Annotated in this window: 51 protein-coding genes and 1 riboswitch (1 of these 52 only partly in view); of the genes, 24 read left to right on the forward strand and 27 right to left on the reverse strand. The window is 63.9% G+C overall.

Features of this window, described 5'->3' with window-relative positions:
- Window positions 1-203 precede the first annotated feature (203 nt).
- From ABDB81_RS17570 to ABDB81_RS17585, 4 genes are all read right to left on the reverse strand, one after another.
- The gene (locus ABDB81_RS17570) at window positions 204-1562 is read right to left on the reverse strand and encodes a GntP family permease (protein ID WP_137923721.1); all 1359 of its coding nucleotides are present in this window, start codon (window positions 1560-1562) and stop codon (window positions 204-206) included.
- Between the two features lie 174 nt (window positions 1563-1736).
- Window positions 1737-2123, reverse strand: coding sequence for a RidA family protein (locus ABDB81_RS17575; RefSeq protein ID WP_137923720.1), 387 nt, complete (start codon window positions 2121-2123; stop codon window positions 1737-1739).
- A gap of 30 nt (window positions 2124-2153) precedes the next feature.
- The gene (locus ABDB81_RS17580; protein ID WP_346812459.1) at window positions 2154-3614 is read right to left on the reverse strand and encodes a D-aminoacylase; all 1461 of its coding nucleotides are present in this window, start codon (window positions 3612-3614) and stop codon (window positions 2154-2156) included.
- Between the two features lie 2 nt (window positions 3615-3616).
- Window positions 3617-4522, reverse strand: coding sequence for a MurR/RpiR family transcriptional regulator (locus ABDB81_RS17585; RefSeq protein ID WP_346812462.1), 906 nt, complete (start codon window positions 4520-4522; stop codon window positions 3617-3619).
- Window positions 4523-4645: 123 nt separating this feature from the next.
- Between ABDB81_RS17585 and ABDB81_RS17590 the strand changes: the two genes are divergently transcribed.
- The 3 genes from ABDB81_RS17590 to ABDB81_RS17600 are packed head-to-tail and all read left to right on the forward strand — an operon-like array spanning window position 4646 to window position 7569.
- Window positions 4646-5914: an amino acid deaminase gene (locus ABDB81_RS17590; RefSeq protein ID WP_160473940.1), complete on the forward strand. Its 1269-nt coding sequence runs from the start codon at window positions 4646-4648 to the stop codon at window positions 5912-5914.
- Between the two features lie 19 nt (window positions 5915-5933).
- Window positions 5934-6869, forward strand: coding sequence for a sugar kinase (locus ABDB81_RS17595; protein ID WP_160473939.1), 936 nt, complete (start codon window positions 5934-5936; stop codon window positions 6867-6869).
- 58 nt (window positions 6870-6927) lie between these two features.
- On the forward strand, window positions 6928-7569 hold the full coding sequence (locus ABDB81_RS17600) for a bifunctional 4-hydroxy-2-oxoglutarate aldolase/2-dehydro-3-deoxy-phosphogluconate aldolase (RefSeq protein ID WP_137923715.1): 642 nt from the start codon (window positions 6928-6930) through the stop codon (window positions 7567-7569).
- Window positions 7570-7689: 120 nt separating this feature from the next.
- Here the strand turns inward: ABDB81_RS17600 and ABDB81_RS17605 are convergent, their stop codons facing one another.
- The 5 genes from ABDB81_RS17605 to ABDB81_RS17625 all read right to left on the reverse strand — a co-directional run bounded on the left by ABDB81_RS17605 (window position 7690) and on the right by ABDB81_RS17625 (window position 11790).
- Entirely contained in the window at window positions 7690-7821 is a 132-nt protein-coding gene (locus ABDB81_RS17605; protein WP_137923714.1) for an entericidin A/B family lipoprotein, read from the reverse strand.
- A gap of 127 nt (window positions 7822-7948) precedes the next feature.
- Window positions 7949-9307 carry an EAL domain-containing protein gene (locus tag ABDB81_RS17610; protein WP_346812469.1) on the reverse strand — a complete coding sequence of 453 codons (1359 nt, stop codon included), beginning with the start codon at window positions 9305-9307 and terminating at the stop codon, window positions 7949-7951.
- 405 nt (window positions 9308-9712) lie between these two features.
- Window positions 9713-11026, reverse strand: a complete 1314-nt coding sequence (locus tag ABDB81_RS17615) for a hemolysin family protein (RefSeq protein ID WP_137923712.1) — start codon at window positions 11024-11026, stop codon at window positions 9713-9715.
- A 123-nt stretch (window positions 11027-11149) separates the two neighbouring features.
- Complete coding sequence (locus tag ABDB81_RS17620) at window positions 11150-11500, reverse strand: HigA family addiction module antitoxin (RefSeq protein WP_346812472.1); 351 nt, start codon at window positions 11498-11500, stop codon at window positions 11150-11152.
- Entirely contained in the window at window positions 11497-11790 is a 294-nt protein-coding gene (locus ABDB81_RS17625; RefSeq protein WP_346812475.1) for a type II toxin-antitoxin system RelE/ParE family toxin, read from the reverse strand. The genes ABDB81_RS17620 and ABDB81_RS17625 overlap by 4 nt, the downstream gene beginning before the upstream one ends.
- 197 nt (window positions 11791-11987) lie before the next feature.
- Between ABDB81_RS17625 and ABDB81_RS17630 the strand changes: the two genes are divergently transcribed.
- From ABDB81_RS17630 to ABDB81_RS17640, 3 genes are all read left to right on the forward strand, one after another.
- Window positions 11988-12851 (forward strand): helix-turn-helix domain-containing protein, encoded by an 864-nt coding sequence (locus ABDB81_RS17630; protein WP_137923710.1) that lies wholly within the window; start codon window positions 11988-11990, stop codon window positions 12849-12851.
- Between the two features lie 87 nt (window positions 12852-12938).
- A riboswitch (FMN riboswitch) is annotated at window positions 12939-13100 on the forward strand.
- A gap of 148 nt (window positions 13101-13248) precedes the next feature.
- The gene (ribB, locus tag ABDB81_RS17635; protein WP_346812479.1) at window positions 13249-13932 is read left to right on the forward strand and encodes a 3,4-dihydroxy-2-butanone-4-phosphate synthase; all 684 of its coding nucleotides are present in this window, start codon (window positions 13249-13251) and stop codon (window positions 13930-13932) included.
- A gap of 148 nt (window positions 13933-14080) precedes the next feature.
- Window positions 14081-14650, forward strand: a complete 570-nt coding sequence (locus ABDB81_RS17640) for a surface-adhesin E family protein (protein WP_346812481.1) — start codon at window positions 14081-14083, stop codon at window positions 14648-14650.
- Between the two features lie 73 nt (window positions 14651-14723).
- Here ABDB81_RS17640 and ABDB81_RS17645 read toward each other — a convergent pair whose 3' ends face one another.
- Entirely contained in the window at window positions 14724-15122 is a 399-nt protein-coding gene (locus ABDB81_RS17645) for an RT0821/Lpp0805 family surface protein (protein ID WP_160474693.1), read from the reverse strand.
- Between the two features lie 612 nt (window positions 15123-15734).
- Between ABDB81_RS17645 and ABDB81_RS17650 the strand changes: the two genes are divergently transcribed.
- Both ABDB81_RS17650 and mdoH read left to right on the forward strand, forming a co-directional pair.
- On the forward strand, window positions 15735-17216 hold the full coding sequence (locus ABDB81_RS17650) for a glucan biosynthesis protein G (RefSeq protein ID WP_237380786.1): 1482 nt from the start codon (window positions 15735-15737) through the stop codon (window positions 17214-17216).
- Window positions 17189-19795, forward strand: a complete 2607-nt coding sequence (gene mdoH, locus ABDB81_RS17655) for a glucans biosynthesis glucosyltransferase MdoH (RefSeq protein ID WP_346812484.1) — start codon at window positions 17189-17191, stop codon at window positions 19793-19795. Before ABDB81_RS17650 ends, mdoH begins: the two co-directional genes overlap by 28 nt.
- A gap of 99 nt (window positions 19796-19894) precedes the next feature.
- Here mdoH and ABDB81_RS17660 read toward each other — a convergent pair whose 3' ends face one another.
- Window positions 19895-20476: a hypothetical protein gene (locus tag ABDB81_RS17660; RefSeq protein ID WP_137923704.1), complete on the reverse strand. Its 582-nt coding sequence runs from the start codon at window positions 20474-20476 to the stop codon at window positions 19895-19897.
- Window positions 20477-20737: 261 nt separating this feature from the next.
- Here ABDB81_RS17660 and ABDB81_RS17665 point away from each other — a divergent pair, with 261 nt between their 5' ends.
- Window positions 20738-21955 carry a Bcr/CflA family multidrug efflux MFS transporter gene (locus ABDB81_RS17665; protein WP_346812487.1) on the forward strand — a complete coding sequence of 406 codons (1218 nt, stop codon included), beginning with the start codon at window positions 20738-20740 and terminating at the stop codon, window positions 21953-21955.
- A 16-nt stretch (window positions 21956-21971) separates the two neighbouring features.
- On the opposite strand, the gene ABDB81_RS17670 is transcribed toward ABDB81_RS17665, so the two are convergent.
- Both ABDB81_RS17670 and ABDB81_RS17675 read right to left on the reverse strand, forming a co-directional pair.
- Window positions 21972-22838 carry a mechanosensitive ion channel family protein gene (locus tag ABDB81_RS17670; RefSeq protein WP_137923702.1) on the reverse strand — a complete coding sequence of 289 codons (867 nt, stop codon included), beginning with the start codon at window positions 22836-22838 and terminating at the stop codon, window positions 21972-21974.
- Between the two features lie 229 nt (window positions 22839-23067).
- Window positions 23068-24270 (reverse strand): ammonium transporter, encoded by a 1203-nt coding sequence (locus ABDB81_RS17675; RefSeq protein ID WP_137923701.1) that lies wholly within the window; start codon window positions 24268-24270, stop codon window positions 23068-23070.
- Between the two features lie 591 nt (window positions 24271-24861).
- Here ABDB81_RS17675 and ABDB81_RS17680 point away from each other — a divergent pair.
- The 3 genes from ABDB81_RS17680 (at window position 24862) to ABDB81_RS17690 (ending at window position 26267) form a co-directional block, all read left to right on the forward strand.
- Window positions 24862-25143, forward strand: coding sequence for an HU family DNA-binding protein (locus ABDB81_RS17680; RefSeq protein ID WP_008651272.1), 282 nt, complete (start codon window positions 24862-24864; stop codon window positions 25141-25143).
- Window positions 25144-25302: 159 nt separating this feature from the next.
- Entirely contained in the window at window positions 25303-25791 is a 489-nt protein-coding gene (locus tag ABDB81_RS17685) for an acyl-CoA thioesterase (protein WP_137923700.1), read from the forward strand.
- A gap of 35 nt (window positions 25792-25826) precedes the next feature.
- Window positions 25827-26267 carry a CreA family protein gene (locus tag ABDB81_RS17690; RefSeq protein ID WP_137923788.1) on the forward strand — a complete coding sequence of 147 codons (441 nt, stop codon included), beginning with the start codon at window positions 25827-25829 and terminating at the stop codon, window positions 26265-26267.
- Window positions 26268-26314: 47 nt separating this feature from the next.
- Here ABDB81_RS17690 and ABDB81_RS17695 read toward each other — a convergent pair whose 3' ends face one another.
- The 3 genes from ABDB81_RS17695 to ABDB81_RS17705 form a co-directional block, all read right to left on the reverse strand.
- On the reverse strand, window positions 26315-28078 hold the full coding sequence (locus ABDB81_RS17695) for a class I adenylate-forming enzyme family protein (RefSeq protein WP_137923699.1): 1764 nt from the start codon (window positions 28076-28078) through the stop codon (window positions 26315-26317).
- A gap of 84 nt (window positions 28079-28162) precedes the next feature.
- Window positions 28163-28927 (reverse strand): SDR family oxidoreductase, encoded by a 765-nt coding sequence (locus tag ABDB81_RS17700; protein WP_137923698.1) that lies wholly within the window; start codon window positions 28925-28927, stop codon window positions 28163-28165.
- Window positions 28928-29123: 196 nt separating this feature from the next.
- Window positions 29124-30020: an arylamine N-acetyltransferase gene (locus ABDB81_RS17705; protein WP_346812494.1), complete on the reverse strand. Its 897-nt coding sequence runs from the start codon at window positions 30018-30020 to the stop codon at window positions 29124-29126.
- A 176-nt stretch (window positions 30021-30196) separates the two neighbouring features.
- On the opposite strand from ABDB81_RS17705, the gene ABDB81_RS17710 reads away from it, so the two are divergent.
- A complete protein-coding gene (locus tag ABDB81_RS17710) occupies window positions 30197-30694 on the forward strand; it encodes an Mpo1-like protein (protein ID WP_346812496.1) in 498 nt (165 codons plus the stop codon).
- A 276-nt stretch (window positions 30695-30970) separates the two neighbouring features.
- Window positions 30971-31432 (forward strand): HU family DNA-binding protein, encoded by a 462-nt coding sequence (locus ABDB81_RS17715; protein ID WP_137923695.1) that lies wholly within the window; start codon window positions 30971-30973, stop codon window positions 31430-31432.
- 167 nt (window positions 31433-31599) lie between these two features.
- On the opposite strand, the gene ABDB81_RS17720 is transcribed toward ABDB81_RS17715, so the two are convergent.
- Both ABDB81_RS17720 and ABDB81_RS17725 read right to left on the reverse strand, forming a co-directional pair.
- Window positions 31600-32592 (reverse strand): 2OG-Fe(II) oxygenase family protein, encoded by a 993-nt coding sequence (locus ABDB81_RS17720; RefSeq protein WP_346812499.1) that lies wholly within the window; start codon window positions 32590-32592, stop codon window positions 31600-31602.
- 319 nt (window positions 32593-32911) lie between these two features.
- The gene (locus ABDB81_RS17725) at window positions 32912-33904 is read right to left on the reverse strand and encodes a zinc-dependent alcohol dehydrogenase family protein (protein WP_346812502.1); all 993 of its coding nucleotides are present in this window, start codon (window positions 33902-33904) and stop codon (window positions 32912-32914) included.
- Window positions 33905-34024: 120 nt separating this feature from the next.
- Between ABDB81_RS17725 and ABDB81_RS17730 the strand changes: the two genes are divergently transcribed.
- Window positions 34025-34909 (forward strand): LysR family transcriptional regulator, encoded by an 885-nt coding sequence (locus ABDB81_RS17730; RefSeq protein ID WP_346812504.1) that lies wholly within the window; start codon window positions 34025-34027, stop codon window positions 34907-34909.
- Window positions 34910-34973: 64 nt separating this feature from the next.
- On the opposite strand, the gene kdgD is transcribed toward ABDB81_RS17730, so the two are convergent.
- Window positions 34974-35888, reverse strand: coding sequence for a 5-dehydro-4-deoxyglucarate dehydratase (kdgD, locus tag ABDB81_RS17735; RefSeq protein WP_137923691.1), 915 nt, complete (start codon window positions 35886-35888; stop codon window positions 34974-34976).
- Between the two features lie 434 nt (window positions 35889-36322).
- On the opposite strand from kdgD, the gene ABDB81_RS17740 reads away from it, so the two are divergent.
- The 3 genes from ABDB81_RS17740 to yjjJ all read left to right on the forward strand — a co-directional run bounded on the left by ABDB81_RS17740 (window position 36323) and on the right by yjjJ (window position 40813).
- Window positions 36323-37681 (forward strand): MFS transporter, encoded by a 1359-nt coding sequence (locus ABDB81_RS17740; RefSeq protein ID WP_346812507.1) that lies wholly within the window; start codon window positions 36323-36325, stop codon window positions 37679-37681.
- Window positions 37682-37697: 16 nt separating this feature from the next.
- A complete protein-coding gene (garD, locus tag ABDB81_RS17745) occupies window positions 37698-39281 on the forward strand; it encodes a galactarate dehydratase (RefSeq protein ID WP_160473929.1) in 1584 nt (527 codons plus the stop codon).
- A gap of 176 nt (window positions 39282-39457) precedes the next feature.
- The gene (gene yjjJ / locus ABDB81_RS17750; RefSeq protein ID WP_346812511.1) at window positions 39458-40813 is read left to right on the forward strand and encodes a type II toxin-antitoxin system HipA family toxin YjjJ; all 1356 of its coding nucleotides are present in this window, start codon (window positions 39458-39460) and stop codon (window positions 40811-40813) included.
- Window positions 40814-40823: 10 nt separating this feature from the next.
- Here yjjJ and ABDB81_RS17755 read toward each other — a convergent pair whose 3' ends face one another.
- The 3 genes from ABDB81_RS17755 to ABDB81_RS17765 form a co-directional block, all read right to left on the reverse strand.
- Window positions 40824-41192 carry a 5-carboxymethyl-2-hydroxymuconate Delta-isomerase gene (locus ABDB81_RS17755; protein WP_160473927.1) on the reverse strand — a complete coding sequence of 123 codons (369 nt, stop codon included), beginning with the start codon at window positions 41190-41192 and terminating at the stop codon, window positions 40824-40826.
- Window positions 41193-41269: 77 nt separating this feature from the next.
- Window positions 41270-42148, reverse strand: coding sequence for an IclR family transcriptional regulator (locus ABDB81_RS17760; protein WP_237380555.1), 879 nt, complete (start codon window positions 42146-42148; stop codon window positions 41270-41272).
- Window positions 42149-42156: 8 nt separating this feature from the next.
- Window positions 42157-43737 (reverse strand): AMP-binding protein, encoded by a 1581-nt coding sequence (locus ABDB81_RS17765; RefSeq protein ID WP_137923686.1) that lies wholly within the window; start codon window positions 43735-43737, stop codon window positions 42157-42159.
- Between the two features lie 313 nt (window positions 43738-44050).
- Here ABDB81_RS17765 and ABDB81_RS17770 point away from each other — a divergent pair, with 313 nt between their 5' ends.
- The 4 genes from ABDB81_RS17770 to ABDB81_RS17785 all read left to right on the forward strand — a co-directional run bounded on the left by ABDB81_RS17770 (window position 44051) and on the right by ABDB81_RS17785 (window position 48711).
- On the forward strand, window positions 44051-44350 hold the full coding sequence (locus tag ABDB81_RS17770) for a DUF3649 domain-containing protein (protein ID WP_137923685.1): 300 nt from the start codon (window positions 44051-44053) through the stop codon (window positions 44348-44350).
- Window positions 44350-46002, forward strand: a complete 1653-nt coding sequence (locus ABDB81_RS17775) for a PepSY-associated TM helix domain-containing protein (RefSeq protein ID WP_346812518.1) — start codon at window positions 44350-44352, stop codon at window positions 46000-46002. The genes ABDB81_RS17770 and ABDB81_RS17775 overlap by 1 nt, the downstream gene beginning before the upstream one ends.
- Window positions 45999-46388, forward strand: coding sequence for a DUF3325 domain-containing protein (locus tag ABDB81_RS17780; RefSeq protein WP_237380552.1), 390 nt, complete (start codon window positions 45999-46001; stop codon window positions 46386-46388). Before ABDB81_RS17775 ends, ABDB81_RS17780 begins: the two co-directional genes overlap by 4 nt.
- 130 nt (window positions 46389-46518) lie before the next feature.
- Window positions 46519-48711, forward strand: coding sequence for a TonB-dependent siderophore receptor (locus ABDB81_RS17785; RefSeq protein WP_237380551.1), 2193 nt, complete (start codon window positions 46519-46521; stop codon window positions 48709-48711).
- Here the strand turns inward: ABDB81_RS17785 and ABDB81_RS17790 are convergent, their stop codons facing one another.
- Complete coding sequence (locus ABDB81_RS17790; protein ID WP_160473925.1) at window positions 48712-49602, reverse strand: AraC family transcriptional regulator; 891 nt, start codon at window positions 49600-49602, stop codon at window positions 48712-48714. It abuts the gene before it with no gap.
- A gap of 140 nt (window positions 49603-49742) precedes the next feature.
- On the opposite strand from ABDB81_RS17790, the gene ABDB81_RS17795 reads away from it, so the two are divergent.
- Window positions 49743-50288, forward strand: coding sequence for a peroxidase-related enzyme (locus ABDB81_RS17795; RefSeq protein ID WP_137923682.1), 546 nt, complete (start codon window positions 49743-49745; stop codon window positions 50286-50288).
- Between the two features lie 67 nt (window positions 50289-50355).
- Here ABDB81_RS17795 and ABDB81_RS17800 read toward each other — a convergent pair whose 3' ends face one another.
- From ABDB81_RS17800 to ABDB81_RS17815, 4 genes are all read right to left on the reverse strand, one after another.
- On the reverse strand, window positions 50356-51006 hold the full coding sequence (locus ABDB81_RS17800; protein WP_137923681.1) for an HAD domain-containing protein: 651 nt from the start codon (window positions 51004-51006) through the stop codon (window positions 50356-50358).
- A 304-nt stretch (window positions 51007-51310) separates the two neighbouring features.
- Window positions 51311-51511: a hypothetical protein gene (locus tag ABDB81_RS17805; protein WP_137923680.1), complete on the reverse strand. Its 201-nt coding sequence runs from the start codon at window positions 51509-51511 to the stop codon at window positions 51311-51313.
- Between the two features lie 232 nt (window positions 51512-51743).
- Complete coding sequence (locus ABDB81_RS17810; RefSeq protein ID WP_212745210.1) at window positions 51744-53348, reverse strand: methyl-accepting chemotaxis protein; 1605 nt, start codon at window positions 53346-53348, stop codon at window positions 51744-51746.
- Between the two features lie 220 nt (window positions 53349-53568).
- Window positions 53569-54330 (reverse strand): response regulator transcription factor, encoded by a 762-nt coding sequence (locus tag ABDB81_RS17815; protein WP_346812526.1) that lies wholly within the window; start codon window positions 54328-54330, stop codon window positions 53569-53571.
- 384 nt (window positions 54331-54714) lie between these two features.
- Between ABDB81_RS17815 and cls the strand changes: the two genes are divergently transcribed.
- On the forward strand, window positions 54715-56049 hold the 5' portion of the coding sequence (gene cls / locus ABDB81_RS17820) for a cardiolipin synthase (protein WP_137923678.1). The gene runs 114 nt beyond the window's last position; 1335 of the gene's 1449 nt are visible here — the first part of the coding sequence; its start codon is at window positions 54715-54717; its stop codon lies beyond the right edge, outside the window.

Raw genomic sequence — 56049 nt, forward strand, 5'->3', positions numbered from 1 at the left:
GATTTTCCACCTATCGACGTGTCTGAGGAAATTAGACCAGTACAGTTTGCTCCCCTCTCCCGCATGGCGGGAGAGGGGCTGGGGGAGAGGGCAAAGCGGTGCAAATTGCGACAGGTCGGCAAGCAGAACCTCCCGCCCTCTCCCCTAACCCCTCTCCCGCAGGCGGGAGAGGGGAACCAAAAACATGCAGCGGGAGAGACGCTTCAAACCACCGTCGACAACGCCAGCGTAAACAACAGCGCCACCACCGAGATAATCGTTTCCGCCACGGACCACGTCTTGAACGTTTGCGCCACGGTCATGTTGAAGTATTCCTTCACCAGCCAGAAGCCGCCGTCGTTGACGTGCGAGAGAATCAGCGAGCCGGCGCCGGTGGTCAGCACCAGCAGTTCGGGGCGGGTGCCCGGCACGCTGGCGGCGATCGGGGCGACGATGCCGGCGGCCGTGGTCATGGCAACCGTGGCCGAACCCGTGGCGATGCGGATCATCACCGCCACCAGCCAGCCCAGCACGAGTACCGAGACATGGGCGTTGTTGGCCACATCGACGATGGCCGTGGAAATGCCCGAGTCGCGCAGCACGCGGCCAAAGCCGCCGCCTGCGCCCACCACCAGCGTGATGATGGCCGTAGGGGCCACGCACTCGTTGGTGAACTTCAGGATCGATTCACGGGTGAAGCCGCGCATCTTGCCGAACGTGTAGAAGCTGAACAGCGTAGCGATCAGCAGGGCCATCACCGAGTTGCCGATGAGCTTCAGGAAGTCGTTGGCAAAGGTCTTCGGCGTGGCAATCAGGTCTGCCCAGCTACCGATCAGCATCAGGAACACCGGCAGCAGGATGGTCAGCACCGTGATGCCGAAGCCCGGCAGGTTGCCCGCGCGCGCGTTCTCTCCTTCCTCGGTCAGTTGCTCGGCCAGCGGGTTCACGGCGGGCAGCTGGATATGCTTGTCGATCAGCTTGGCGAACAGCGGTCCGGCGATGATCGCGGTGGGAATACCGACGATCAGCGCGAACATGATGGTCTTGCCGATGTCGGCGCCATACGCCTGCACAGCCAGCAGCGCGGCCGGGTGCGGCGGGATCAGGCCGTGGACCACGGACAGGCCGCAGACCATGGGGATGCCGACCAGGATCATCGACGTGTTCGTGCGCTTGGCCACGTTGAACGCGATGGGAATCAGCAGCACGAAGCCCACTTCGAAGAACACCGGCAAGCCCACGATGAACGCGATGACCACCATGGCCCAGTGCACGTTCTTCTCGCCGAAGAAGTCGATCAGCGTCAGCGCAATGCGCTCGGCGCCACCGGATTCGGCCATCATCTTGCCGAGCATCGTGCCCAGCCCGATCACCAGCGCAATGTGTCCCAGCGTGCCACCCACACCGGCCTCGAAGGACTTCACGATATCGCCCATCGGCATGCCCACGGCAAAGCCAAGGGCTACCGACACCACCACGAGTGTGATGAACGGGTTCAGTTTGAATTTGGCAATGAGGATCACCAGCGCGATCACCGCGATCAGCGCGTACACCAAGAGCGTGGTTCCCGTAACGGCACCCATGTCTCGTCTCCTTGTCGCGGGTGCCGGCCTGAGGACGGTCCGCTCTCGCTATGAAAAAGCCGCGATTTCTTGCGAACGCGGCGGGTTGATGAAATCGTTGTGTGCGCCGGCTGGCTCGCCGGCAGCACCTGCGGAGGGCAGGCGCTCAAATCAAAAAATCAGGTCGGGACTGAATCAGGGCTTGCGATACGCGATGCAATCCACTTCTACCTTGCAGTCCACCACCATGCTCGACTGCACGCAGGCGCGGGCCGGCGGATTGGCGCCGAAGTATTCCTTGAAGATCTTGTTGAACGAGGGGAAGTCGCGCGCATCGTCCAGCCACACGCCACAGCGCACCACGTGCTCGGGGCCGTAGCCGGCTTCGGCGAGGATGGCGAGTACGTTCTTGATGGCCTGGTGGGTCTGCGTGACGATGTTGCCTTCCACCACTTCGCCATCGACCATCGGAACCTGGCCGCTGACGTACAGCCAGCCGTCCGCCTGCACCGCGCGTGCAAACGGCATGTGCGAGCCGCCCTGGCCCGTGCCGCCTTCTACGCCGAATCGCTTGATGTCCATGGAAACTCCTTTGCTCTGTATGTTCTGAAATCAGGATGGGCGTGCGCCACGCGGCAGGAAGCGCCCGGCGCGTATGCCAGTGGCTTCGCGGTGCTGCCACGACAGCTCGCCATTGACCCAGACGGCGGCGATGCCTTCGGCCGGCTGCATCGGGTCGGTAAAGCTGGCGGCGTCCCGGATGGTGGCCGCGTCGAACAGCACAAGGTCCGCCCAGTAGCCTTCGCGCACGAAGCCGCGTTCGGTGAGCCCGAAGCGCTCGGCGGAGAGGCCCGTCATCTTGTTGATCGCCACGGCCAGCGGAAACAGTTCGCGGTCGCGTGCGTAATGCCCCAGCACGCGCGGGAACGCACCCCACAGGCGCGGATGGGGCAGCGGATCGTTGGGGAGTCCATCGGAACCCACCACGGTGGCCGGGTGGCTCAGGATGCGGTCCACATCGGCATCTTCCATGCAGTGATAGACCGCGCCGGCCGGCTGCAGGCGGCGCGCGGCCTCGTGCAGATCCACGTTCCAGTCCGTGGCGATATCGGCCAGCAGCCGTCCGCCCTGATCGGGATGGGACTCGGACCACGTGACCTGGATGTCGAAGTCGCTGGTGACCTGCTTGAGATCGAGCGTCGAGGAACTGGCCGTGTACGGATAGCAGTCGCAGCCCACCGGCTGCCAGCGCTGCGCCGTTTCCAGCGATTGCAGCACCTGGCCGCTGCGGCCCCAGTTCGGCACGCCCGCGCATTTCAGGTGCGAGATCACTACCGGCACGCGCGCGTGACGGCCGATGCGGTACGCCTCGTCCATCGCGTCGAGGATTTCGGCGAATTCGCTGCGCAAGTGCGTGGCATAGAGCGCGCCGGCATCGGCCAGCGGCTCGGCCAGCGCCAGCACCTCGTCGGTAGGCGCGTGGAAGGCGTTGGCATAGGCGAGCCCCGTGGACAGGCCCAATGCGCCATGCGCCAGGGCTTCTTCGAGCTGGCCGCGCATGGCGGTGATCTCTGCCGCCGTGGCCGCGCGGTCGAAGCGGTCCATGTGGTTGCTGCGCAGCGCGGTATGTCCTACCAGCGCCGCCACGTTAACCGAAGGCTGCGCGGCGTTCACGGCATCGACATAGGTGCGGAAATCCGGGTAGCGGAACGCCTCGGCACGGCCGAGCAGGTTCATCGGGTCGGGCGGATCGCCGGGCAATGTCACCGGCGCGGCGCTGATGCCGCAGTTGCCGACGATCACCGTGGTCACGCCTTGCGAGATCTTCGGCGTCATGGCCGGTTCGCGTACCACGTTGGTGTCGTCGTGCGTGTGGACGTCGATGAAACCGGGCGAGAGCACCAGCCCGTGGCCTTCCACAACGTGCGACGCGGTATCCGGATCGATCGTGCCGGCCTCGTCGATGCGGGCAATGCGACCATCGCGCAGCGCCACATCCGCCATGCGGCCGGCAGCGCCGGAGCCGTCGAGCAGCATCACGGCGCGAATCAGGGTATCGAACAGGTGTGGCATGGTCAGTCTCCCAGCGGCTGGCGGCTATCTGGGCCGTCGCTGTCCTGGCTGACGCCGCGATGGACGTCGAGCACGTACTTGAGCCGTCGCAGCTTTTCCTTGCTTTGCTCCTGCTGGAGCAGCGCGCACTGGGTGGCCAGCACGTCCATCACCAGCAGCATCGCGTAGCGGGACGCCGACGGCTTGAAAATGAAATCGGTTTCCAGCGTGCGCACCGGCAGCAGCACGTCGGCGCGCGCCGCCAGTGGCGAACCTAGCGCGGTCACGGCGATCAACCGCGCGCCGTACTCGCGCGCCGTATCGCAACTGGCCAGCATCTCGGGCACGTTGCCGCTGGCCGAGAACGCCAGCACCACGTCGTCGCGCGTCAGCGTGGCCGCCACCATCTTTTGCAGCAGGGCGTCCTGATATGTGGCCACGGGCTGCCCCAGTCGTGCCAGCCGGAAGCGCGCCTCGTCGGCCATGAAAGTGGAGCCGCCACCCATCCCGAAAGCGTAGACCATGCGTGCGCCGAGCAACAGGCGCGCGGCCTGATCGATTCGTGCGGGGTCGATCAGCTTGCGATTGACCTCCAGCGTGGTCAGCACATCGGTATGGATGCGATCGGTCAGCGTGGCGGGCGTGTCTGCCTCGGTCAGCGCGGGGGCGGGCTGCAGGAAACGCGTGCCCACCGCAGTGGCTTGTGCCAGCCGCAGCTTGAGGTCGCGCACATCGCGGCAACCAATGGCCTTGGCAAAGCGCGTGACGCTGGCCTCACTCACCGCCGCCTTGCGTGCCAGTTCGTTGATGCTGGCTGCAGCCGCGCCGGCCAGATCCTCCAGGATCACCTGCGCCACCTTTTGCTCGGCCAGACGCAGCGACGGGCCGCGCTCGGCAATGCGGGTCAGGATGTCGAAGGTTGCTGTCATGGTCGGGGTGGCGGGCGGCACCGGTCATCGCCGGCAACGCATGTTACTTTATAACAAGGGTGAAATATCGTAATTTCAAGGCTATCATTACGTCAATTGAATTTTGACAGGGTGATGTCAGCGATGCGTGAAATAAAGTACCAGACCGGAATGATCGATCCGCTCAACAAGGCGCTGGGCCGTCTGGACGCACCGCTGACCCCATCCGAAGCTGCCCAGCCGGGCTGGAAACTGCTGGCCGAGGAACTCAGCCTGCCCGCCGCCGTGCTCTATGAAGAACGGCTCACGCACAACCTCTCGTGGATGCGCAATTTCATGGGCGCCTATGGCGTGCAGCTCGCGCCCCATGGCAAGACAACCATGGCGCCGAAGTTGTTCGCGCGCCAGCTCGCCGAGGGTGCCTGGGGTATCACGCTGGCCACTGCACAACAGACTGCTGCCGCTGCCGCACACGGTGTAAAGCGCGTGCTGATGGCGAATCAGTTGGTGGGGCGCCGCAATATGGAGATCGTGGCCGATCTGCTGCGCGATCCGGACTTCGAATTCTTCACACTGGTCGATTCGGCCGCGCTGACGGATCAGCTTGGCGCGTTCTTCCACGCACGTGGCCAGACACTTCAGGTGCTGCTCGAACTGGGCGTGGAAGGCGGTCGCACGGGCGTGCGCGACGCGGCGCAGCAGGCCGAAGTCCTCGCAGCGCTATCGCGCTGGCCCGATACGCTGGTGCTGGCGGGTGTGGAAGTTTATGAGGGCGTGCTGTCGCAGGAAGCCGATATCCGCCGCTTCCTGCAACGCACCGTCGCGGTCACGCGCGAACTGGCTGCGGCGGGCCGCTTCGGGCGTAGCCCGGTTGTGATGTCGGGCGCAGGCTCTGCGTGGTACGACGTGGTGGCCGAGGAATTTGCGCGCACCGAGATCGGTGCGCCGATCGACATCGTGCTGCGTCCGGGCTGCTACCTGACGCATGACGTGGGCATCTACCGCGCGGCGCAGGAGCGTATCCTGAGCAGTAATCCGGTGGCGCAGAAGATGCGCGAGGGATTGCTGCCCGCGCTGCAACTGTGGGCGTACGTGCAATCGATTCCCGAGCCGACACGCGCCATCATCGGCCTGGGCAAGCGCGATGCGGCGTTCGATGCCGGCATGCCGGTGCCCGCGCAGATCTACCGTCCGGGCACGGAAGCGCCGATGGCGACGGCGGCGCACTGGAAGGTGACCGGGATGATGGACCAGCACGCCTATCTCGAAATCGAAGCTGGCGACGATATCCGCGTCGGCGATATGATTGCCTTCGACATTTCGCATCCATGCCTGACGTTCGACAAGTGGCGCCATATCCCCGTGCTGGATGGCCAGTTGCGCGTCATCGACATCGTGCAAACCTTCTTCTGAACCGGGAGCGGCACGCGACATGAGCATCGACATTCTTGCCTACGGCGAACCGCTGGTGGAGTTCAACCAGCAGCCAGACGACCCCTCGCGCTACCTGCAGGGCTTCGGTGGCGATACCTCCAATTTTGCGATTGCCGCCGCGCGGCAGGGCGCCAGCGCCGGCTTCGTCGGCGCAGTGGGCAGCGACAGCTTCGGCGAGCGCCTGCTGGCACTCTGGACGCATGAGCGTGTGGATACCCGCCACGTGCACATCGACACGGCCTCTCCAACCGGCGTCTATTTCGTCTCGCACGACAATCACGGCCATCGTTTCGATTACCTGCGCGCGGGCTCGGCATCGAGCCGCTATCACCACGACCAGTTGCCGCTGGCGGCCATCGCACAGGCTCGCTACCTGCATCTCTCCGGCATCAGCCTGGCCATCAGCACGAGCGCCTGCGACGCAGGGCTGGCCGCGATGGAACACGCGCGCAAGGCCGGCGTGCAGGTCTCGCTCGATACCAACCTGCGGCTGCGCCTGTGGTCCCTGGCCCGCGCGCGCGGCATCATGCGCGAGGCGTTTGCGCTGACCGATGTCTGCCTGCCAAGCTGGGACGACATCACCGTGCTCACCGGCCTCGACGACCGCGATGCCATCGTCGATCACCTGCTCGCCTGCGGCGTGAAGATCATTGCGCTGAAACTGGGCGAGGAGGGCAGCTATGTGGCCACGCCCGAATCACGCGCACTGGTGGCGCCGTATCCGGTGAAGCCGCTCGATGCCACGGGCGCGGGTGACTGCTTTGGCGGCAGCTTTATCGCGCGGCTGGCCGCCGGCGCCGATCCATTCGAGGCGGCTCGCTATGCCAATGTGGCCGCAGCACTCTCGACCACCGGCTATGGCGCCGTGGCGCCGATCCCGCATGCAGACACCGTGCTCGCCCGGCTGGAACAAAACATCTCCGTGATTGCCTGACCTTTCATCGTCGGGTCCAGACACTCATCGAACAATCGCTCAATCGAATTCATACGTCATGCAAATCCAACCCTCTCCGCTACTCGCCCGCCTGACCAACGTCCCGGTGATCCCGGTGCTGGAGTACCACTCGGTGGAGGAAGCCCTGGCCGTCAGCGAGGCGCTGGTCGCCGGTGGCCTGCCCATGCTCGAAATCACGCTGCGCACGCCGGTGGCGCTGCAGGCCATGGAGGCGGTGGCGAAGGCCTTGCCGCAGGCCGTGGTGGGTGCCGGCACGGTACTGACGCTGGAGCAACTGCACGCCGTGCGCGATGCGGGCGCGCAGTTTGCCGTGTCGCCGGGCTTGACGCAGAAACTGGCGGAAGGCGCGCAGGGCGCCGGGATTTCGCTGTTGCCGGGTGTGGCCACGGCCAGCGAAGCCATGTTCGCGCTGGAGTCGGGCTTCTCGTTCCTGAAGTTCTTCCCGGCCGAAGCGGCTGGCGGCGTGCCGATGCTGAAGTCACTCTACGGTCCGCTCTCGCAATTGAAGTTCTGCCCGACCGGCGGCATCGACCTGGCCAAGGCATCCACCTATCTGGCGCTGCCCAACGTGGTGTGCGTTGGTGGATCGTGGGTGGTGCCGAAGGATGCGGTCGCAGCCAAGGACTGGGGTCGCATCCGCAAGCTGGCGGAAGAGGCAGCGCAACTTCGCAAAGCCTGATAGCCGTTCGGGATCTCCGTATCGGTAAAAAATACAAACGCCGCACGGATTGACGCGCGCGTTGGGCAATGCAAAAAGGGCGCCAGTGGCGCCCTTTCTTCCTTCAAGTCTGCGAGGGGATTACTTCGACTTCTCGGCCGAGTTTTCGAGCTTCTGGCCACCCTTCTGCACGTCCTGCCCAAGGCCGGACATCGTGTTGCAACCTGCCATCAGCGTGGCAACCAGTACGCACCAGATCCATCCTTTCTTCATCAGTGGCTCCTTTCAGGGATAGTAGGAAGTGGGCACATTTTATCGTCGCCCCACCCACTGTCGATGCATGATGTGTGCCAATGTGTAAATACGAAAATCTCTGACAGACGGTCCCGTCCATATCGGGTTAGGGCGCGAGCAGACGCCGCGCGCGTTCCGCCACGGCCATATGCGTCTGCGCCAGCCACGTGGCGGGAAAAGGCTGGGCCAGCAGGTATCCCTGCATGCTGTCGCAGCCCCAGCCGCGAATGATGTCGAGCTGGGCCTGCGTTTCGAGTCCCTTGGCACACACCGTCGTGCCCTGGGCTTTCGCCCACACGCAGGCCGCCTGCAGCCTGGCCGAGAGGTCGGGGTGCAGGTGAGCGCTGCCAAGGTGGCGCGCATCGAGCATCACCATGTCCGGGCGCGTCAGCGTCAGCGCGCGACGGCTGGTCGCATCATCCGTGAAGTCGGCCAATGCGATGCCGATGCCGCCGTCGCGCAGCCGCTGGGCCTTTTCGGTGGTGACGTGGGAGTCCGGTACGATGCCGACCGGCACCTCGACGCAGATCTGGCCGGGCGGCAGGCCGCACGCGTCGATGGCGCGGCGTAGCATGCAGATCGTATCGTCGGCCTGCAATTGCGAACTCGTGGCCAGTAGCGTGAACTGCATCGGTCCGATCGACGCGGTTTCGCAAATCAGCTGCAGCAACTGCTGCAATGTCCAGCCGCCGATTTCGTTGATCAGGCCCAGCGTTTCGACGGCGGGCATGAAATCCTGTGGCGCCACGCGGCCCAGCACGGGATGCTGCCAGCGTAGCCGCACGGTGTAGGCCGTGATGACGCCTGAAGAGAGCAGGGCGCGCGGCTGCAACTGCAGGCTCATCTCGCCCCGGCCGATGGCGCCGGGCAGTGCCGCCAGGAGCGTGGCCAGACGCGGCGTGGCAGGCTGGATAGCGGTGTGGATGCCATCGCCGCCGCGCTTGTTCACCTGCAGCATCGCGTCGAAGGCCAGTTGCAGATGTCGCTCCACCCCCGTGTCCGGTTGATCGACCGCGCCGCCGATACTGCAGGACAGGAACACCTCGAAGCCGTCCACGTGGTACGGACGCGTCAGCGCGCTCGCAATCAACTGGCTGAGGTCGCGGACATGGTGCGCGCCGTCGGCCTCGGCATCAGCGTCCGGCAACAGGCATGCCAGACCCAGATCGGCCGGCCCAAGCCAGTGCATGGCCACCGGCATCGCGGCCACGCTGGCCACGCGCGACTTCACCTGGGCGCGCAGCGCGTGAACGCGGTTTGGACCTATGGTGTCGCAAGCATGTGCAAAGCGATCCAGCCGGATCACCAGCACCGCAAGGGAGTGCGTCGCCCCGAACTGGGCACGATGCTCCTCGAGCGCGGCAAGGAAGGATGCCGGCTGCAGGGCGCCACCCGGCGTGTCGGCGGAACGGTCCTCGTCCGCACCTTCGCCGCGTGGCGGATTGGCGTGGCGATCAGGATCCATTGATGAGTGATGCTGGCGCGTTCATCTGTATCGAATTGGCCGGCGATACCCGGACTGCATTCCCGTTCATACGTCATACGGTGGCGCTCTAGTGGCGCCACTCGTTCTCAATGCTGGTTGGTTTGTTGTGACTTTGCGGCCCCGTGGATACCGGCGCCTCGCTGTTCAGCCAGATCATAAGTCAGGCCCGAGCAGATTCGGAAAACTGCTATGCCGAGGTGCGTGGGGCGCCGCACCGATATTTGATTTCTCGCAACGGCCCCAAAGTTGTAGCGGTTGTTGTCTTGACCGTCGCCGTTGAATCGCGATATTCGCGCGAGGGAGCCGTGACGTGCGAAATGAGAAAAACGAAAAAACGGGCGCATGAGGCGCCCGTTTTTTTCTGGTTTTGGCTTTGGCTACGCGTCAGCCCGTGGTCTCAGGCTCGGGGCCATCGTCCGGTGGCACGCGGGATGCCAATACCTTGTCGATCCGCTTGCCGTCCATGTCGATAATCTCGAATTTCCACTCTCCCCACTGCACCGCGTCAGCCGTCATCGGCAACCGGCCCAGCAGCAGCAGGAGCATGCCCGACAGCGTGTGATACCGCTCCTTGTCCTCTTCGGGCACGGCACGCAGGCCGATCCGGTCCTTCAGTTCGGGGATCGGAATCAAACCATCGAGCAGCCACGAGCCATCGTCGCGCTGCACGGCCCATTCTTCGCCAGCGGTTTCCGTCTTGAACTCGCCGGTAATCGCTTCAATCAAATCCTGCAGCGTGACCAGGCCGAGCACCTCGCCGTATTCGTCGATAACAAACGCGATCTGGCCACCGGAGGACCGGAAGTTCTCCAGCAGTTCCATGCCGGTAACGCTCTCTGGCACGAAGACAGCGGCCTGCAGCACGGCGGTCAGGTCCGCTTTCTCGCCGCGCAGGCGCCGCGCCAGCAATTGGCGGGCGCTGACCACGCCAAGAATGTCGTGCATGCCGCCCCGGACCACGGGAAAGCGCGAATGATCGGATTCCTCGATGCGGCGCAGGTTTTCTTCCTCGGTGGACTCCATGTCGAGGTAGACCACGTCGCCGCGCGGCACCATCAACGAAGCGAGTTGGCGGTCATCCAGCCGGAACACGTTGCGCACCATCGTGTGCTCGTGATGCTCGATCACGCCCGCTTCGGAGCCTTCCACCAGCAGCGCGTGGATTTCTTCCTCGGTCACGGCGGGGCCGCGGTCCATCTTGACGCCAAGCAGGCGCAACACGAGCTGCGTGGAGCCCGACAGCAGCTTGACGAACGGCGTGGAAGCCACGGCCAGGAATGCGATGGGGCGGGCCACGAGACGCGCAATCTTCTCGGGTGCCATCTGTCCCAGGCGCTTGGGCACCAGTTCGCCCAGCACAATCGAGAAATAGGTCAGGCCCGCCACGACAATTGCCGTCGCGGTGTAGCCGGCCGTCGTGGCCGGCAGGCCGAAGCCCTGCAGCCAGAGTCCCAGCGGCGAGGCAAGGGCGGATTCGCCGACCACACCGTTGAGCACGCCGATGGATGTGATGCCGATCTGGACAGTGGACAGGAAGCGGGTGGGGTCTTCGCCGAGCTTGACGGCCTCCATCGCACCGCGATCGCCGTCCTCGATCAGGCGCTGCAGCCGGGCCCTGCGGGCCGTGACAAGCGCGATTTCGGACATGGCGAAAAGGCCGTTCAGCAGAATGAGTGCCAGCAGTATGGCAATTTCCATCAGGATGCGCGCCCTGTGCGCGCGGGAATTGAAAAATCAGAGCATACCATCGGCATGTGACCGACCCTGCGTGCTGTGCCCAACACATCACGCGATAAAAGGGCGTTTGCAAGCACGCACAAATCATGCCGGCAGCGGTTTGACATCGCGATCCACGATCGGTCCCGCCGTGGTACGTGCCATGCGCAGTGCGTAGTTTCCGTCGAGCCGGGTCCAGAATTCATCCGATGTGCCGAAAAATCGTGCCAGCCGCAGTGCGGTCTCCGGAGAGATCGCGCGGTTGCCGGCCACGATGCTCTCGACCCTCTGCACCGGTACGCGCAACGCTACGGCAAGGCCACGCGAATCGAGACGGTTCGGCAGCATGAACTCGCGGTGCAGGATGGTGCCGGGCGGGACGGGCCAGATCGGCTCGCCGGTGGCCAATGGCCTGAAATCCGTATGGAATAGCTTGTCGCGTGGGATCGGCATCATTCGTCCTCCGGATCGCAGGCCGCGATGGCCACGTCCCAGGCGCCGTCGTTGGCGTAGCGGAACTGCACCTGCCACCCCGAGTCGACCCGCAGATGCCAGTGGCCACGATGACGCCCGCGCATGGGCCCGAGCCGGTTGGCGGGCGACGCCAGCAGGTCCGTCAGCGATGCCGCGGCATCGAGCATGTCGAGCTTGCGGCGCGCGGCCTGCTGGATGGGAATCGGTAGTGTGTAGACGAAATGGCCGTGGAACACGGCAGCGGTGGCCTTGTTGGCGAGGGTACGGATCATGGGCGGGCGGTTCGATGAAGGGTTGGTGAGGGAGTCCCCATCCTAGGTCGGCCGCAACCCGAACGATATGGGACGATTCTGAAAGCCAGCCGAATTCCGAACCGGCGATCAGACCGGCCTTGACGATGCCGCGTGAATCAATACGATTACCTGCCAGGTAGTCGCCGTACGGCCACCGGCATGCTGAAATGGACGCCATGGAAACGCTCACACCCAACTCCGAGACCGCCATCGATTTTCCGGACATGCTGCGCTATTGGCGTGGCAAACGCGGCTACAGCCAGCACGCGTTGTCGCAGGTAGCCGGGGTGTCGCAGCGGCACATCAGCTTTCTGGAGTCCGGGCGTGCCCGCCCCAGCCGCGAGATGGTGCTGGCGTTGGCCGATCGCCTGGCCGTGCCGCTTCGCCAGCGCAACCGGCTGTTGCTGGCGGGCGGCTTCGCGCCCGCCTACAGCGAACACGCACTGGCCTCGCCGCCGATGGAAATGGTGCGCCACGCCATCGGACTGATCCTGTCCAAGCAGGAGCCGTATCCCGCCGTGGTGCTCGACCGCTTCTGGTATCTCGTGGATGCCAACCAGGCGTATCGCCGCATGCTCGGCAAGCTGATGGCGGGCCGACGCGTGGCGACGCTTGATGGTTCCGAGGGTGGTCGCATCAATCTCATGCTGGCTGTATTCGACCCCGACGGCCTGTGGCCGCTCATCGAGAACGCCCGGCAGGTGGGGCGCTACCTGCTGCGGCGGGTGGCGCAGGAGCTGCAGGTGCAGGCCCATGACCAGACCGCCCGCGCGATCTTCGAGCGGATTGCGGCGTGGCATCCGGACATGGTCGGCCCGGGCGGCGTATTGCTGGGCGAAGACGACGCTGCCGAAGGCCCGTTGCCGCCCGTGTTGCCCGTCGTCGTGCGCACGGGCGATTTCCACATCTCCCTGTTCTCGACGCTGACCACGCTTGGCATTCCGCAGGACATCACGTTGCAGGAGTTACGGATCGAATGCTTTTACCCTGCCGATGACGCCACCCGTCACGTGTTCGAGGCGCTGGCCACCGAGGCCTGAAATGACGCCGCTGTCATAAAAGCACAACCGTGCTACTATCGCCGGGCCGTTGCTGCCCCGGTTTTTCGGGCGCCTGCAGCGGCATCGTTACGTCTTCAGGGCGGGGTGAAAGTCCCCACCGGCGGTATGTGGAAACCATTGCAAGATGCGTTGCCACGAGCCCGCGAGCGCCCGCACTCCCGTGCGGGGTCAGCAGATCTGGTGAGATGCCAGGGCCGACGGTCATAGTCCGGATGAAAGAAGATGGGCGGAATCCGCACGGTGCGTGCGTGCGCGCGGAGCATTGGCCCGGGCTTTGCCATGGGGCGGTGCTGCGCGTGCGCCGGCTGCCGTGCGGTTGCCGCTTGATCGTTCCCCTGAAACGCCCTTGAACTGATTTGCACGGAGCGTTTCACCAATGCTGACTCTCAACAAGACCCCCGGTATCCCCGAAGTTTCCTCAGAACTGGCTGACGATGCCGACCCGCGTCCGCTCGCCGAGCGTATCGCCCAGGCCCTCGATGCCATGCGCGAAGGCCGTCCCGTCGTGCTGCTGGACGACGACGACCGTGAAAACGAAGCCGACCTGATCCTTGCCGCCGAGCGGCTGACCCAGTCCAACATGGCGATGATGATCCGCGAATGCAGCGGCATCGTCTGCCTGTGCCTGACCGCCGACAAGGTGCGCGACCTGGGCCTGCGTCCGATGGTCGAGAACAACCGCAGCCAGTACGGCACGGCGTTCACGGTGTCGATCGAGGCACGCGAAGGCGTGAGCACCGGTGTCAGCGCAGCGGATCGCATCACGACGATCCAGGCCGCCATTGCCGATGGCGCGGGCACAGACGCGGTGGTCAGCCCTGGCCACGTGTTTCCGCTGGTGGCTGTGGATGGTGGCGTGCTCCAGCGTCGTGGCCATACCGAAGGCTCGGTGGAGCTGGCGCGCATGGCTGGCCTGTCGCCGGCTGCGGTGCTGTGCGAACTGATGAATCCGGACGGTACGATGGCACGCCGCGCCGAGGCGCTGGTGTTTGCCCAGACGTATCAGTTGCCGATTCTGACGATTGCCGACCTCGTGGCCTGGCGCGAAATCCACGGCTGATCTGGCGCAATAGCAGGCGAAAATCGCACGGAATCCGCGCGCGGGTATTGCCCCCATGGGTAATTCCGCGCGTCACGGGCTGTTGTGATGGTTCCATGCTGTGCGAAAATCCGGGGCTTCTTTCCCGTCTTGACGAGGGTACTCCCCGATGTTCTCCCGCATGCTTGCACGCGCGACCCTGCTCGTTGGCGCGTGTTTCAGTTTCGTGGCCCATGCCGAATCCACCGGTGCGGCGCCTTTCAATTCCAACGCAGTGCGTCCTGCAGCGGCTGCCGGTCTGTATCAGTGCAAAGGCCCGAGCGGCGGCACCGTGTTTCGTGCCTCACCGCGTGAAGACTGTGTCCTGCTGGCTTCGCCCGATCCCGGCGCGCCCGATCCCCGGCGTTGGGTGCCCCTGATGGGTGGCAATGGCGTGGTGTCCTATCTCGATCAGGAATCGATTCGTCGGCGTGGCACCGAGGTAGGTGTGGCGCTGGTCCACAATGCGCCGCCCGGCGTCATCAAGACCGCCAGCGGCGACACGATCCGTTCGTCGCTGAAACGCATGGTGTTCAACTGCGCCACCTCGATGTATGCCGTGATCGAGCAAACGCTCTACAACAAGCGCTACGCACGCGGTGAGTCGCTCTATACGATACGGGGCCCACAGGCCGGCATGCCGATGCCGGCTGCGTCAGGTACCCTGGCGGGCGATCTGGTGACCCGGCTCTGTCACTGAGTTCGAGTCTTGCAGCGGGTGGCACGTCTCGCGCGCCGCCCGCGTCCTGCCACTATTCAACGTTCAACGATTGTCATTCGCCAACGTGACGCGCCTTCCAGGTGCCGTTGGACTGCTTGCAGAACCAGCCCGACCACGCCTCGGTGGCGCTGCCGCGCTTGAGTTCGGACTTCAGCCGGCGGCACGTCTGGCCCTTGTCGGTGCGCGTTTCCACGGGGCTGATCGTGCCATCCACCGCCTGGCGGCGGTTCTCGGCCGGGTAGTGCCACTCCACGGCCTTGTTGTCCTCGGTATCCACCAGCGCGGTGCGCACGGACTTCTGCAACGATGCCGCTTCCTTCTGCGTGAGCGTGCCGATGATGCTGCCGGACAGGTAATTCTCGAAATACGCGAACGCGGACGGTGAAGCGGCCACGAGCAGGGCGGCAAGGCTGGCGGCTACGGCGATGCCACGGGGTCGGCGAACGTTCATGACGGTTTCCTTGTTGGTGATGGAAGTCGACAACTGACGCTGGCGATTGTAGACGCCTGTCGCGGCGTGCGGTGGATTCCAGCGCACAGCCTTGACCTCGCCTGCCATCGGAACATGCTCGAAATCCTCCGCGGCGTGCATGCTCCATGCGTGTCTTTTGCCGCCAAAGCCATATGGCGAGCGGCTTTCACCCCACTGGTGAGACATTTTGTTGCAAACGTTGCGGCGCCGAAACGTGACTTTTAAGGCTCGAATTGTTAAGGTTCCGGCTCGCATTGCAACAATCCGGACAAGTCACCGCGACGTTGTCGTCCGTCTTCCATGGCCTAACCTTGGATGATGCGTAGCGCAACAGATCAGGTGCTGGTCCGTCTCTTGCTAAAAGTTGTCGCTGAACCATCGCTTGTCGTCATCGTTGTATCCACGTTGAAGTTTCCTGACGCATTCCGGTGCGGCCGCGTCGTCCGGCTGCCTGTTTCCCCGCTAACCCGATCACCGGCCTTCATGACCGCACATCCCACGTCGTTCCATTCCGCCCAACGCCAGACGGTAGCGCCCGCGCGCCGTTCATCCGGCAGAGGGGGAGCACTGGGGCGATGGATTGGTGGCGGCATGCTGGCCGTGATGGCCCTGACCGCGCACGCCTTCGACTTCGAGACGGTGGCGGCGCGTGCACGGCAACTCTCGGCCTCGCCGTACAAGCCCGCCAAGGCACAGGAACTGCCGCGCGAGTTGAAGGAGCTGTCCTACGAGCGTTACCGCGAGATCGAGTACAAGCCCGAGCGGTTTGCATGGCGCGGTGCGCGATTGCCCTTCGAGATTTCGTTCTTCCATGAGGGCATGGTGTTCGACCAGCCCGTGAAGATCAACGAGGTGGTGAGCGGCAGCGTGCGCGAGTTTCGCTTCGATCCGGCCGCGTTCAACTACGGTTCGCACAAGGTAGACCCGGCCAAGCTCAAGGGGCTGGGCTTTGCTGGCTTCCGGCTGATGTATCCGCTGAACCAGGGCAAGCGCAAGGACGAACTTGCATCGTTCCTCGGTGCGAGCTACTTCCGCGCACTGGGCAAGGACCAATGGTACGGGTTGTCGGCACGCGGCGTGGCCGTGGATACCGCACTTAATTCCGGCGAGGAGTTTCCGCGCTTTGTCGAATACTGGATCGAACGTCCTTCGGCCAACGACAAGCAGCTGACGATCTACGCGCTGATGGATTCGCGACGCATCAGCGGTGCCTACCGGTTTGTCATCAAACCTGGCGACGAGACCGTGATGGAAGTGAAGTCGCGCCTGTTCCTGCGCGAGCACGTCACCAAGCTGGGTCTGGCGCCCCTGACCAGCATGTACCTGTTCGGCGAGAACCAGCCGTCTGGCAGCGCCGACTTCCGCCCCGAGGTGCACGACTCCGACGGACTCTCCGTGCAACTGGGTACGGGCGAGTGGATCTGGCGCCCGCTGGTCAATCCCAAGCGGCTGCTGGTGACCTCGTTCGGTGCCACCAATCCGCAGGGTTACGGCCTGATGCAGCGCGATCGCAGCTTCGACAGCTATCAGGAAATCGGCTCGTGGTACGAGCGCCGGCCGAGCGCGTGGGTGGAACCAAAGGGCAACTGGGGTGCGGGCCGCGTCGAGCTGGTGCAGATTCCCACGCCGGACGAGACCAACGACAACATCGTGGCGTTCTGGGTGCCCGAGAATCCGCCCAAGCCAAAGCAGGCATTCGATTACGAGTACCGCCTCAAATGGCAGAAGGACGGCGAGAACCTGCCGCCGCTGTCGTGGGTGACACAAACGCGCCGGGGCCAGGGGCTCACGCGCAAGCAGGACGACACCAGCTTCTCGCTGGTGGTGGATTTCGAAGGACCGGCTTTCAAGAAGCTGGCCGACGATGTACGGCTCAATCCGGTGGTGTCCGCGGATGCCAACGGCGAGCTGCTGAAAACAATAGTTCAGCGTAACGAAGCCACGGGTGGCTGGCGCATGACGATGTTCATGCGGCGCAAGGACGAGAGCAAGCCGGTTGAGTTGCGCGGCTACCTTCGCAACGGCAATACAACCCTATCCGAGACATGGAGCTACATCCTACCTCCAGGCTGAAGCAGCGCCCGGCTCAGGCGGCCGCGGCATGCGAGCGCTATGTCGATCGCTTGCCGGTCTCGCCGGAACTCCGTGGCGAACTGCTGGCCGACACCCCGAAGCACGTCATCTCGACCGTGCCTGCCGAAGGCATCGAAGTGCCCTCGGCCATGATGGAATTGCAGGCGCGGCTCGCTGGCCGCGACCCGAAGGACAAGGACGCTACCGAATTGGATGCGCGCAGTACCCCGGGTGGGAGCACCTACGCTTCGGTCGGCCGTCGTTTCTCGATGGCCTATGGCAACCCCCAGATCGATGGCGAACCGCTGCTCGAACGTCACGACGACGGCACCGTGCGTGTCCATACGGGGCCGGAACCCGAGCGTGCATCGATGGTGCCCCGCCAATGGCCGCCGCATATCGTATGGGGCGGCATCCGCAATGGCTGGCGAAAGCTGATGGGCCGCTCGCCGGTGCCGGAGACCTGGGACACGCTGCATGATGGTCCCGATGCCGAGGGCAAGTGGCATCCCGCCGGCTCGCATCGCCGCTGGGTGCTGCTCGTGCTGGTGGTGATCCAGACCATCACCGCCACCTACTTCATGTCGAATGTGCTGCCGTACCACGGCGCCGATCCGCTCGAAGTGGCGATCCTCACCTTGTTCGCCATTCTGTTCGCCTGGGTGTCCGCCGGTTTCTGGACCGCCATGATGGGCTTCCTCGTCCTGGCAAAGGGTGGCGACAAGCATCTGATCTCGCGTACCGCCGCGACCGATGCGCCAATCGATGCATCCGCGCGCACGGCCATCATCATGCCGATTGCGAACGAGGATGTGACGCGTGTGTTCGCAGGGTTGCGCGCCACGTACGAATCGCTCGAACGGACCGGCGAACTGCAGCATTTCGATTTCTTCGTACTGTCCGATAGCGGCAATCCGGACCTTCGCACGGCGGAGCACGATGCGTGGATGGAACTGTGCCGCGCCGTGGGTGGTTTTGGCCGCGTGTTCTATCGCTGGCGCCGTCATCGCGTGAAGCGCAAGACCGGCAACGTGGCGGACTTCTGCCGCCGCTGGGGCAGCAAGTATCGGTACATGATCGTGCTCGATGCCGACAGCGTCATGAGTGGCGACTGCCTAGCCACGCTGACGCGCCTGATGGAAGCCAATCCGGGCGCCGGCATCATCCAGACCGCACCGCTGGCCGTGGGGCGCGATACGCTCTACGCACGCGTGCAGCAGTTCTCGACGCGCGTCTACGGTCCGTTGTTCACGGCGGGGCTGCACTACTGGCAACTTGGTGAGTCGCACTATTGGGGCCACAACGCCATCATCCGTATCAAGCCGTTCATGGAGCATTGCGGACTGGCGCCACTGCCGGGCAAGGGGCCGCTCTCGGGCGAAATCCTCTCGCACGATTTCGTCGAGGCGGCGATGATGCGTCGCGCAGGGTGGGGCGTGTGGATTGCCTACGACTTGCCAGGTTCGTTCGAAGAACTGCCGCCGAACCTGCTCGATGAGGTGAAACGTGATCGCCGCTGGTGCCAGGGTAACCTGATGAACTTCCGGCTGTGGATGAAACAGGGCTTCCATGCCGTGCACCGCGCCGTGTTCCTGACGGGCATCATGGCCTATGTCTCGGCGCCGCTCTGGTTCCTGTTCCTGCTGCTGTCCACGGCTGCGCTGGCCAAGCATGCACTGGTGCCGCCGGAGTATTTCACCAAGCCTTACCAGTTGTTCCCGACCTGGCCCGAATGGCATCCCGAGAAGGCGTTGGCGCTGTTCTCGGCCACGGCGACATTGCTGTTCCTGCCGAAACTGTTCAGCGTGATTCTGTTGCTCAAGGATGCGAAGCAGTACGGGGGTCCGGTGCGCTTGTTCCTCAGCATGTTGATCGAGATGGCGCTGTCGGCACTGCTGGCGCCCACGCGCATGCTGTTCCATACGAAGTTCGTGATCGCGGCCTACAGCGGGTGGGGCATCTCATGGAAATCGCCGCCGCGCGAGGATGCCGAGACCCATTGGGGCGAGGCGTTCCGCCGACACGGCTGGCACACGGTGCTGGGCATTGTCTGGGGCGCCGGCGTGTACTGGCTGAGCCCGGGCTTCATCTGGTGGCTGCTGCCGATCGTCGGGTCGCTGGCGTTGTCGATTCCCTTGTCGGTCATGCTGTCACGCGTGCCACTGGGCCGTGCAGCACGCCGTGCGGGGCTGTTCATGATCCCGGAAGAAACGCTGGTGCCGCGCGAGATCGTCGAGACGCAGCAGCATGTGGAAAGCGCGCAGCACACGCCGGGGTTTGTCGATGCCGTGGTGGACCCCGTGACCAATGCGCTGATGTGCGCCACGGCCACCGCGCGGACGATCCAGCCCGAGCCGGCCCGATTGCAGCATGCCTCGCTGGTGCAGCATGCGTTGACCAATGGCCCGGGATCGCTGTCGCCGGCCCAGAAGCATGTGTTGCTGGGCGATCCGTTTGCGCTGTCGAAGCTGCACGAACTCGTATGGGGATCGCCGCTCGCGGACAGCGCGTGGAAGGAGACCCGGGTACTGTTGCGCCGCGCGCCGAACGTGCTGCCGCTACGGCCACGCCCGCTCTGACGCGGGTGTCCACAAGAAGAACGGCAGGCCAGTGGCCTGCCGTTTTTTATGGGTGCGTGGGGATTGACGGACGCGTTTTAAACGCCTGACGCAGGGGCGCTAACGCAGCGCGGACACGCAGATCGGCGCGTTGATGTAGACGTCGCCCACACGGCGTTCGCCGCGGTCGTTCCGCGTCATGTAGCGGAACATCATGCTCACGCCGATCTTGGTCAGGATTTCCACGTCGCGGTTCGCGCAGATGTTGCGCTGGAGCGGGGCGGCGTAGTTCACCTCGAAGCTGGCGAGGTCCAGCATCGGCCCGCGATAGTTGGTCAGCTCCAGTTGGAACAGCACGTGCTTGCCCGGAATCGACTGGCAGCGGCGCAGCCGCGTTTCGCCGTCGATCTCGATGGGCAACGCGTCATTGAGCTGCCGGCAGGCGCGCGCCAGGACGCTGTCAGGACGATTCGTGCTGCGCAGCAATTCGGGCACACCGGCCGCACCGGTGTTCTGGCCGGTGGCGGCGCCCTTGAGCATGCGTGAGAGTGCTTCGGCTTCGTCAACCACCACGGGCGCGGGTGACGAGGCGGGTGCCACGGCTGCGGGCCTGCCAGGCGCGGCCCATGCGGGCAGCGGCGGCAAGGCTGCTAAGGCAACCAGGCTGAGCGAGGCTATAAACGGCTTGGATCGTATGGTCATGCAGGATAACGGTGCCGGGGACGGGTCCCGTGATCCGTCTTCCGCGATGCGTCTGACTGCTTGGTCTGGATAACATCCGTACCGACAGGCAGGCATTGTACCCTCCACCTTGGCACACGTGAAAGCCGCGCCACACATGGATTTGCATGGTCGGAATGGTTGAGGCGGAATTTCCACGGTACTTGCAGCGGCTTGACGGATGGACCGCTACACGTTCCCGCGCTGTGCAACAATTGCGCCCAGACTTTCCGGAATCCTTTCATGACGTTCCATACGGGCGCGCCTTCCTCGGCGCGCTTTCCGCTCTGGCTGCTGATCTGCGCGTCGCTGACAGCCATCGCACCGCTTTCCATCGACATGTACCTGCCGGCCTTCCCGGCACTGGCGGCAGACCTGCGTACCGATATCGGACAGGTGCAACTCACGCTCGGCACGTTCCTGGTGGGGTTGGCAATCGGGCAGGCGTTCTATGGGCCGATCAGCGATCGCTACGGACGCAAGGCGCCGCTCTATGTTGGCTTGACGCTGTACGGCCTGGCCGCTGCAGGTTGTGCGCTGGCATCGAGCGTGGAGTCTCTGATGCTGTGGCGCTTCTTGCAGGCGCTCGGTGGATGCACCGGGCTGGTGGTGTCGCGTGCAGTGATCCGCGACCGGCTGGAAGCCCGCGAGTCGGCGCGCGCGTTCTCGTCGCTGATGCTGGTGATGGGGCTGGCGCCTATCCTCGCACCGCTGATCGGCGGGGCAGTGCTCGCGGCGGCCGGCTGGCGCGCGATCTTCTGGATCCATTGCGGCGCTGCTGTCCTGCTGCTGTGGTTCGTCCATTCGCGCATGGAAGAGTCGCTCGATCCGCAACGGCGCCGCACGCTGCATCCCGGCACGGTGCTGCGCGGTTACTGGGAACTGCTGCGCGATCGGGAATTCCTGGGCTATTCGCTGTCGGCTGGCTGCGTGCAGGGCGGCATGTTCGCCTATATCGCGGGCTCGCCGTTTGTGCTGATCGAACTGCATGGCATCGATCCCTCCCACTACGGCTTTGTCTTTGGCGCGAATGCGTTCGGCCTGATCGCGATGTCGCAGGTCAACGCACGACTGGTGCGTGCACGCGCGCTCGATGACATATTGCGTACGGCCCTGTTTGCACCGTGCATCGCGGGCCTGGTGCTGGCCGCGACGGCGCTGCTCGGTCTCGCTTCATTGCCGGTGCTGCTGTGCTGCTTCTTCGTGTTTCTCGCCGGACTTGGCTGCATCACGCCCAATGCTTCGGCATTGGCACTGTCGCGTCAGAGCCATCGCGCAGGCACGGCCTCGGCGCTGATGGGTACGCTGCAATTCGGCTTCGGCACGATAGCGGGCGCGGCAGTCAGCGTCTGGCACGACGGCACGGCGTTGCCGCTGGCCGTCGTGATGGCGATCTGTGGAAGCGGCGCCGTCCTGCTGCGCCTGTATGGACGAGCTGGCCTGCAGCCGCAACCTCACTGACGACTTCGGGCGGGATTCAGGCCGCCTGGTTGGCGGGTTGCGCAGGCGCCATCGGCACGGCTGGCGAGTTCTGCATGACCACGACCTGTGCCGGCATCGGCGCGGCAAATCCGGCCTGGCCAAACGTGTCGCGAATCGTGCGGTTGGTATCGAAATAGACCTGCCAGTAGTGATCGTTATGGCAGAACGGCCGGACGGCCAGCACGGGCCCCACGAGCGTGAATTCAAGGATCTCGACTTCCACGGCTGGGTCAGGCAGCACGTTGGGAATCGCGGCAATCTTTTCCTTGAGCAGCGCGGTGGCCGCTGCCACATCGGTGGAGCCGGCCAGTTGCGCTTTCAGTTCCACGCGCCGGAACGCATTGGCCGTGAAGTTCTGGATCGTGTCCGAGAAAATCTTGTTGTTGCCGACCACGGTCATGACGTTGTCGGGGGTATTCATCGAGGTGGCGAACAGTCCGATCTCCACCACCGTGCCGGTGACGCCGCCGATGGTGACGAAGTCGCCGACCTTGAACGGCCGCAGTACCACCAGAAACGCGCCTGCTGCGAAGTTCGCCATCAGCCCTGACCATGCCATGCCGATGGCGACGCCCGCCGCAGCAATCAGTGCGGCAAACGTGGTGGTCTGGATGCCGAAGTAACCGAGGATGCCAATTACCAGCACCACGTTCAGCGTGACGGTGACAATCGATCCGACATAGCGCAGCAGGGTGGGATCGACGCTTTGCTTGGCCAGCGATTTCTGCACCAGCCGCACCACGAAATGAATCAGCCAGCGGCCCACGACCCAGAATGCCAGGGCAGCGAGAATCTTGACCCCGAATACTGTGGCGTAGCCGTAAATGATGTCGCGGATGCTTTGCAGCGAGGTGGTATCCATGAGACACGCTCCAGTTTTGACGGGCAGGAAAAAACCAGGGACGGCGAAAGAGAAAACGCTGTCGGGAATGTCAGGATTGCGAGACACGCCTGTTGCGGCGTTTGGGGAGGGGCAAGGGCATTATTGGACGCGCGGGCCCGAAAGTTCAAGTCAAACTTTGTGATGTCGGCGTTGCTGCGCGACCGGCGTTCAGCGCGATGTGCCGGTCGCGCGTGTCATCGGAAACGTCTTACCAGTTCGTCTCCCGCTCTGGCGTGGCCGAGATGCGGTGCAGGGTCAGGTCGGCGCCGTTGAATTCTTCCTCGGCATCGAGACGAATGCCGACGAACTTCTTCAGCGCGCCATAGACCAGCGTGCCGCCTACAACTGCCACGATGATGCCCGCCAGCGTGCCGGTGATCTGCGACACCAACGATACGCCGCCCATGCCGCCCAGCATGCGCGTGCCGAAGATGCCCGCCGCGATGCCGCCCCACGCGCCGCAGAGGCCGTGCAGCGGCCAGACGCCGAGCACATCGTCGATATGCCACTTGTTCTGCGCCAGCGTAAACAGATAGACGAACAGCAGTCCGGCCACCGCGCCGGTGACGAGCGCGCCAAGCGGATGCATGATGTCCGAGCCCGCGCAGACAGCCACCAGACCAGCCAGCGGGCCGTTATAGGAGAACCCAGGGTCATTGCGCCCGGCCGCCCACGCAGCCAGTGTGCCGCCGACCATCGCCATCAGCGAGTTGATGGCCACCAGACCGCTGATCTTGTCGATGGTCTGGGCGCTCATCACGTTGAAGCCGAACCAGCCCACGGCCAGCACCCATGCCCCAAGCGCCAGGAACGGAATGTTCGAAGGCGGATGCGCGCTGATGCGGCCATCCTTCTGATACCGGCCACGCCGCGCGCCAAGCAGCAGCACGGCGGGCAGGGCGATCCATCCGCCAACCGCATGCACGACCACCGAACCGGCAAAGTCATGGAAGGGCGCGCCAGTCACCGAGGCCAGCCAGTCCTGCAGCCCGAACCGGTTGTTCCAGACGATACCCTCGAAGAACGGATAGACAAATCCCACCAGCACGAACGTAGCCACCAGTTGCGGGTTGAACCTGGAGCGCTCGGCGATACCGCCGGAGATGATCGCCGGGATGGCCGCTGCGAAGGTGGCCAGGAAGAAGAACTTCACGAGTTCGTGGCCGTTCTTCTCCGCAAGCACTTCGGCACCGGAGAAAAACTGGACGCCGTAGGCGATCGTATAACCGATGAAGAAATAGGCCAGGGTTGAGACCGCAAAGTCGACCAGTATTTTCACCAGTGCATTGACCTGGTTTTTCTTCCGTACGGTGCCCAGTTCCAGGAACGCAAATCCAGCGTGCATGGCCAGCACCATGATTGCGCCGAGCAGGATGAACAGCGCATCCGTGCCAGTCTTCAGGTTATCCATCGTTATCTTTGCCCGATTTATGCTCGAAATGGGAGCAGCGATAAGCAATTTGCGTTCCTGAAAAGGCGGCAAAACGGGGAAATTCGCGCAAACACGGTGCGGAATGCACTGGGATGGCGCTCTTCAGCCGGGCTTCCGGACGGCATCGGCGCCGCTGACGCTGGAAAGGGAGGTGGTTATCCAGCAATGCGAGAGACCTTATGCGCCAGATTGACGCATTTGCGGCGATGCAGCAGACCCGAAAAGGTGCATGGAAATATCCTGCACCATCGTGATGCTTTGCGCTTGGGCGGAATAATCGAAGGCGGGGGAGCATATTATTGCTGACACGCCACTTTTTCGATCTATTCTCGGTTTCTCACCCAAGTGCGCCGTTCTTTACATGAAATTCAAATAATGTGATGTCGCGATCTGGGAAACAGAGGGGTAAAACGCCCGCTAAGTGTTGCCACAGAACGATTTGCGGCGGTTTTCGTTGCATTGGTGCCACTGGGGATTGCTCAAGCCTTAATGGGCAGATTAGACTGCGCCGATCGGACTTTTTGCCACTTGGCATAAGTCCGGTGACGACGACCAACAAGGGAAACAGCCATGAATAAAGGTGAACTGGTATCGGCCATCGCCGCGGAAGCAGAACTCAGCAATGCCGCCGCCGAGCGCGCGCTGAACGCTGCGCTGGACAGTATCAAGAAGGCAGTAGCCAAGGGTGACTCCGTCACGCTGGTGGGTTTTGGCAGCTTCAGCTCGGGCAAGCGTGCCGCCCGTACCGGTCGCAATCCGCGTACTGGTGAAACCATCAAGATCCCGGCAGCAAAGACGGTGAAGTTCTCCGCCGGCCAAGGTTTCAAGGACGCCGTGAACAAGAAGAAGTAAGCGCATCACGTCTGCGGAGTACAGAGAGCGGCCTGCGGGGCCGCTTTTCTTTTTTGTGCCGGGTCTCTTCTCGCGGAATTCCTATCTCTATTCGTGCCATTGCGAGGCGTGTCGCGTTACACTGCCCGCGCCTCAGGCTCGAATTCTGGATTTTCAGCGATGAACGATTTGTCCCACCAGCTTTCCATGACCGTGCTGATGACGCCGGACATGGCCAATTTCTCCGGCAATGTCCACGGCGGCACCATTCTGAAGTACCTGGACATGGTCGCGTATGCCTGCGCCAGCCGCTACGCCGGCCGCTACGTGGTGACGCTCTCGGTGGACCAGGTGATGTTCCGCCAGCCGATCCACGTAGGCGAACTCGTGACGTTCCTGGCCGCCGTCAACTTCACGGGCCGCAGCTCGATGGAGATCGGGATCAAGGTGGTGACGGAAAATATCCGCAGCAAGGTTGTGCGCCACACCAATAGCTGCTATTTCACGATGGTTGCCGTGGACGACAACGGTGCGCCCGCCGAGGTGCCGCCGCTGCAGCCGCGCGACGAAGTGGAGCGCCAGCGCTTCGAGGCCGCCAAGCAACGCCGCGCGCTGCGCCAGGAAATGGAACGCAGGCACGACGAGATCAAGGGAGCAACATCGGAATGAGCGTCAGGAACATCGTCAGGACTGGGCTGTGCGTCATGGTGGCGTGCTTTGCAGCCGCCGTCCATGCCGAGGAAATCGGCAGCGTATCGACGAATTTCCGCATGACGGGTTCCGACAAGGTCGTCATTGAGGCCTACGATGACCCGCAAGTGGACGGCGTGACGTGCTATGTCTCGCGGGCGCGCACCGGTGGTATCAAGGGCTCTCTCGGTATGGCCGAGGACCCGCCGGAGGCGTCGATTGCCTGCCGTCAGGTGGGCACCATCGCGTTCAAGGGCCCGCTGAAGGCACAGGAGGACGTGTTCTCCGAGCGCATGTCGATCCTGTTCAAGACGCTGCACGTGGTGCGTGCGGTGGACCGCAAGCGCAATACGCTGGTCTACCTGACGTATTCGGACCGCATCGTCAGTGGTAGCCCGCAGAATGCGGTGACGGCCGTGCCGGTGCCGGCGGGGACGCCGATCCCGGTGAAATAAGCGAGTCGAATGAGGGCGGACCCGAGAGCCCGCCCGACCCGCTGGACCTAATCGAACAGCTTGCGCAGGTTCGACTTCAAGATCTTCCCGTTCGGATTGCGCGGCAACATCTCGTCCAGCACGATGATCCGTACCGGCACCTTGAACCCCGCAATCCGCTCGCGCACAAACGCCTGTAGCTCGGTTTCGCTCGCCGCCATCCCCGGCTTGAGACTCACCACCGCGGCCGGTTCCTCTCCCAGCGTCCGGTGCGCGATGCCCACCACAGCGGCATCCATGATCGACGGATGCGCATACAGCGCGCTTTCCACCTCGATGCAGTAGATGTTTTCGCCACCGCGAATCAGCATGTCCTTCATGCGATCCACGATGTACACGAAGCCGTCTTCGTCGAGACGCGCCACGTCGCCAGTGCGCAACCAGCCGTCGGAAAACGTCTTGGCCGTGGCCTCGGGCTTGTTCCAGTAGCTGTGGACCACATTGGCGCCGCGCACCATCAACTCGCCAATCTCGCCCACGGGCAGCGCGTTGCCGAACCCGTCATCGATCTTCATCTCGCCGATTGGCAGGGACGGGCCGCTGCTATCTGCGCGATGCACGTATTCCTCGGCGCTGTGGCTCGTGAACGTGGCCGACGTTTCCGTCATGCCCCAGCCAATGCCTGGCGCAGCTTTTGGAAACGCTTCCTGGATGCGCCGCACCAGTTCCGGCGAAGCGGGCGCGCCACCGTAATGCATGTTCTCCAGCGACGACAGGTCAAAGGCTGCGCGTTGTGGATGTTCGATGATCTGCCATGCGATGGTAGGCACACCACCTGCCGAAGTGCACCGCTCGGTCTCGATCAGGCCCATGGCACGTAGCGTGTCCCACCGATGCATCAGCACGATCTTGCCGCCCACGGCCAGCGCGCCATTCAGGACCGACATGCAGCCCGTGACGTGGAAGAACGGCACGGCCAGTAGCGCGGCTTTCTGTGGCGCATTGGGGTCCGGTTCCGGCACGGGTTCGCCGCGCCGCAGCAGGTTGCGCAGCGGGCTGAACTGCCCGCAGACCGCTACCGAGCACGCGTTGCGATGGGTTCCCACGGCGCCCTTGGGCTTCCCGGTGGTGCCTGACGTGTAGAAGATCGTGGCATCGTCCTCGGGGTCGAGCGGGACGATGGGCAGCGATTGCGAGGGCAGGGTGCCCCACGTGCGGGATTCGCCAATCACTGAAGCCAGCGGCACGATGCGTGGATCGTCGAAGCTGGCATCCTCTGGCGCACGCGAGACATAGATGCGTTCCAGCGCGGGGCATTGCGGCAGGTGTTCGAGAATGCGGTCGAGCCGCTCGAAATCGACGATGGCGATCTTGCTGCCCGAGTCGGCCAGCCCATATTGCAGTTCGGGGCCGGTCCACCAGGCATTGAGCGGCGTGACGATGGCGCCGGTCAGCAGGCCTGCGTAGAAGGCCACGGGCCATTCAGGCAGGTTGCGCATGGCCACGGCCACGCGATCGCCGCGGTGCACACCGTCGCGCACAAGCTGATGCGCCAGCGCCGTGGCGGCAAGCACGAACGCGCGATAGCTGACGCGCTCCCCCTCATAGACCACGAAGGTGCGCTCGCCCCACGCGGCCGCTACCAAGAACAGGTCGCGCAGCGTGGGTGGCGCGTTCTTCCACACGGTGGTGGGCACGCCCCGGATCACGCGTGTTTCAGTTTCGAACGGCGCGCCAGGCGCAGTGAGCCGGGCGTGGGCCTCGGCAATCGACATGACCGGCCACTGGCCGGCAGGTGTTGCGTGTTGCGGTTGCTGCGGTTGATGCGACATGCATGGCCTCCCGCGAGAAACTGCCCATGAACGAGCGGGAGGGCAGCCGGGCGGCGGCCCTCCCCAGGTCACTCAGGTAACGACTCAGATTGTCACGCCACCGTCCACGACCATCGCCTGTCCGGTCATGAACGTGCTGGCTGCCGATGCCAGGAAGCATGCAGCACCGGCAATCTCCACCGGCTCGCCAATGCGGCGCAGCGGCGCGTTTTCCGTGGATTGCTTGTAGCGGACCGGATCTTCCCAAAGGGCGCGCGCGAAGTCCGTCTTGATCAGGCCCGGGGCGATGCAGTTCACGCGCACGTTGTGCGGCCCGAACTCCACGGCGAGGTTGCGGGCGAGCTGGAAGTCGGCGGCCTTCGAGACGTTGTAGACGCCAATCGTAGGCGACCCACGCAGGCCGCCAATGGACGACACGATGATGATCGAACCATCCTTTCGATCAATCATCTGCGGCGCCACCATCTGGATCAGCCAGTGATTGGAAATCACGTTGTTGTCGAGCACCTTGCGGAACTGCTCGTCCGTGACGCCGCTCATCGGCCCGTAGTAAGGGTTAGATGCCGCATTGCAGACCAGCACGTCCACGCGGCCAAACACGCGGTTGGTCTCGTCCACCAGATGCTGCAGTGCTTCCTTCGACGAGATATTGGCCGCAACCGCCAGCGCCGTGCCCGCGCCGTGCTTCGCATTGATGGCGTCGGCCACTTCCTGGCAGCCTTCGATCTTGCGCGAGGAAATGACGACTTTGGCACCCTGCACGGCCAGTTGCTCGGCGATGGCGCGGCCAATACCGCGCGAAGAACCCGTGATGATGGCTACCTTGCCCGACAGATCGAACAATGACATGGTGGATGTCTCCTGATGGATGGCAGCGGTCCTGGCCGCCACCTGATTCGTGAATGAGCCGGAACATTATGGGCAACCACCCGCCGCCCAGTCCACCGGCCAAGGGCCGCGACCGACCCGTTATCAGCAAATGTTCTGCGGGCAATGCGCGCGATGCATGGCTATATCCTGCAGCGCAGAATTTCGGTTCGTCGGTTCAGGTTGTGCGGTATGCCGGGAGGATCTCGGGCAAGCGGGCCGTCAGGGCGGCGCGAAGGTCGTCGTCCAGGCGGATGCCGAAGCGCCCGGTGAGCAACTCGATCACGGCCGCGGCGGAAGACAGCACCTGCTTGCGGACCTGTCCGTCCGAGGTGCGCTCGGTGAAATCGGCGTTCGCCAATGCGAGCCGTGTGCCATCGGGCTCGATGCGGGCCGCCATCAGCGTCGTTGTGAAGTGGCTCTCCGGATGGGTGGACACGTACCAGTTGCGGGCCACGTAATCGATTTGCGGCTGCGGTGTCAGGTCGAAGCGATACATGACGCGCCATGCGTCGGCGTCCGCCGTTTCCCCGCCATCGCCGACGGTCATGTCGTACAGGTGAAAGGCTCCGCCAGCCTCTGCAGGTGGCACAGGTTGCAGCCGATGGAGCTTCTGCGGCGCGATCGGCGAAGACAGCGGCAGCGCAAATGCGGGCGTGGGACCACCGAACCCGACATCGGCAATATGGCTTTCGTGGGCCACTTCCACGCGCAACAGCATGTGCGTCAAGCCTGTGCGTGCCGAGGCCGGCATGTTCCAGCGCACGCGCGCGGCCAGCGGCGTTACGCAAAAACCCAGCGATTTCAGGCCCGCGCAGAAAAGCGTGTTGAGTTCGAAGCAGTAGCCCCCGCGGCCCTGATACACGAGCTTCTCCAAGACTGACGGCAGGTCGATGGCTACGCGGCGACCTGTCAGCGAGTTCAGGTTCTCGAATGGCAGATGCCGCAGATGGCTGGCGATCAACGCGTCGAGGGTTTCCAGCGTCGGTGGCGTGGGCTGATCGAAGCCGATGCGCCGCAGCCACGCTTCGCGTTGATCGGCAGTCAGGGCAGGTATCTGGTCGGCGTCGAGCATGGCGAGGGGAGAAGGAAGATTAGTGGAGTGCCTCGAACGGCGGGTTAACGCCGGGTTTTTGCTATTCCGCAGCGCTTTTCGCGTGACTACTATAAATCGACCTCAAAACCCGGCGGGCATCGTGGTTTCGCTACGTTGCAGCATTCGAGACCGGCATACATTCCAGGAGACCCCACGTGAAAACCCTGATCGATCATCTGTCCCAGTACGCCGCCTATCACCGCGACTCACGCAACGTCGTCACCCACTTCGTAGGTATCCCGATGATCGTGCTGGCCGTGACCGCGCTGCTGGGACGCCCTGCAATGCCGCTGGGCGAGGGGGGCGTGGCACTGACACCGGCCATCGTCGTCTACGCACTCGCTTGCCTGTTCTATCTGCGGCTGTCGCTCGGATTCGGCGTGGCGATGGCCGTGATCCTCGCGGCGTTCGTCTGGGCAGGCGCGTGGATCGCGGCGTTTTCCACGACGGCATGGCTGGCCAGCGGCATCGGTCTGTTCGTGCTCGGCTGGATCATCCAGTTCGTGGGGCACTACTACGAGGGACGCAAGCCGGCTTTCGTCGACGACCTTGTCGGGTTGCTGGTCGGCCCGCTTTTCCTCGTGGCGGAAGCCGCTTTTGCACTGGGCCTGGCGCACGAAACACGCGACGCGATGGCTGCGCACGCGCATTGATTCGCGGAAACTTTTGCGCGTTTGCAGCGTCTGTCAGACGCGAAAGTGGGGGTACGTAGCGCTCCGCAGAGAGTTTCCTGACGCAAAGCAGCGACAAAACACGGGGTTTTTACTTGGTTTGACCTGCCGCATGTGAGAAAACCCCTTTACTTCTGGCCGTTTCCGCTATGATTCAGTGCGTGCCGGCCAGCATGGTTCACGACTCTGCAAACGACTAGCGTCAGGCAGTGATTGCGAATCGGCCGGAACGACAATCTTCAACTCTCGTATATCGACATGGCGACCAAAGCGAAACCGACCGCGAAGACTGCAACCAAGGCTCCTGCCAAGAAGGCAGCAGCAACCAAGGCACCCGTAAAGGCTGCCGCAAAGAAGGCCGCCGCTCCGGCCAAGAAGGCTGCTCCGGCCGCTGCTCCGACTCCGAAGCCGCTGAAGGACACCTTCAACAAGTCGAGCCTGGTCGCTCACCTGGTAGCGCAAACCCAGCTCGAAGCCAAGGCCGTGAAGACGGTTCTGGCCCATCTCGAAAACACCATCGTTAGCGCGCTGAACAAGAAGGGCGCTGGCGAATTCACGCTGCCGGGCCTGCTGAAGGTCACCGCACAACAAGTGCCGGCCAAGAAGAAGCGCTTCGGCAAGGACCCGTTCACGGGTGAAGAGCGTTGGTTCCCGGCCAAGCCGGCCAGCGTCAAGGTCAAGGTCCGTCCGCTGAAGAAGCTGAAGGACGCTGCGGCCTGATAGCCCGATCCCTTTGGTAGTCGCCTGTCCACCTTCGGGTGGACGGCTTGAAACCCCACGCTTGAGAAGGCGTGGGGTTTTTTGTTGGGGGTTTGGTTTGTGTTTGCCCTGTTTTTCTCCCCTCTCCCACTGCATGGGAGAAGGGAGCAAGCCCATCGGTGCTTGAATCAATAAGCCTTGAAATTAGCCGCCACCCGTTGCTTCAGGAACTCCCCCGCAGTGATCGCCGGATACAACTTTGACGGGCCTTCGATCATGGCGTTGCGGTTGGCCTGGCAGAAGAACGCCAGGCTGTAGCGCGGTCCCATGTATTCGCCCGGTACCGGATTGCGTACGCGATGGAAATTCGAAGGCAGGCGGTCGTCGCTCCAGCGCATCAGCATGTCGCCGATGTTGCAGGTGATGACGTCCTCGTCGGGCGGGATCGGGGTCCATGCCTGCGCTTCCATTTCCTTGCCGGGGCAAACCTGCAGGCCACCTTGACCCTGCCGTTGGAACAGCAGCGTCAGGCAATCGAAATCGGTGTGCGCGCCAGCGCGCCACAGTTCGAGCTTGTCCTGCGCTTCGGGCGGGATGGCGTAGTAGTGGAGCAGGCGCAGCGTGCTCTGGTAGTCGGGCGCGGACGGGTCATGCGCACGCGTGAAGAAGTCGCTGTCGAAGCCGAGTTTGTCCGCAAAGCACGACAGCACCTTCATGCCCACTTCCCAGGCTTGCCGCTCGAAGGCCAGCATCGTGGCCTGGAAGCCTGCCAGTTCTTCGTCAGTCGGCCATAGCGGTGCCATATGCGGCCGCGTAATTTGATATGACTCTTTCTGGTCCGGCGTTCCCGTGGAGGGACGCACCTGCGCGCGCGATTCCCATCCGGCGTTGTTGGCCTTCTGCAGCGGATACTGGGCCTTTACCGAATCGGGCAGCGCGAAGAACCGTTCGGTCGTCGCAAAGGCCTCACGCGCGGCGGCCAGTTCGATGCCGTGGCTTTCAAGCTGGAAGAAGCCGATATCGGTGGCGGCCTGCCAGAGCTGGTCGCTGATCTCCGCCTTGCGCTGGTCGAAGTCCGACAGGTCGATGCGCCGGATCTCGCGCGCATCGGTCTCGAAGCCATGCGCGCCCATGCGCGATTCGCGGGCCAGTTCGTGAAGGGGGAGGGTGGTGTCAGTCATGTCGTTCCGGGTTCAGGAAAGGTGAACGGGCCGGCCGACGGGGGAGCGGGATGCCAGGACAAGGCTCTCGATCTCCGCCGTGGCGCGGACATCAAGAGCAATTTCCTGCCGCCCTTCGGAAAGAAGGGATGGGGCGGTTGAACGCTTCTACTCTTCGCTATGCACTGAGCAGGTTTCGGGCCAGCCGGTTTGGTGCGTAAAGCCGGTCCTGGCAAATGGCACATACGCTGAAATCACCGGAATGACGCATCGCACGTTGCAAGTTGGTGCGCTGGAATGGGCCGGAACGGTGCAATGCCAATGCTTGACCGTGACGCCTTCAATCCAGTTCGACCACGATCTTGGCGCGTGCCGTGCCCCCCGCAACGACTTCGTAAGCCTGCTCTGCCTGGACCATCGTGAAGCGCCGCGGATCCACGACGGGACGCAACTGTCCGCATTCCGCCAAACGCGTGGCCTCGGCCAACATCTCGCCATGATGCGCACGCAGCTTGCCGGTCAATAGCGGATACAGCGTGAACACACCGGAGTAGGTGGCTTCGCGGAAGGACAGCGGCGCCAGCGCATGCGTTCCCCACCCCAGCGCGCTGACCACATGGCCGAAGTGCCTGACAGCGGCGAATGAGGCATCGAGCGTGGGGCCGCCGACCGTGTCGACAACGAGATCGAATCCTTCGCCCTGGGTCAACTCGGCCACGTACTGCTCAACCGTCTGCGCGCGATAGTCGATGGGCGTCGCGCCCAGTTCGGCGACCAGATCGAGATCCTTCGCACTGGCAGTGGCGAATACCGACGCACCGAGAGCACGCGCCAGTTGCACCGCGATATGTCCGACGCCGCCGGCACCGCCCTGCACGAGCACGGTCTGACCGGCCCCAAGGTGTGCACGATCGACGATGCCCGCATAGGCTGTGATGAAGGCCAGCGGCAACGCGGCGGCCTCGCGCATCGACAGATTGCCCGGCTTGCGGGCCAGCAGGGCGGCGTCGACGGCTGCGTACTGGGCAAGAGAACCCTGGATGCCGCCCACGCCGCCTGTCATGCCATAGACATCGTCACCCGGCTGGAAAGCGGTCACGCCTGCGCCGATTGCCTCTACCGTGCCGGCCATGTCGATGCCGAGGACGAGCGGCAACGGATGCCGGGCGTGCGCGGCGGCGCCAGCGCGGATCTTGGTGTCGAGCGGATTGAGGCCGCTCGCTGCGATGCGCACCAGCACCTGTCCCGGACCCGGTTCGGGCCGCTGCAGCGTGGTGGATACGAGTGGGCCGCCGTATTGATTCAGCACCAGAGCTTGCATGGTCGATGTCATGTTCTGCCTTCCTTTCGGTCATCACGCGATGCGGTCTTGCATTCCGCGTGTCATGGCATTCATCATGTGCCATGCGGAATCGCATGAAAATCAACAATATCGAATGGCACCCAATCGAAAATGCATGAGCTAAAGCTGGAGTGGAGTGATCTGCGCATTTTCCTGGCGATCGCACGAGCCGGGACGCTTGGCGGCGCTGCGAAGCTCGTTGGCCAGACACAGCCGACCATGGGACGCCGTTTGCGCACGCTGGAGGAGGCAGTAGGGCAACTGCTGTTCCACCGCACCACCGACGGTCTGGTGTTGACCGATGAGGGCAACGCCGTGCTGGTGTATGCCGAGCGCATGGAAGAGGAGGCGCTGGGGCTGGCACGCGCACTGGCTGGGCATGGCAACGAACTGGCCGGTCCCCTGCGCGTGACATCGTCCGACTGGTTCGGCATGTATGTGCTGACGCCGGTCTTTGCACGTTTTCTTGGGCAACATCCGCTGGTGTCACTGGAACTGGTGACGGATTCGCGTCAGCACAGCCTGGCCCGCCGCGAAGCCGACCTGGCATTCCGCATCATGCCGTTCGAGGAAGCCGACGTTATCCAGCGCAAGCTCATGCACATGGAATATGCGTTGTATGGACACCGCGAACTGGTGGCGCCGCGTGCAGGAGACGGGACGGGCGCGGCACTCATCACGATGGATACGGCTTTCGATGCGCTGCCAGACGTGGCATGGGCGCGGCGGATGCTGCCGCAGGCGCGCACCGTGTATCGCAGCAACAACCGGGGTGTACAGGCGCGCATGTGTGTCGAGGGCGGCGGTTTCGCGGTGCTGCCGTGTCCGCTGGGCGATGTCATGCCGGATCTTGTTCGCGTCGATCTGGGCGAAGCGCCCCCCGGACGCGATGTCTGGTTCGGCTTTCACAAGGATCTGCGGCGGCTCGCCCGCTTGCGCGCCCTTGTGGATCTGACGATGGATTCGCTCGGCCAGAGCCAGGCGCCGAGCGAATAAAAAAAGCCGGCACAAGGCCGGCTTTCAAACTTCAACACTACAACTCAACGCAAATCGAGGATGCTTACTGCGGTCCGAGCTTCTTGATCAGGGCGTCCAGCATGCCGTGTTCTTCTTCGGTCAGGTCGGTCAGCGGTGCACGCACCGGACCGGCGTCGCGGCCCACCAGCTTGGCGCCGGCCTTGACGATCGACACGGCGTAGCCATGCTTGCGGTTGCGGATGTCCAGGTACGGCAGGAAGAAGTCGTCGATCAGGCGACCCACGGTGGCGTGGTCGTCAGCGGCGATGGCGCGATAGAACTCCATCGCGGTCTTCGGGATGAAGTTGAACACGGCCGACGAGTACACGGGCACGCCCAGTGCCTTGTAGGCGGCGGCGTAGACTTCGGCGGTGGGCAGGCCGCCCAGGTACGACAGGCGATCGCCCAGCTTGCGGCGCACGCGCACCATCGCTTCGATGTCACCCACGCCGTCCTTGAAGCCGATCAGGTTCGGGCACTTGTCCACGACCTTGGCCAGCAGATCGGCACCGATGCGCGAGTTGGCACGGTTGTACACGATCACGCCGCACTTGGTGGCCTTGCAGACTTCTTCGATATGGTTGGCGATGCCGTCTTCGCTGGCTTCGGTCAGGTAATGCGGCATCAGCAGGATGCCGTGGGCGCCCAGGCGCTCGGCTTCCTTCGCGTACTCGATGGCCACGCGGGTCGGGCCACCGGCGCCGGCCAGGATGGGCACCTTGCCACGGCAGGTTTCCACCGCCGTGCGGATCACGTTGGAGTAATCCTGCTGCGTCAGCGAGAAGAACTCACCCGTGCCGCCAGCGGCAAACAGGGCGGTGGCGCCGTACGGGGCCAGCCATTCCAGGCGCTCTGCGTAGGTATCGGCGCGGAAGTTGCCTTGCTTGTCGAAATCGGTAATGGGGAACGAGAGCAGGCCCTCGGAGATGATCTGCTTGAGTTCTTGCGGAGTAGTCATGTCGCTCTTCCTGATCGCCACATGGCGAAATAGTGATGTTGGGGTGGAACAAGGGCGTCTTGTAGCTCGTTCCACCGTGTCGATGGCTTCGAGATAAGTCATCGTACAACTATCAACTTGACCATGCAAGCAATACGGTCGGATTTGAGGGAAAACCCCGTGTTCAGGTTGCTGCTAACCTGTCATCCGGGCACCTTGCCAGGTCCATTTCGGCATACCGTCCGGAAGGGGTGCATCACCCGCCAGACCGCAAGCTAATTGAAAGCAGCCGTTTTTGGGCGCGATGCACGGCATGAGGGCGCGGTGCACCGACTCAGGGTAAACGCGCGCTGTGTCAGGGGGAACCCGATCACTATAATTCTGGTCGTACGACGACATATCACAAGCCGGTCCCAACGCATTCCTGCATCAGGCCCCGGTTGTGAGGAGACCCGATGACCGCAACACCCACCACCGGCGCAGCTGCCGCCTCCGGCGCCCGCCGCACCAATGTCCGCTACTGGATCCTTGCCCTGATCTTCATCGTGACCACGGTCAACTACGCCGACCGGGCCACGCTATCCATCACCGGCCCCGCCATGCGCGAGGAGTTCGGCTTCACGGCTGTGCAGATGGGGTACATCTTCTCGGCGTTCAGCTGGTCCTACGTGATGGCGCAGATTCCGGGCGGCTGGATGCTCGACCGTTTCGGCGCCCGCCGCATCTACGCGGTGAGCATCTTCTTCTGGTCGCTGTTCACGCTGCTGCAAGGCTGGATCGGCATTTTCGGCACGGTTGGCGCCACGTTGTCCGCGCTGTTCGCGCTGCGCTTTGCGGTGGGCCTCGCGGAGTCGCCGGCGTTCCCGGCCAATGCCAAGGTTGTGGCGAGCTGGTTCCCCACGGATGAACGCGGCACGGCATCGGCCATCTTCAATGCGGCCCAGTATTTCGCTGCCGTGGTGTTCACGCCGCTGATGGCGTGGATCGTCCATAGCTGGGGCTGGCACCACGTCTATCTGTGGATGGGCATCATGGGCATGCTGCTGGCGCTGGTCTGGCTCAAGGTCATGCGCAGCCCGGCCACGCATCCGGCCGTGAATCCCGCCGAACTTGCGCACATCGAGCAGGGCGGCGGCCTGATCCACATGAACGAGGGCGAGGGCAAGGCGAAGGAAGCCAGCCCGACCGGCTGGTTCTACGCGAAGCAACTGCTGACGAATCGCATGCTGGCAGGTGTCTACCTGGGTCAGTACTGCGTCAACGTGCTGACGTACTTCTTCCTGACATGGTTCCCCGTGTACCTGGTGCAAGCGCGCGGCATGTCGATCCTGAAGGCAGGCTTCGTGGCCTCGCTGCCCGCGATCTGCGGCTTCCTCGGCGGTGTACTGGGCGGCGTGATCTCCGACGCGCTGCTGCGTCGCGGCCATTCGCTGACCCTGGCCCGCAAGGTGCCGATCGTCGCCGGCATGGCGCTGTCGATCTCGATGGTGGCCTGCAACTACGTGGATGCCGAGTGGCTGGTCGTGGCCATCATGGCGCTGGCGTTCTTCGGCAAGGGCATCGGCGCGCTGGGCTGGGCCGTGGTGGCCGATACGGCGCCCAAGGAAGTGATCGGCATGGCCGGCAGTATTTTCAACACGTTCGGCAACATTGCCGGCATCGTGACGCCAATCGTGATCGGCTATATCCTGAGCACGACGGGCTCGTTCAACGGCGCATTGGTGTTCGTCGGTATCAACGCCCTGGTCTGTGTGCTGAGCTACCTGGTGATCGTCAAGGACATTCGCCGCGTGGAACTGAAGCACCCCCAATAAAGAAGGAATCCCCCAAATGTCGGACTTGTCGGTTCAGAACGTGGCGGCGGCGCCCAAGCCGCTCTACATCCGCATCCACGCGAATGACAACGTGGCCATTGTTGCCAACGACGGCGGGCAGCCCGCCGGCACCGTGTTCCCGTGTGGCCTGACCCTGGTGGAACATGTGCCGCAGGGCCACAAGGTAGCACTGGTGGACCTGAAGCAGGGCGATGCCGTGACGCGCTACAACGTGACCATCGGCTATGCGCTCAAGGATCTGCCGCGCGGCAGCTGGGTCAACGAGCGTGTCATCGAGATGCCCGTGGCGCCCGGCCTGACCGACCTGCCGATCTCCACGCGCCTGCCCGAGCCGCTGCCGCCGCTCGACGGCTATACGTTCGAGGGTTTCCGCAACCCGGATGGCTCGGTGGGTACGCGCAACATCCTGGCAATCACGGAGACCGTGCAGTGTGTGTCCGGCGTGGTGGATTTTGCCGTGCGACGCATCAAGGCCGAACTGCTGCCGAAGTACCCGAACGTCGATGACGTAGTGGGTCTGGAGCACACCTACGGCTGTGGCGTGGCCATCGATGCGCCCGACGCCATCATCCCGATCCGCACGCTGCGCAACATCGCGCTGAATCCCAATTTCGGCGGCACCGCGATGATGGTGAGCCTGGGCTGCGAAAAGCTGCAGCCGGATCGCCTGATGCCGCCGGGAACCATCCCGATCCAGACCGGCGCTGGCGAAGTGCAGGTGGGCGTGGTCTGCCTGCAGGACGACAAGCATGTGGGCTTCGCGTCGATGATCGATTCGATCGTTGCGATGGCAGAGAGCCACTTGAAGACGCTCAATGCACGCAAGCGCGAAACGGTGCCCGTTTCCGAGCTCGTGGTGGGCGTGCAGTGCGGCGGCAGCGATGCGTTCTCTGGCGTGACCGCCAACCCGGCCGTGGGTTTCGCCACCGACCTGCTGGTACGCGCCGGCGCAACCGTGATGTTCTCGGAGGTGACCGAAGTGCGCGACGGCATCGACCAGTTGACCTCGCGCGCCGCTACACCCGAAGTGGCCGAGGCGATGATCCGCGAGATGGACTGGTACGACAAATACCTGGACCGCGGCCGCGCGGACCGCAGCGCCAACACCACGCCAGGCAACAAGAAGGGCGGCTTGTCGAACATCGTCGAGAAAGCCATGGGCTCGATCGTCAAGTCCGGTAGCGCACCCATCGCCGGTGTGGTCTCGCCGGGCGAGCGCGTCAAGACACGCGGCCTGAACTACACCGCCACACCCGCCAGCGATTTCATCTGCGGCACGCTGCAAATGGCCGCCGGCATGAACCTGCACGTGTTCACCACGGGGCGCGGCACGCCGTATGGTCTGGCCGAAGTGCCGGTCATCAAGGTAGCCACGCGCAGCGACCTCGCACGCCGCTGGCATGACCTCATGGACATCAACGCGGGCAGTATCGCCACCGGCGATGCGACTATCGAGGACGTGGGCTGGGAACTGTTCAACCTGATGATCGAGGTGGCGAGTGGCCGGAAGAAAACCTGGGCCGAGCACCATGGCCTGCAGAACTCCCTGGCACTGTTCAACCCGGCGCCGGTGACCTGATCGGGGAGTGCGGGAGGGGTCTTAACAAACAATAAAAAACAGAGCGATGTCGCTGCGTAAGCGCGACATCGCTCTTGTGCTTTTTAGGACACTTCAAGTAAGCCCGGTCGCATGTGTCGCAGCCAATGGTATAGTCCAGTATCTATTCATGATTCTATTCAAGAATCTATTCAGATATGGCTTCGCTCCCCGATCAGATCCGGTTCCGGCTCGCCGGTGGCCCGGCCACGGCGCGCCAACTCATTGGAAATATTGGAGTTAGTCAGCCAACGCTGTCGCGCGCCATCCAGGGCATGGATGGCGAACTGGTTCGACTAGGCGCTGCCCGATCTATTCAATATGCCTTGCGTGACACTGCTCGCGGGTTTGGCGAAGTGCCGGTCTATCGCGTGTGTTCGGACGGTACGATCCGCGCGCTGGGCGATCTCATTCCCGTGCGGGCGGACGGCTTCGTGATGCGCGAAGTGGAGGGGGGCGTTACCCGTTTCAGCGACAGCCTGCCGTGGTGGCTGCTGGATATGCGGCCGCAGGGTTTTCTCGGTCGCGCCTATGCCGCGCGATATGCGCAGGGGCTGGGCCTGCCCGCCAATGTGGCCGAGTGGAACGATAGCCAGATCATGCGAAGTCTGATCGCGCAGGGCCAGGACGCCGTGGGCAATCTGTTGCTGGGCGACCTCGCGCGCGACCGCTTCCTGAGTGCCAAGGTGCCGAAGCCGCTCGCGGAAGCCGGAAAGGGATCGGTCTACGTGCGGCTGGCGCAAGAGGCTGCGCGGGGTGAGTTACCGGGATCATCTGCGGGTGGCGAGCAGCCCAAATTCACGGCCTATGTCGATACGACGCGTGGGCCACGGCATGTGCTAGTGAAGTTCACGCTCCCCGAAGACAACGCGATGACCGAGCGCTGGCGCGATTTGCTGCTGACGGAGCATCACGCGCTGGAGACACTCGCGGCGTCAGGCATCCGCGCGGCACGATCGCATGTCGTCGATCACGGTTCGCAGCGATTCCTGGAGGTGGAGCGATTCGACCGGGTCGGGCCGCTGGGACGTCGGGCGCTGTTCTCGCTGGAATCTGTCGAAGCGGAGTTCGCCGGTCAGGGCAGCGCCATCTGGCCGGTGATTGCCGCGCAACTTGCCAACGAGCGACATATCACGCCGGAGTCCGCAGAAAACGCCGCATTGCTCTATGCGTTCGGCACGCTGATCGGGAACACCGATATGCACAACGGCAATTTGTCCTTCACCAACGGCGAAGCGCTGCACGCGCGTCCCTACGTGCTGGCACCGGCCTACGACATGCTGTCGATGGGATTCGCGCCGCGCGCGAGCGGCGCCTTGTCTAACACGCTGTTGCCGGCCAACTTGCGCTCCAGTGTGCCGAATGCAATCTGGATGCGTGCGTACAGCATGGCCGAAGACTACCTGAGCGGGCTGCGTGCCGAACGCCGCTTTTCCGCAGCATTCGGCCCGTGTCTGGATAGCCTCGCCACCCATATCAGGGAAGCAGGCGCGAAGGTCTCGCGCCTGGGGTAGCAGGGGCGATTCAGCCGCCAATCACCTGCTTGGCGAACGTCGCGCGTTCCATCTCCACGACATTCACCGTCACTTGCACGGACTGTCCTTCAGTGCCGGGCCGCACGCATTCTGCGATGGCGCTGGCAACACGTTCGCCAAGATCCTTGCGGATGGCCTGATCGCGGCCGTCGAGGATCTGGAGCGTGGCGTGCACGAAGCCACGATCACCCTGTTCGGTCCCGCGGCGATATGTGTCGAGCATGATCACGCGCGACTTGATCGACGGTTCATCGAACTGGCCGCTGGCGAGCAGTGCGGCATTGCACTCGTCGAGCAGTTCTTCCTTCGAGCGGGCCAGGCGGGTGTTTTCAGTGATTTCGACGATGAGGTGGGGCATGGGATCGGGTCGAGTGAGTGCGCAGAAAACCCGCATCGTACGGCAAACGCGGGGTTCCTGCTGTACTGGAATAACGCTCAGGCGGTGACGCCGAACGTGGCCTCGATCCTGCGGACGTGCTGTTGCAGCAGCGGGCGGACCTTCTCCAGCAAATGCGCCGGCGGCACCAGCGCGTTGGGTCCGCTGCAGCTCAGCGTCATGGGCGGCAGCGACGGGCCGGGGCGGAAGGCCAGCGCAATCGAGTTGATATCGGGCAGCCATTCGCCAAACGACGTGGTGCAGCCCAGCCGGCGATGCTCGTCGCGGCATTGCATCAACATGCTCTCGGCCGTGGGCGCGGGCGTCTTGTCATCGGTGCGGAACGCTGCCAGTGCCTGACGTTGCTCCGTGTTCGACAGCGCCAGCAGGTAGGCGCGGCCCGCCGCCGTGGTCAGCCCCGATACGCGGCTGCCCACGGGCACGCGCAGCGTCAGGTAGCTCTCGGCCTGGCAGTTCTCGAAAATCAGCATGCGGCCACGATCGCGCACGATGAGCGAGGCCACACCCTTCGACAGATCGGCCAGTTCCTGCATGAACGGACGCGCCACGGCCAGCACATCGGCGCCCTGTTGCGCGGCTGGGGCCAGCGCGAGCGCCGAACTGCCGAGGCGGTAGCGCACAGGATCGGTCAATGCCTGCAGGTAGCCGAGTTCGGTCAGCGTATGCGTGAGCCGCGAGATCGTGGACTTGGGCAGGCCGCAGCGCTGCGCCAGTTCGGCATTGCCGAGTTCGCTGTCGAAGGCGCGGAAGCAGGCCAGCACGTCAAGGCCGCGCGCCAGGGCCGTGACGAAGTGGCGGTCTTCCTTGCGCACGCTTTCCTTCTTCGCTGGCGTGGCAGGGATGGTGGCGGCCTGCGTGGTGTCGAAAGTGTCCGGCGCGGTGGTCAGTGTCTGTTCCATATGTTTCATATGTTCCATGGCGTGGCTCACAGGTTGCCGGCTGCAAGCTGCTCGCGCAGCTTCGCCTTGAGAATCTTGCCGGACGGTGCGGCGGGCAGTTGCGTCACGATGCGCACTTCGGCGGGCATCTTGTACGGCGAGAGACGCTCGCGCAGGAAGGCGCGCAGCGCGGCCTCGTCGAGCGTCATGCCGCCGCGTACCTCGACGAACGCGATGACTTCCTCGTTTCCCTCGATCGCCCGGCCTACCACTGCCGATTGCAGCACGGCGGGGAATGCGTTCAGCGATTGCTCGACTTCCTCGGGATACACGTTGAAGCCCGAGTGAATGATGATTTCCTTCGAGCGGCCCACGATGGACACCGCACCATCGGCGTCGATTCGTGCGAGGTCGCCGGTATGCAGCCAGCCATCGGTATCGATGGTCTGCGCGGTCAGGTCGGGGCGCTTGTAGTAGCCCTTCATCACGTTCGGGCCGCGCACCAGCAACTCGCCGCTGCCATCGGGCAGGGGCGAGCCGAGCATGATCTCCACGTCGGGCACGGCCGCGCCCACGGAGCAATCGCTACGCGGCGTCTCCACGCGCGTCTGGCAGACCGTCGGCGATGTCTCCGTCATGCCATAGCCGTTGTGCAACACGATGCCGAATGCCTCTTCGAAGGCCGCCTTCAGCGTGGCCGTCAGCGGTGCGCCGCCGGACTGCGCCATCCGCAGCGCGGGCGTGCGCAGGGACTGGCCGTTGGCACGGCTCCACTCGATGACCTTGGCGTACATGGCGGGCACGCCGTGTAGCACCGTCAGTTGTTGATCCACGAGTGCCCGAGCGAGCTTCTCGGGACGGAAGCGCGGCTCGTAATACACCGTGGCGCCGTTCGACACCGGGCCGACCAGCAACACCGACAAGCCATACACATGCGAGATCGGCAGCACGCCGTAGACGCGGTCGCCGGGTGCCACGCGCGACTGCAGCCGGTTGGAATGGCCGATGAACATCAGGTTGGCATGCGTCAGCATCACAGCCTTCGACGCGCCCGTAGTGCCCGTGGTGTAGATCATCGCCGCCACCTGCTGGCGTGGGTCGGCCTCCACCGGCTCCGTGACCGCCGCGTCATCGACGGCGCTGACCAGCAGGCGTCCGACATGGGTCCACTCGGTCCACTGCGCACCACGGGCGAGGCCATGCTCGCGCGCTTCGGGGAAATCGTTGTCGAGATAGAGCGTCACCCGCGCGCCGGCGTGCTCGACGATGTTGGCGATTTCACGCGCCGAGAGCCGCGCGTTGACGGGTACGGACCACGCGTCGATGGCGCTGAGCGCGAGCAGCAGCACGGCGCATCCCACGCTGTTCTCGGTCACCAGCACCACGCGATCGCCGCCCCGCACGCCGAGTTGCGTCAGGGTCTGGGCGGTCTCGCGGACGGCTTCATCAAGTTCCGCATAGCGCAACGCGCGGTGTGCGTCCATCACGGCAATGCGGTCGGGATGGCTGGCCACCCATGGCGCCATGGTCTGGTGCAGGCGAGCGAATGCTGGCTGGAAGGGGGGGTGCGATACAGGAATGGCGGACGCCGGGCCAGACTGGCCCGCCGGTGCGGCGGTACTGCTCATGTTGTCTCCAGGCAAGGCTCCGGCGTGAGTCCGCCGGTATTCGATGTGGTGCATCGTCCCATCCCGATCCTGCGGGCGTCAACCGCGTGGCGGAATGATGGTTCTGCCTGACGGAATCAACTGGCAAGTTTTGTGCGAATATCGCCGTCCTGTGTCTATCGCCAGGCACGCTCGGATGGTCGGCAGTTTGTGGGAAATCGCGACATGTCTGCCAATGTCTGCTCATCCCAAACCCTACTCGTCACATAACGCGGCAGACATCGGAGATGGGAACGATTATCATGTGCGTTACTTTTTGAGACATCGTAGAAACATGAAGCAGGGGATTACGGTCGCATACCGCGCAGGCATTGCCTCGCGCGCCATCGCGGCCATTCTGGGCGGCTATGGCGTTGCGGCGCTGGCTACCGGCTGCCTGTCGCTGGTGCTGGCGCAGTGGGTGGGCATGGCGCGGGCCGAGGCTGTGGTGACCGCCACGCTGTTGTCGTTCCTCTGGTTTGCGCTGGCCGTGATCTGGGTGTTTGCCGCCGATTCGGCGCTGCGTGCGTGGATCGGTCTGGCAATTCCTGCTGCGGTCCTGGCATTGGGCTGGTTTGCCCTGGGTGGTGCGTGATGACTGAACTCAGAAAAGGTCAGGGGCTGCGCCAGGCCATGGCGTGGCTCCATACGTGGTCCGGCCTGCTGGTCTGCTGGTTCCTGTTCCTCGTGTTCTGCGGCGGCACGGCCAGCTATTACCGCGACGAGATTTCGGTGTGGATGAAGCCGGAACTGCATGCGTCGCTGAACAGCAAGGTGTCCGAGGTGGATGCCGCGCAGCGCGCCTACACCTTCCTGCAGCGCGAGGCGCCCAATGCGGAGCGCTGGTTTATTTCGTTGCCCGACGAGCGTAATCCCACGATCTCGCTGTTCTGGCTCCGCAAGCCGACCGCCGAGGACAAGGGCAAGAACAACCGCGCACGGCTTGAAACCCGAACGCTCGACCCGGCCACCGGCGAGCCGATTGCCGGTGCGCGCGAAACCCGCGGCGGCGATTTCCTGTATCGGCTGCACTTCGACCTGCACTACATGCCGGCGATATGGGCGCGCTGGATCATCGGCTTCTGCACGATGTTCATGCTGGTGGCCATCATCAGCGGCGTGATCACGCACCGGCGCATCTTTGCCGATTTCTTTACGTTCCGCGCCAGGAAGGGACAGCGCTCCTGGCTCGACGCGCACAATGCCGTGGCCGTGCTGGCACTGCCGTTCCACTTGATGATCACCTACACGGGCCTGGTCACGCTGATGCTCTTGTACATGCCGTGGGGGATCCAGTCGGTGTACAAGGGCGACGAGCGCACGTTCAACACCGAACTGGCCGCCCGTGCGCCGCGCAACCTGAAGGCGTCGAAGGACAGCGCGCCACTGGCGCCCATCGCGCCGATGATGGCGCAGGCCAACGCGCGCTGGAGCGATAGCGGCATCCAGCGCATTACCGTCGAACAGCCCAACAATGCCAGCGCCACCGTGGCGCTCACGCGTCGCGATGAACGCAGCATGCGGACCACGCCGCCGTCGATGGTCTTCACCGGACCCACCGGCGAGTTGAAGGCGACGCTGGGCGAGGAGATGGCCGGTGCCAGCGCCACGCGCTTCACGATGGTGGGCCTGCATGTGGCCCACTTCGCGCCAACGCTGCTGCGCGTGCTGTTCTTCCTGTCCGGCATCGCCGGCACGCTGATGGTTGCCACGGGTGCCGTGATGTGGGCCGTCAAGACACGACAGCACCATGCCAAGCGCATCGCCGCCACGGGACGCACGCCGTTCGGCCTGCGGCTGGTGGAGGCCCTGAACCTGGGTGCGATTGCCGGTCTGCCGATCGCCTTCGCCACGTACTTCTGGGCCAATCGCCTGCTGCCCGTGGATATCCCGCAACGCTCGGCCGCAGAGATCCAGGCATTCTTTGCCGCCTGGGCGGCTGCTGCGGTGCTCGCGCAGATTCGGCCGACGCGCGGCATGTGGCGCGTGCAGCTATGGATCGGTGCGGCGCTGTTTGCCGGGCTGCCGGTGCTCAATGCCTTCACCACGTCCACGCACCTCGGCGTCACGCTGTTCCACGGCCCGGCTGTGGTGGCGGGCTTCGACCTGACCGTGCTCGCGCTGGGTATTGGCTTGGGAAGTGCCGCGTGGCTCGTCGGAAAACGCAAGGCGCCGCGCAAGGCCGCAGCCCCGAAAACGGCCAAGGCCACTCCGAGCAACGTGAAGGGTATCGAGGTGCCGCAATGAGCGATGTCGGGATGCTGCCGATCGGGCCTGCCTGCGTGGCCGGCCTGGGGTTCGCCGTCGCCGGTTTCACGTGGCTGGCGACCGCAATGGATCGCCATCACGCGGACATGTTCGGACGCGGCACGTCGCCGGAACCGGCACGCGCCAGGCGCCTGCGCTGGCAGGGGGCGTTTGCCCTGGCCCTGGCACTTGCGGCTTGCGTGCTGGCCGAAGGCTGGGCGTTTGGCGTGGTGTATTGGGGCGGGCTTCTCACGCTGGGTGCATTGACCGTGGCGGGAACGTTCTCCTGGGCACCGCACGCGTCGCCACGCGTGGCGCGGACGGCGGTGATCGTCGGGGTTCTCGCAACAACGCTATCGCCCTTGCTGGCGCCAGTCCACGGCTAGTCTTCCCCATCTGTCGGATGGTCTTCGAGCAACGCCACCAGAGCGTTGCCTTCATTTTCTGGAATCGGGTTAAGCCTGCACGCGCGGAGGGATTGCGCGGCGCAAAAATTATTCTTTTGGGAGTGTCACCTTGTCTTTCACGAACCAATCGCGAGCGTCCGTCTCGCGTACCCCGTTGCGTCACCTTGTCACCGCACTGGCTGCTGCCGGCCTGCTGCCGACGCTTGCCTTCGCACAGGAGGCAGCCGCCGATGCGGCGGCGCAGAATCCCGTTACCACGTTGCCGGCCGTGACCGTGAAGGGCGCAGCGTCTCCCGACCAGTTGCCCGAGGCGTATGCCGGCGGACAAGTGGCACGGGGCGGTCGTCTCGGCGTGCTCGGCAACCAGGATTTCATGGACGTGCCATTCAGCATCACGTCGTACACCTCCCAGCAGATCCAGAACCAGCAGGCCCGTACGCTCGGTGGCGTGCTCGCTGACGATCCCGCCGTGCGTGTGACCTCGGGCTTTGGCAATTTCTCCGAAGCCTTCGTCGTGCGCGGCTTCACGCTGACTGGCGACGACATCAGCTACAACGGCCTGTACGGCATCGCACCGCGCCAGTTGGTTTCGCCCGAGGGCCTGGAGCGCGTGGAAGTGTTCCGCGGCGCCAACGCGTTCCTGAACGGTGTATCGCCGGCAGGTACGACAATCGGGGGTTCCATCAATCTGGTGCCGAAGTACGCGCTGGCTGCGCCGATCACGCAGGGCACGATCGACTACACGAGCGATGGCCAGGTCGGTGGCCACATTGACGTTGGCCGTCGCTTTGGCGAGAAGAAGCAGTTCGGCGTGCGCGTCAATGCAATGGCGCGTGGCGGCGATACCGCGGTCGACAACGAGAGCCGCCAGCAGCGCTTGTTTACGCTGGGCCTTGACTATCAGGGCGACGCGTTCCGCGTGAACGCTGATTTTGGCTACCAGAAGGAGTCGGTATTCCAGGGCCGCGCTACGATTAATCTTGCCAACACTGCGACGGCGTTACCGCCAGTGCCGTCTTCCACAACGAATTGGGCGCAGCAGTGGACGAACTCGAAGCTGGAAGATACCTACGGGACGATCCGCGCCGAGTACGACATCACGAAGGACTGGACGACCTATGCCGCCTTTGGTGCGCACCACAGTAATGAATTTGGTAACTACAGCGGCGCCAACGTCGGTAATAGCGGTTTCGGAACGGCGTCGCTCCTTTCTGTGCCCTTCAAGCAGGACACGATCACGGGTGAAGTGGGTGTGCGCGGCAAGTTTGCCACCGGCCCGGTGAAACACACGGTCAACCTCAGTTGGTCTGGCCTGAAGCAGGAAAAGGCTTCGGCATTTGGGTCTTCCGGTACGTTCCCGACGAACCTCTACAATGCGCCGGCCGTCGCCTATCCGACAGCGAACATCACCGGCAACTTTGCTGACCCATACACCACAGGCCGCACGAACCTGAACGGCGTTTCGTTCTCCGACACGCTAAGCTTCTTGAACGACCGTGTGCTGTTGACTGGTGGCGTACGTCATCAAGTGATCAATGTGCGTGGCTATGCCACCGCCGATGGCGCGCAGACATCCACTTACAACGATTCTGCCACCTCGCCAATGTTCGGCCTCGTGGTGAAGCCGCTACAGAACGTGTCGGTGTATTACAACTACATTGAGGGCTTGGCTCAGGGCCCCACGGCTGGCAATACCGCTGTAAACCGCGGCGAGATCTTCCCGCCGGTAAAGTCGAAGCAGCAGGAAGCGGGCGTGAAGTATGACGCCGGCAAGTTCGGCACGACGCTGGCGATCTTTCAGATCGAACAGCCTCAGGGAACGACGTTGTCGGGCAGCGTGTTCGGCCTGCGTGAACTGCGTAACCGCGGCGTGGAGCTGAGCGTGTTTGGCGAGCCGCTGCGTGGCTTCCGCTTGCTTGGGGGTGTGTCGTACATCGACTCCAAGTACCAGAACGATCCGCTGCTGGACGGCAAGAAGGGCGTTGGCGTGCCTAACTACACGGTGACGCTGAGCGGCGAGTACGATTTGCCCTTCCTGGTGGGCTCGACCGTATCGGCCCGCTATATCCAGACCGGACGTCAGGCGGCCAACACGTCGAACACGATCAGCCTGCCATCCTGGAATCGTTTCGATCTTGGTGCTCGTTACACCTTCAAGGCTTCGCAAATGCGCTACACAATGCGCGCTGCGGTCGAGAACATCGCCAACAAGGACTACTGGGCAGGTGTTTCGACTTCCAACAACGTGCTGTTCGTTGGCGCGCCGCGTACCTTCAAGCTCTCGATGACGGTCGACTACTGATCATTGATCGGCCGTTGCAGCCATTTGCTCCGTGCGCAGCCAGTCGCGCGGAGACTGGCCCACCCGGGCCAGGAACACACGTGATAGCGCCGACGGGTTGGCATAGCCCAATTCGTCGGCCAGCAGTTTCAGCGGCGCGCCTTCGCGCAGCCGCGACTGCGCCAGGCTGACGCGCCAGTCGGTCAGGTAGTCGGCCGGTGTCTGGCCGACGACATTGCGAAACGCCTCGGCGAACGCGCTGCGCGACATGCCCGCGCAGGCCGCCATCTGCTCCAGATTCCAGCTTTCTCCCGGTGCCTCGTGCATCGCCACCAGTGCGCGCGCGAGCCGTGCATCGGACAGCCCCGTGATCAATCCGGGCTGCACGCCGGCTGCGTCGGGATGATCGAGCATCCATCGCAGTAGCTGAATCAGCACCACTTCGAACAGCCGATCCGCCAGCAGCCGCTGGCCACAGCGCACGCGCTCGGTCTCGGCGAACAGCAGTGACAGGGCAGGGCCCAACCCTTCGACTTGCGCCAGTGGCAGCACGATCAGCGGCGGCAACGCGCGTGCCAGCGGATTGCGCACGCCGCCCGCGAATTCGAGGGTGGCGCAGGCAAACTGCGAACCCTCGGCGGGCGGATTGTGGAAGGTGTGGATGGCCGGGCGCGGATAGAACAGCAGCGATGGCTCGCGGATCGACAACTCCCTCGGCAGTCCCTTTGTGCGATGCGTGACAGTCATCTCGCCGTCGCGCATGACGTGCAGGAAACCGCGCGCCGGCTCGTTGAAGCGCGAAATGCCGCACAGCGGGCCGCTATGGAACAGGTGCGCGTGGATGCGGAAGCGCTCCAACAACGCCGAGAGCCGGTCGATGGGAGCGAGAACGGGAGTGGTGAGGCTTGCCATGGCGTCTGGACGAATGGGTATGTTTGCTGGACGGATAGTATCCCAACGTGCGGCGGTAGCGGCCATAGTGGAACCCAAGGACAGCGACACACCAGTCCGAACGTAACGAACCCACCACGCATCCGCATCAGGAGTCCATCATGACCGCACGTATCCCCGTACCCGACACGCAATCGGCCCCCGCTGGCAGCCAGGCCGCCCTTGCTCAGATCCACGGCGCTTTCGGCGTCGTTCCCAAGATGTTCCGCGCCGTATCCAATTCGCCGGCCGCGCTGCAATCGATGTGGGGCGCCTTCGGTGCGCTCGGCGGCGGCGTCATTCCCGCGGCGCTGGGCGAGCAGATCGCCGTGGCAGTGGCCGACCGCAACCGCTGCGAGTATTGCCTGGCCGCGCACACGGCGCTAGGCCGCAAGGCGGGCGCCAGCGCCGAGCAGATGGCCGCCGCCCAGCGTGGCGAATCGACCGATCCGAAGACCGCTGCGGCACTGGCGTTCGCGCTGCAACTGGTGGAGTCGCGCGGCCAGAGCAGCGATGCCGATATCGCCCGTCTGCGGGAAGTCGGTTTCAATGACGAGGAAATCGTCGAGATCGTTGCCCATGTTGCGCTGAACCTGTTCACCAACTACATCAACGTGGCATTCGCCGTGCCGGTGGATTTTCCGGCGGTGAAGCTCAATCCGCGTTAATTCCGGTCTGACGCAGATGTAAAAAAAGCCGCTCCTCGGAGCGGCTTTTGTCCCATGGTGCGACGCCTCAGGCGTGGATCACCGAGGGAGTGAACTGCTTGCCGGTCAGGCTGGCCACGGCAACGGCCACGGCTTGCTCACGCGCGCCATCGGCAGCCGGGGAGGGCATGAAGCGCTCCGGTTCCTCACGGGCCAGACGTTGCAGGTGGCGCAGCTTGGCCTTCAGGCCCGGCTCGACGCGCGAATCGGGGGTGACCGTGGACGGGCAGGCCACACCCAGAATGTCGAGCGCCTGTCGGAAGTTGTCGACCGTCAGCCCTTCGGCCGGGTCCACGCAGACCAGGCGGGCGCGCTGCTCCGCACTGAACGACGCGGCCGGTGCCGTGGACAGGATCACCCAGGCGCCCGGCATGGCGTGCTGGGCAGACCATGCGCCGATTTCCGCAGCGTGGCCGCCATGCACGGCCGGCGTCATGCCTTCCACCTGAAGGTCCAGTTGCTGGAAGATCGCGGCAGGCGTGCCGCGTCGCCATGCGTCGGAGACCACCACCCGGGCGCCAGCAATACCGAACAGCCGGCGCAGGAAACCCAGGGCGATGGGATCGAAAAACCTGACATCCCGAAGAGTCCCCGTGTTCGGCGTACCGCCCAGACGGGCAGCGGAGCGGTCCGAGTACAGGACACCGGGTACGTCCAGCATGATGAGGCGTTCAGACATGATTCGTGGTCACTCGTGATGGGATGGGTCTAGCGTATCTGGCTTTTTGCCGAGAAAGCGGCCACAAAATGTGCATAAGTGCAACAGTTGTGTAACTTGCTCGGTTCACTCGTAAATGCCGGTTACCCCGTTCCCGTATTTGTTTCCTGCGGACACAACTGCCGCACCAGGCTTGGGATTGCAGCCCGAAACGGCTTGCGGATGCTGACCCAATGATCGCCTCAACGGGCCGTCGGGCCAGCCGGTTGACAGGAATTTGAAAGGAAATGTACGGCAATCGGTCGCGGCCGCAACATGGGTGACATTAGCGGCGGCGCAGCAATTGCATTTCGAAATGCTCGAAGGCGTATTGGCAGGGAATGCCGCAGAACAAGTCCGTCGCGCCAACCGGTTTCTCGCAGGCGTGGCAGGTGCCGCAGGGCTTGAGGCGGGGCGCCCAGTCGCGTCCAGCGTGATCGAAGTCTTCCTCGAATGACGAATCGTCCTGGGCGGCCTTGCGGAGCATGCGTCGTTCCTGCCTTTTCGCAACTTGCGCGTCTGCGTTGATGGGTCGGGGCCGACTGCGCCAAGGGCAGTGGCACCGGCATCCATGCTAGCGCGGCCACCTTCATCGGCAAATCGGATCAACACTATTTACGGCAATACGCGGGCAGCCTGAAGCCGCGCCTTCTCTGACGGCAAGGTGCGCGGCCCCGGGCGGCATTGCGGCGATGCGGCAATATCGTTGGCGGACAGCTTCAGAACTGGAAGCGTGCCACATCGCTTTCGAGCGCCGCAGCCTGCAGGTCCAGCCGTGCTGCCTGGCCAGTCACGCTATCCACGAGCCGTGCGTTGTCGGCGCTGGTCTGTTCCAGACGGGCCAGCGCCTCGGTTACCGTGCGGATGCCGGCGGCCTGCTCGCTGGCCAGGTTGCCAAGCTCAGAGGCCAGCGTATGACTGTGGTGCACGGCGGAATCGATGCCGGACATTGCAGTTTCCACGTGCGTGCTCAGTTCCGCCCCGCGTGCAATCTCGCGCGCCGCGGCGCCGATGATGGTGTTGATTTCCCGCGCGGCCGTGGCGCTGCGCTGCGCCAGCGCGCGCACTTCCTGCGCCACCACGGCAAAGCCTCGTCCGGCTTCGCCAGCGCGCGCCGCTTCCACGGCAGCGTTGAGCGCGAGGATATTGGTCTGGAACGCAATGCTCTCGATCACGGCGACGATGTCCGAGATATTGCGCGACTGGGCGTGGACGTTGGCCATGGCTTCGCTCATATCCCGTACGGCAGCCATGCCGGTGCCGGTGGCCAGCCGCGCACGGCTTGCCATGTCGCTCGACTCCTGCGCCTGCTGGTGAGCCTGCTGGACCAGTGCAGTGAGCCGCGTCACGTTGGCGGCGGCATCGGCCAGCGCAGCGGCCTGCGTACCGGTACGCGTGGCAAGTTCCTCGTTGCCCTGCGTGATGCCGTGGCTGGCGTCGGAGATTTCATGCGCGCATTGCTGGATACGGGCCAGTACGCCGGCCAGCTCCTCGCGCATGCCTGCCAGGAAAAACAGCAGGCTGCTGCGGTCGTGGCTGCGCAGCGCGACGTGCGCGGTCAGGTCGCCACCGGCGATACTGTTCGCCACGGCTGCGGCATCGCGTGGTTCGCCACCCAGCTCGCGCGTCAGGCTGCGTGCGGCGATCCAGGCCAGCCACGCGGCGGCCAGCAGGCTGGTCATCAGCAGGCCGGCCATGACCCATTGCGCGCGCGTCTGCGCGGCGGCCACGCCGGCCACCGTGTCGGCTGCCTGCTGGGCGAGCGCGGTACGCGTGGTTTCGATCAGTGCGCCGAGCTTCTGCAGTTGCTGGCCCAGGAAATGGCTTTCGATGGAGACCGAGGCATCGAACTGCAAGGCATCGAGCGGCTGCTTGCGCATGAGATCGACATACTTGTCCGTCAGTTCGCCCGCAGCGGCGCGTTCCGTCTGCAACGCCTGCGCTTGCTGGGGCGCGGCGGTACGCACGCCGTCCACGGCGGTAGCCAGATTCTTCATGGCGGCGGCAATATCGTTGGTCGCCGTGTCCCGCTCCGCGCTCGATGTGGCCAGCGTCAACGCCAGTTGCGCGCGTCCCAGCGTGGCGAGCGAGGCTTGCGCGCGCTCGGCGGAAATGGCCCCGCGCATATCGCGCTGGTAGAGCGTGTCGGTGTCCTGCTTGAGTTCGATGAGGTTGACGATGCCGGTCAGGCCGACGATGGCACCGAATGCGTAGATGAGGGCGAACGCGGCGGAAAGCCGCAGGACCAGCGGCAGTCTTGCCAATCCCTGCCACACGGATTGGCCGCGCCGGGCGGGCAGCCCGATCTTGATGGCTTGCAACACGAAAAACACTCCTCCGGGGCAATGCCCCGCCATGCCATGACCCATGCGCGGCAGCTTCCGGGTCTCTCGATGTCTGGCAAGGAACCAGGGAACCCGTGACGCCGCGGCGCGGTGTGATGGTCCGCGACGCATGTGACGTTGGCGTGACGCCGCGTCATTGGAGGAGGGATGTCAGAGGGGCGCTACATCGCGTTGCCGATGCAGCGCCCTGACGCATGGCTCAGTAGTGGAGGGCCAGCGAATCGTGCTCGCGATGCGCGGTGAGTTCTTCGCGCGCCGCGTGGTCGAGCACATCGAGCCGGTAGCCCTGTGCATAGACCACGGAAACGGTAACGCCGTTCTCGGGGCAAAGATTCAGGGTCCGCCGCATGCGAGACACCAGCCCGGCCAGCGCGCGGGGGTCTCCCGGCAGGTCGTGGCCCCAGATCGTATTCTCGATGCGCTGGCTGGCCAGGATACGGCCGGCATTGGCGAACATCAGCATGGCGAGGTCGAACTCCTTGGGTGTCATCGGTATCCGTACGCCGTGCAGCGTGGCATAACGGCCGGGACTGTTCAGCTCGTAGCCGCCCGCGCGCAGGGGCAGGGGCGTCCGCAGCCGGGTATCCACCACGCGACGGCGCAATGCGCTGAGCCGAGCCAGCAGCACGCGGGCGCTGAGCGGACGGACCACGTAGTCGTCAGCGCCGGCATCGAGCGCCTCCACGACGTCGTCGTCGCTGCCCTGTCCGGCGATCAGCACGATGGGCACGTCGCGGTTGCGCACGGCACGCACAGCGCGGATGACATCGATGGCGGAGATATCGGGCAGTTCACGGTCGATCAGGAGCATGTCGTAATTGTCGTGCCCCAGGCCGTGGATCAGGTCGCGGCCGGCCTGAAAGTAACTGCACTGGAACCCGGCAATGGAGAGCAATTCCTGCATGGGATGGAGGGGGGAGGCGCTGCTGCCCAGCAGCGCAATGTTGGCACGCTCATTCATACGGCACTATCGATCCTGCAAAACACATTAAAAGGACAAAACGTTGGTGGCAGCGTATCGACGAGGGAGCGCTGCAACAATCGCGGATTCCTTAAAAAGGCTTCAGTGGCGTCACAGGTGTCGCGGCTTGCGGCGAGGCACGCTGGCCTGCGGCGTCTAATCCGATGTTTTGTATGGGTTTACGGGTGGCGGCTGCTTATCCACAGAACTTGTGGATAACCACGCCCGAACGGGTGTCGACCCGCCGTCCGCATGCGGAACCCATCGGCGTGATTAAAAAATGGGCAACTCCGGCCTGTACCATGGTGTGGATGCGCGCATGTGACGTGCCATGCCAGAATAGGGCCCTCTGGGTCAGGGAAGCCTCCGGGCTGCCAGTTGCCGATGCTGAGTCCAAGCGTGATTGCCGTGATCGTGGTCGCCTTCCACACCGTGGGAGTCGTGGCGGCCCTGCACGCCGTCATGACGGTGCGTACCGCGCCGGGCGCCATCGCGTGGGCGGGATCGCTGGTGATGATGCCGTACCTGACACTGGTGCCTTACCTGATCTTTGGGCGCAGCCGGTTCGCCGGTTACGTCAACGCCCGACGTTTCAACAACGACCGCCTGCGCGAGATCGGCCAGGGCATGACCGCACACGAGCGCGAGGCGCTCAGGGCCAGCGTGGTGGACTTGCCCGCGCAGGCATGCATGCGGGCACTGCCGGCCCTCACCGGCATTCCGTGCATGGGCAACAACGATGTGCGATTGCTGATCAACGGCGATGCCACGTTCGACGCGATCTTCGCGGCCATCGACGCCGCGAAGGAGCAGGTGCTCGTGCAGTTTTTCATCGTGCATGACGACGAGCTTGGCCGTGCGTTGCAGCGTCGATTGTGCGAGCGGGCCCAGGCCGGTGTCAGGGTCTATTTCCTCTACGACAGTATCGGATGCCATGCGCTGGGCCGCGAGTATGTTCGCGTGCTGCACGCGGCGGGCGTGCAGGCCCGGCCTTTTTCCACGCATCCCGGCTTTGTCAATCGTTTCCAGTTGAACTTCCGCAATCATCGGAAACTGGTCGTGGTGGATGGCGGACGCGCTTTCGTGGGCGGCCACAACGTTGGCAACGAGTACCTTGGCAAACGTTCGCCGCTGTCTCCATGGCGCGACACGCATATCGAAATCCGTGGTCCTGCGGTGCTGACACTGCAGATGGCGTTTGCCGAAGACTGGTACTGGGCTGCGAAGGAGGTGCCGTACCTGATGATGCCGCCGGACCCCAAGGTGGGCCAGGGGGAGGGGGGCGGGATGACGGTCCAGGTGGTGCCGTCCGGTCCGGCCGATGCGCAGGAAACCTGCTCGCTGTTCTTCGTCGAAGCGATCCGGTCGGCCAGACACCGGTTGTGGGTGACATCGCCGTACTTCGTGCCCGATGAGGCTGTGTTCGCGATGCTGAGGCTCGCCGTGCTGCGCGGCGTGGACGTGCGCATCCTGATTCCGTCCCGGCCCGACCACCTCGTGGTCTACGGCGCTTCCACGATATATGCCTACCAGGCCATCCTTGCCGGCGTGAAGGTCTATCGCTACGAGCCGGGCTTCCTGCACCAGAAGGTGGTGCTGATTGACGATATTGCGGCTGCGGTGGGCACGGCCAATCTGGACAACCGCTCGTTCCGGCTGAATTTCGAATTGATGATCATGACGGCGGATTCCGCCTTTGCCGCAGATGTGGAAAAGATG

This window comes from Cupriavidus sp. DL-D2 (assembly GCF_039710735.1).
Taxonomy (GTDB): domain Bacteria; phylum Pseudomonadota; class Gammaproteobacteria; order Burkholderiales; family Burkholderiaceae; genus Cupriavidus.

Excerpts from the sequence above, each read along its gene's own strand:
- ABDB81_RS17570 (WP_137923721.1), bottom strand. The coding sequence starts at position 1,562 with ATGGGTGCCGTTACGGGAACCACGCTCTTGGTGTACGCGCTGATCGCG.
- ABDB81_RS17575 (WP_137923720.1), bottom strand. The coding sequence starts at position 2,123 with ATGGACATCAAGCGATTCGGCGTAGAAGGCGGCACGGGCCAGGGCGGC.
- ABDB81_RS17580 (WP_346812459.1), bottom strand. The coding sequence starts at position 3,614 with ATGCCACACCTGTTCGATACCCTGATTCGCGCCGTGATGCTGCTCGAC.
- ABDB81_RS17585 (WP_346812462.1), bottom strand. The coding sequence starts at position 4,522 with ATGACAGCAACCTTCGACATCCTGACCCGCATTGCCGAGCGCGGCCCG.
- ABDB81_RS17590 (WP_160473940.1), top strand. The coding sequence starts at position 4,646 with ATGCGTGAAATAAAGTACCAGACCGGAATGATCGATCCGCTCAACAAG.
- ABDB81_RS17595 (WP_160473939.1), top strand. The coding sequence starts at position 5,934 with ATGAGCATCGACATTCTTGCCTACGGCGAACCGCTGGTGGAGTTCAAC.
- ABDB81_RS17600 (WP_137923715.1), top strand. The coding sequence starts at position 6,928 with ATGCAAATCCAACCCTCTCCGCTACTCGCCCGCCTGACCAACGTCCCG.
- ABDB81_RS17605 (WP_137923714.1), bottom strand. The coding sequence starts at position 7,821 with ATGAAGAAAGGATGGATCTGGTGCGTACTGGTTGCCACGCTGATGGCA.
- ABDB81_RS17610 (WP_346812469.1), bottom strand. The coding sequence starts at position 9,307 with ATGGATCCTGATCGCCACGCCAATCCGCCACGCGGCGAAGGTGCGGAC.
- ABDB81_RS17615 (WP_137923712.1), bottom strand. The coding sequence starts at position 11,026 with ATGGAAATTGCCATACTGCTGGCACTCATTCTGCTGAACGGCCTTTTC.
- ABDB81_RS17620 (WP_346812472.1), bottom strand. The coding sequence starts at position 11,500 with ATGATGCCGATCCCACGCGACAAGCTATTCCATACGGATTTCAGGCCA.
- ABDB81_RS17625 (WP_346812475.1), bottom strand. The coding sequence starts at position 11,790 with ATGATCCGTACCCTCGCCAACAAGGCCACCGCTGCCGTGTTCCACGGC.
- ABDB81_RS17630 (WP_137923710.1), top strand. The coding sequence starts at position 11,988 with ATGGAAACGCTCACACCCAACTCCGAGACCGCCATCGATTTTCCGGAC.
- ribB (WP_346812479.1), top strand. The coding sequence starts at position 13,249 with ATGCTGACTCTCAACAAGACCCCCGGTATCCCCGAAGTTTCCTCAGAA.
- ABDB81_RS17640 (WP_346812481.1), top strand. The coding sequence starts at position 14,081 with ATGTTCTCCCGCATGCTTGCACGCGCGACCCTGCTCGTTGGCGCGTGT.
- ABDB81_RS17645 (WP_160474693.1), bottom strand. The coding sequence starts at position 15,122 with ATGAACGTTCGCCGACCCCGTGGCATCGCCGTAGCCGCCAGCCTTGCC.
- ABDB81_RS17650 (WP_237380786.1), top strand. The coding sequence starts at position 15,735 with ATGCTGGCCGTGATGGCCCTGACCGCGCACGCCTTCGACTTCGAGACG.
- mdoH (WP_346812484.1), top strand. The coding sequence starts at position 17,189 with ATGGAGCTACATCCTACCTCCAGGCTGAAGCAGCGCCCGGCTCAGGCG.
- ABDB81_RS17660 (WP_137923704.1), bottom strand. The coding sequence starts at position 20,476 with ATGACCATACGATCCAAGCCGTTTATAGCCTCGCTCAGCCTGGTTGCC.
- ABDB81_RS17665 (WP_346812487.1), top strand. The coding sequence starts at position 20,738 with ATGACGTTCCATACGGGCGCGCCTTCCTCGGCGCGCTTTCCGCTCTGG.
- ABDB81_RS17670 (WP_137923702.1), bottom strand. The coding sequence starts at position 22,838 with ATGGATACCACCTCGCTGCAAAGCATCCGCGACATCATTTACGGCTAC.
- ABDB81_RS17675 (WP_137923701.1), bottom strand. The coding sequence starts at position 24,270 with ATGGATAACCTGAAGACTGGCACGGATGCGCTGTTCATCCTGCTCGGC.
- ABDB81_RS17680 (WP_008651272.1), top strand. The coding sequence starts at position 24,862 with ATGAATAAAGGTGAACTGGTATCGGCCATCGCCGCGGAAGCAGAACTC.
- ABDB81_RS17685 (WP_137923700.1), top strand. The coding sequence starts at position 25,303 with ATGAACGATTTGTCCCACCAGCTTTCCATGACCGTGCTGATGACGCCG.
- ABDB81_RS17690 (WP_137923788.1), top strand. The coding sequence starts at position 25,827 with ATGGTGGCGTGCTTTGCAGCCGCCGTCCATGCCGAGGAAATCGGCAGC.
- ABDB81_RS17695 (WP_137923699.1), bottom strand. The coding sequence starts at position 28,078 with ATGTCGCATCAACCGCAGCAACCGCAACACGCAACACCTGCCGGCCAG.
- ABDB81_RS17700 (WP_137923698.1), bottom strand. The coding sequence starts at position 28,927 with ATGTCATTGTTCGATCTGTCGGGCAAGGTAGCCATCATCACGGGTTCT.
- ABDB81_RS17705 (WP_346812494.1), bottom strand. The coding sequence starts at position 30,020 with ATGCTCGACGCCGACCAGATACCTGCCCTGACTGCCGATCAACGCGAA.
- ABDB81_RS17715 (WP_137923695.1), top strand. The coding sequence starts at position 30,971 with ATGGCGACCAAAGCGAAACCGACCGCGAAGACTGCAACCAAGGCTCCT.
- ABDB81_RS17720 (WP_346812499.1), bottom strand. The coding sequence starts at position 32,592 with ATGACTGACACCACCCTCCCCCTTCACGAACTGGCCCGCGAATCGCGC.
- ABDB81_RS17725 (WP_346812502.1), bottom strand. The coding sequence starts at position 33,904 with ATGACATCGACCATGCAAGCTCTGGTGCTGAATCAATACGGCGGCCCA.
- ABDB81_RS17730 (WP_346812504.1), top strand. The coding sequence starts at position 34,025 with ATGCATGAGCTAAAGCTGGAGTGGAGTGATCTGCGCATTTTCCTGGCG.
- kdgD (WP_137923691.1), bottom strand. The coding sequence starts at position 35,888 with ATGACTACTCCGCAAGAACTCAAGCAGATCATCTCCGAGGGCCTGCTC.
- ABDB81_RS17740 (WP_346812507.1), top strand. The coding sequence starts at position 36,323 with ATGACCGCAACACCCACCACCGGCGCAGCTGCCGCCTCCGGCGCCCGC.
- garD (WP_160473929.1), top strand. The coding sequence starts at position 37,698 with ATGTCGGACTTGTCGGTTCAGAACGTGGCGGCGGCGCCCAAGCCGCTC.
- yjjJ (WP_346812511.1), top strand. The coding sequence starts at position 39,458 with ATGGCTTCGCTCCCCGATCAGATCCGGTTCCGGCTCGCCGGTGGCCCG.
- ABDB81_RS17755 (WP_160473927.1), bottom strand. The coding sequence starts at position 41,192 with ATGCCCCACCTCATCGTCGAAATCACTGAAAACACCCGCCTGGCCCGC.
- ABDB81_RS17760 (WP_237380555.1), bottom strand. The coding sequence starts at position 42,148 with ATGGAACATATGAAACATATGGAACAGACACTGACCACCGCGCCGGAC.
- ABDB81_RS17765 (WP_137923686.1), bottom strand. The coding sequence starts at position 43,737 with ATGAGCAGTACCGCCGCACCGGCGGGCCAGTCTGGCCCGGCGTCCGCC.
- ABDB81_RS17770 (WP_137923685.1), top strand. The coding sequence starts at position 44,051 with ATGAAGCAGGGGATTACGGTCGCATACCGCGCAGGCATTGCCTCGCGC.
- ABDB81_RS17775 (WP_346812518.1), top strand. The coding sequence starts at position 44,350 with ATGACTGAACTCAGAAAAGGTCAGGGGCTGCGCCAGGCCATGGCGTGG.
- ABDB81_RS17780 (WP_237380552.1), top strand. The coding sequence starts at position 45,999 with ATGAGCGATGTCGGGATGCTGCCGATCGGGCCTGCCTGCGTGGCCGGC.
- ABDB81_RS17790 (WP_160473925.1), bottom strand. The coding sequence starts at position 49,602 with ATGGCAAGCCTCACCACTCCCGTTCTCGCTCCCATCGACCGGCTCTCG.
- ABDB81_RS17795 (WP_137923682.1), top strand. The coding sequence starts at position 49,743 with ATGACCGCACGTATCCCCGTACCCGACACGCAATCGGCCCCCGCTGGC.
- ABDB81_RS17800 (WP_137923681.1), bottom strand. The coding sequence starts at position 51,006 with ATGTCTGAACGCCTCATCATGCTGGACGTACCCGGTGTCCTGTACTCG.
- ABDB81_RS17805 (WP_137923680.1), bottom strand. The coding sequence starts at position 51,511 with ATGCTCCGCAAGGCCGCCCAGGACGATTCGTCATTCGAGGAAGACTTC.
- ABDB81_RS17815 (WP_346812526.1), bottom strand. The coding sequence starts at position 54,330 with ATGAATGAGCGTGCCAACATTGCGCTGCTGGGCAGCAGCGCCTCCCCC.